General features: G+C 58.9%; 52 protein-coding genes (1 of these 52 running past the window's edge). 44 read left to right on the top strand and 8 right to left on the bottom strand.

Going from position 1 to position 57671, the window contains the following annotated elements; translation table 11 throughout:
- Positions 1 to 212, bottom strand: the start of a protein-coding gene (locus GTO91_RS00260; RefSeq protein ID WP_161253094.1) for a DUF2935 domain-containing protein. The gene continues 595 nt to the left of window position 1, outside the view; 212 of the gene's 807 nt are visible here — the first part of the coding sequence; it begins with the start codon at positions 210 to 212; its stop codon lies off the left edge, out of view.
- A gap of 227 nt (positions 213 to 439) precedes the next feature.
- On the opposite strand from GTO91_RS00260, the gene GTO91_RS00255 reads away from it, so the two are divergent.
- Positions 440 to 1552: a Gfo/Idh/MocA family protein gene (locus GTO91_RS00255; protein WP_161253091.1), complete on the top strand. Its 1113-nt coding sequence runs from the start codon at positions 440 to 442 to the stop codon at positions 1550 to 1552.
- 181 nt (positions 1553 to 1733) lie between these two features.
- Here the strand turns inward: GTO91_RS00255 and GTO91_RS00250 are convergent, their stop codons facing one another.
- Entirely contained in the window at positions 1734 to 2081 is a 348-nt protein-coding gene (locus GTO91_RS00250) for a DsrE family protein (RefSeq protein ID WP_161253088.1), read from the bottom strand.
- A gap of 43 nt (positions 2082 to 2124) precedes the next feature.
- Complete coding sequence (locus tag GTO91_RS00245) at positions 2125 to 3687, bottom strand: S41 family peptidase (protein WP_161253085.1); 1563 nt, start codon at positions 3685 to 3687, stop codon at positions 2125 to 2127.
- Positions 3688 to 4078: 391 nt separating this feature from the next.
- On the opposite strand from GTO91_RS00245, the gene trpE reads away from it, so the two are divergent.
- From trpE to GTO91_RS00170, 15 genes are all read left to right on the top strand, one after another.
- The gene (gene trpE / locus GTO91_RS00240; RefSeq protein WP_161254036.1) at positions 4079 to 5557 is read left to right on the top strand and encodes an anthranilate synthase component I; all 1479 of its coding nucleotides are present in this window, start codon (positions 4079 to 4081) and stop codon (positions 5555 to 5557) included.
- Entirely contained in the window at positions 5554 to 6120 is a 567-nt protein-coding gene (locus GTO91_RS00235) for an anthranilate synthase component II (protein WP_161253082.1), read from the top strand. The genes trpE and GTO91_RS00235 overlap by 4 nt, the downstream gene beginning before the upstream one ends.
- A gap of 17 nt (positions 6121 to 6137) precedes the next feature.
- Positions 6138 to 7226: an anthranilate phosphoribosyltransferase gene (gene trpD, locus GTO91_RS00230; protein ID WP_161253079.1), complete on the top strand. Its 1089-nt coding sequence runs from the start codon at positions 6138 to 6140 to the stop codon at positions 7224 to 7226.
- A complete protein-coding gene (locus GTO91_RS00225; protein ID WP_161253076.1) occupies positions 7223 to 8071 on the top strand; it encodes an indole-3-glycerol phosphate synthase TrpC in 849 nt (282 codons plus the stop codon). The genes trpD and GTO91_RS00225 overlap by 4 nt, the downstream gene beginning before the upstream one ends.
- A gap of 100 nt (positions 8072 to 8171) precedes the next feature.
- Positions 8172 to 8864 carry a phosphoribosylanthranilate isomerase gene (locus tag GTO91_RS00220; protein WP_161253073.1) on the top strand — a complete coding sequence of 231 codons (693 nt, stop codon included), beginning with the start codon at positions 8172 to 8174 and terminating at the stop codon, positions 8862 to 8864.
- A 22-nt stretch (positions 8865 to 8886) separates the two neighbouring features.
- Positions 8887 to 10071: a tryptophan synthase subunit beta gene (gene trpB, locus GTO91_RS00215; RefSeq protein WP_170294031.1), complete on the top strand. Its 1185-nt coding sequence runs from the start codon at positions 8887 to 8889 to the stop codon at positions 10069 to 10071.
- A 1-nt stretch (position 10072) separates the two neighbouring features.
- On the top strand, positions 10073 to 10888 hold the full coding sequence (gene trpA, locus GTO91_RS00210) for a tryptophan synthase subunit alpha (RefSeq protein ID WP_161253070.1): 816 nt from the start codon (positions 10073 to 10075) through the stop codon (positions 10886 to 10888).
- Between the two features lie 304 nt (positions 10889 to 11192).
- Positions 11193 to 12206, top strand: a complete 1014-nt coding sequence (gene aroF, locus GTO91_RS00205; RefSeq protein ID WP_161253067.1) for a 3-deoxy-7-phosphoheptulonate synthase — start codon at positions 11193 to 11195, stop codon at positions 12204 to 12206.
- 170 nt (positions 12207 to 12376) lie between these two features.
- Positions 12377 to 13249, top strand: a complete 873-nt coding sequence (gene pheA / locus GTO91_RS00200; RefSeq protein ID WP_161253064.1) for a prephenate dehydratase — start codon at positions 12377 to 12379, stop codon at positions 13247 to 13249.
- Between the two features lie 4 nt (positions 13250 to 13253).
- On the top strand, positions 13254 to 14462 hold the full coding sequence (locus GTO91_RS00195) for a prephenate dehydrogenase (protein ID WP_161253062.1): 1209 nt from the start codon (positions 13254 to 13256) through the stop codon (positions 14460 to 14462).
- 106 nt (positions 14463 to 14568) lie between these two features.
- Complete coding sequence (gene aroA, locus GTO91_RS00190) at positions 14569 to 15891, top strand: 3-phosphoshikimate 1-carboxyvinyltransferase (protein ID WP_161254030.1); 1323 nt, start codon at positions 14569 to 14571, stop codon at positions 15889 to 15891.
- Between the two features lie 285 nt (positions 15892 to 16176).
- The gene (gene cmk, locus GTO91_RS00185) at positions 16177 to 16866 is read left to right on the top strand and encodes a (d)CMP kinase (RefSeq protein WP_161253059.1); all 690 of its coding nucleotides are present in this window, start codon (positions 16177 to 16179) and stop codon (positions 16864 to 16866) included.
- Positions 16859 to 17539 (top strand): lysophospholipid acyltransferase family protein, encoded by a 681-nt coding sequence (locus tag GTO91_RS00180; RefSeq protein WP_161253057.1) that lies wholly within the window; start codon positions 16859 to 16861, stop codon positions 17537 to 17539. The genes cmk and GTO91_RS00180 overlap by 8 nt, the downstream gene beginning before the upstream one ends.
- Before the next feature lie 379 nt (positions 17540 to 17918).
- Entirely contained in the window at positions 17919 to 19928 is a 2010-nt protein-coding gene (locus GTO91_RS00175) for a bifunctional 4-hydroxy-3-methylbut-2-enyl diphosphate reductase/30S ribosomal protein S1 (RefSeq protein WP_235918853.1), read from the top strand.
- A gap of 151 nt (positions 19929 to 20079) precedes the next feature.
- Positions 20080 to 22536, top strand: a complete 2457-nt coding sequence (locus tag GTO91_RS00170) for a type IA DNA topoisomerase (protein ID WP_161253054.1) — start codon at positions 20080 to 20082, stop codon at positions 22534 to 22536.
- A gap of 14 nt (positions 22537 to 22550) precedes the next feature.
- On the opposite strand, the gene GTO91_RS18535 is transcribed toward GTO91_RS00170, so the two are convergent.
- The 3 genes from GTO91_RS18535 to GTO91_RS00155 form a co-directional block, all read right to left on the bottom strand.
- Positions 22551 to 23780 carry a glycosyltransferase gene (locus GTO91_RS18535; protein WP_161253051.1) on the bottom strand — a complete coding sequence of 410 codons (1230 nt, stop codon included), beginning with the start codon at positions 23778 to 23780 and terminating at the stop codon, positions 22551 to 22553.
- A gap of 169 nt (positions 23781 to 23949) precedes the next feature.
- The gene (locus GTO91_RS17785) at positions 23950 to 24498 is read right to left on the bottom strand and encodes a hypothetical protein (RefSeq protein WP_207708945.1); all 549 of its coding nucleotides are present in this window, start codon (positions 24496 to 24498) and stop codon (positions 23950 to 23952) included.
- A gap of 491 nt (positions 24499 to 24989) precedes the next feature.
- Entirely contained in the window at positions 24990 to 26423 is a 1434-nt protein-coding gene (locus tag GTO91_RS00155; RefSeq protein ID WP_161253048.1) for a hypothetical protein, read from the bottom strand.
- Positions 26424 to 26594: 171 nt separating this feature from the next.
- On the opposite strand from GTO91_RS00155, the gene GTO91_RS00150 reads away from it, so the two are divergent.
- The 25 genes from GTO91_RS00150 to GTO91_RS00030 all read left to right on the top strand — a co-directional run bounded on the left by GTO91_RS00150 (position 26595) and on the right by GTO91_RS00030 (position 51797).
- A complete protein-coding gene (locus tag GTO91_RS00150) occupies positions 26595 to 27311 on the top strand; it encodes a hypothetical protein (RefSeq protein WP_161253045.1) in 717 nt (238 codons plus the stop codon).
- A gap of 108 nt (positions 27312 to 27419) precedes the next feature.
- Complete coding sequence (locus GTO91_RS00145) at positions 27420 to 29003, top strand: phytoene desaturase family protein (RefSeq protein ID WP_161253042.1); 1584 nt, start codon at positions 27420 to 27422, stop codon at positions 29001 to 29003.
- 236 nt (positions 29004 to 29239) lie between these two features.
- Positions 29240 to 29692: an ACT domain-containing protein gene (locus GTO91_RS00140; RefSeq protein ID WP_012282994.1), complete on the top strand. Its 453-nt coding sequence runs from the start codon at positions 29240 to 29242 to the stop codon at positions 29690 to 29692.
- Between the two features lie 39 nt (positions 29693 to 29731).
- Positions 29732 to 31021, top strand: coding sequence for a homoserine dehydrogenase (locus tag GTO91_RS00135; RefSeq protein ID WP_161253039.1), 1290 nt, complete (start codon positions 29732 to 29734; stop codon positions 31019 to 31021).
- Positions 31022 to 31043: 22 nt separating this feature from the next.
- Positions 31044 to 32093 carry a threonine synthase gene (thrC, locus tag GTO91_RS00130; RefSeq protein WP_161253036.1) on the top strand — a complete coding sequence of 350 codons (1050 nt, stop codon included), beginning with the start codon at positions 31044 to 31046 and terminating at the stop codon, positions 32091 to 32093.
- A 2-nt stretch (positions 32094 to 32095) separates the two neighbouring features.
- Positions 32096 to 33022 carry a homoserine kinase gene (gene thrB / locus GTO91_RS00125; RefSeq protein WP_161253032.1) on the top strand — a complete coding sequence of 309 codons (927 nt, stop codon included), beginning with the start codon at positions 32096 to 32098 and terminating at the stop codon, positions 33020 to 33022.
- Positions 33023 to 33187: 165 nt separating this feature from the next.
- Positions 33188 to 34441 carry an aspartate kinase gene (locus GTO91_RS00120; protein WP_161253029.1) on the top strand — a complete coding sequence of 418 codons (1254 nt, stop codon included), beginning with the start codon at positions 33188 to 33190 and terminating at the stop codon, positions 34439 to 34441.
- Positions 34442 to 34689: 248 nt separating this feature from the next.
- Positions 34690 to 35271, top strand: a complete 582-nt coding sequence (locus GTO91_RS00115; RefSeq protein WP_161253026.1) for an RNA polymerase sigma factor — start codon at positions 34690 to 34692, stop codon at positions 35269 to 35271.
- The gene (locus tag GTO91_RS00110; protein WP_161253024.1) at positions 35268 to 35948 is read left to right on the top strand and encodes an anti-sigma factor; all 681 of its coding nucleotides are present in this window, start codon (positions 35268 to 35270) and stop codon (positions 35946 to 35948) included. The genes GTO91_RS00115 and GTO91_RS00110 overlap by 4 nt, the downstream gene beginning before the upstream one ends.
- Positions 35949 to 35997: 49 nt before the next feature.
- Positions 35998 to 37491: a polymer-forming cytoskeletal protein gene (locus tag GTO91_RS00105; protein WP_235918872.1), complete on the top strand. Its 1494-nt coding sequence runs from the start codon at positions 35998 to 36000 to the stop codon at positions 37489 to 37491.
- 144 nt (positions 37492 to 37635) lie between these two features.
- Positions 37636 to 38340: a spore coat protein gene (locus tag GTO91_RS00100; protein ID WP_161253019.1), complete on the top strand. Its 705-nt coding sequence runs from the start codon at positions 37636 to 37638 to the stop codon at positions 38338 to 38340.
- Positions 38341 to 38523: 183 nt separating this feature from the next.
- Positions 38524 to 39765 (top strand): aspartate aminotransferase family protein, encoded by a 1242-nt coding sequence (locus tag GTO91_RS00095; protein WP_161253016.1) that lies wholly within the window; start codon positions 38524 to 38526, stop codon positions 39763 to 39765.
- Positions 39766 to 39851: 86 nt separating this feature from the next.
- On the top strand, positions 39852 to 40286 hold the full coding sequence (locus GTO91_RS00090) for an aromatase/cyclase (RefSeq protein ID WP_161253011.1): 435 nt from the start codon (positions 39852 to 39854) through the stop codon (positions 40284 to 40286).
- A gap of 345 nt (positions 40287 to 40631) precedes the next feature.
- Complete coding sequence (locus tag GTO91_RS00085; RefSeq protein WP_161253009.1) at positions 40632 to 41417, top strand: polyprenyl synthetase family protein; 786 nt, start codon at positions 40632 to 40634, stop codon at positions 41415 to 41417.
- 165 nt (positions 41418 to 41582) lie between these two features.
- A complete protein-coding gene (locus GTO91_RS00080; protein ID WP_161253006.1) occupies positions 41583 to 42323 on the top strand; it encodes a demethylmenaquinone methyltransferase in 741 nt (246 codons plus the stop codon).
- 171 nt (positions 42324 to 42494) lie between these two features.
- A complete protein-coding gene (locus tag GTO91_RS00075) occupies positions 42495 to 43943 on the top strand; it encodes a menaquinone biosynthesis decarboxylase (RefSeq protein ID WP_161253004.1) in 1449 nt (482 codons plus the stop codon).
- Positions 43944 to 44049: 106 nt separating this feature from the next.
- Positions 44050 to 44919 carry a UbiA-like polyprenyltransferase gene (locus GTO91_RS00070; protein ID WP_161253000.1) on the top strand — a complete coding sequence of 290 codons (870 nt, stop codon included), beginning with the start codon at positions 44050 to 44052 and terminating at the stop codon, positions 44917 to 44919.
- A 94-nt stretch (positions 44920 to 45013) separates the two neighbouring features.
- Positions 45014 to 46117, top strand: a complete 1104-nt coding sequence (gene mqnE / locus GTO91_RS00065; protein ID WP_161252997.1) for an aminofutalosine synthase MqnE — start codon at positions 45014 to 45016, stop codon at positions 46115 to 46117.
- A 2-nt stretch (positions 46118 to 46119) separates the two neighbouring features.
- Positions 46120 to 46974: a menaquinone biosynthesis protein gene (locus tag GTO91_RS00060; RefSeq protein WP_161252994.1), complete on the top strand. Its 855-nt coding sequence runs from the start codon at positions 46120 to 46122 to the stop codon at positions 46972 to 46974.
- Complete coding sequence (gene mqnC / locus GTO91_RS00055) at positions 46964 to 48133, top strand: cyclic dehypoxanthinyl futalosine synthase (RefSeq protein WP_407929505.1); 1170 nt, start codon at positions 46964 to 46966, stop codon at positions 48131 to 48133. The genes GTO91_RS00060 and mqnC overlap by 11 nt, the downstream gene beginning before the upstream one ends.
- A gap of 16 nt (positions 48134 to 48149) precedes the next feature.
- Positions 48150 to 48923 (top strand): twin-arginine translocase subunit TatC, encoded by a 774-nt coding sequence (gene tatC / locus GTO91_RS00050; RefSeq protein ID WP_161252990.1) that lies wholly within the window; start codon positions 48150 to 48152, stop codon positions 48921 to 48923.
- Between the two features lie 263 nt (positions 48924 to 49186).
- Positions 49187 to 49579 carry a bacteriohemerythrin gene (locus tag GTO91_RS00045; RefSeq protein WP_161252987.1) on the top strand — a complete coding sequence of 131 codons (393 nt, stop codon included), beginning with the start codon at positions 49187 to 49189 and terminating at the stop codon, positions 49577 to 49579.
- Complete coding sequence (locus tag GTO91_RS00040) at positions 49576 to 50256, top strand: chemotaxis protein CheC (RefSeq protein ID WP_328793695.1); 681 nt, start codon at positions 49576 to 49578, stop codon at positions 50254 to 50256. Before GTO91_RS00045 ends, GTO91_RS00040 begins: the two co-directional genes overlap by 4 nt.
- The gene (locus GTO91_RS00035; RefSeq protein ID WP_161252985.1) at positions 50243 to 50722 is read left to right on the top strand and encodes a chemotaxis protein CheD; all 480 of its coding nucleotides are present in this window, start codon (positions 50243 to 50245) and stop codon (positions 50720 to 50722) included. The genes GTO91_RS00040 and GTO91_RS00035 overlap by 14 nt, the downstream gene beginning before the upstream one ends.
- 190 nt (positions 50723 to 50912) lie before the next feature.
- Complete coding sequence (locus GTO91_RS00030) at positions 50913 to 51797, top strand: radical SAM protein (protein ID WP_328793694.1); 885 nt, start codon at positions 50913 to 50915, stop codon at positions 51795 to 51797.
- Positions 51798 to 51893: 96 nt separating this feature from the next.
- Here GTO91_RS00030 and GTO91_RS00025 read toward each other — a convergent pair whose 3' ends face one another.
- The gene (locus GTO91_RS00025) at positions 51894 to 52574 is read right to left on the bottom strand and encodes a 4Fe-4S binding protein (protein ID WP_161252980.1); all 681 of its coding nucleotides are present in this window, start codon (positions 52572 to 52574) and stop codon (positions 51894 to 51896) included.
- Positions 52575 to 52777: 203 nt separating this feature from the next.
- Positions 52778 to 54157, bottom strand: a complete 1380-nt coding sequence (locus GTO91_RS00020) for an NAD(P)/FAD-dependent oxidoreductase (protein WP_161252977.1) — start codon at positions 54155 to 54157, stop codon at positions 52778 to 52780.
- Between the two features lie 340 nt (positions 54158 to 54497).
- On the opposite strand from GTO91_RS00020, the gene GTO91_RS00015 reads away from it, so the two are divergent.
- The 3 genes from GTO91_RS00015 to GTO91_RS00005 all read left to right on the top strand — a co-directional run.
- Entirely contained in the window at positions 54498 to 54641 is a 144-nt protein-coding gene (locus tag GTO91_RS00015) for a hypothetical protein (protein WP_161252974.1), read from the top strand.
- A gap of 261 nt (positions 54642 to 54902) precedes the next feature.
- On the top strand, positions 54903 to 56174 hold the full coding sequence (locus tag GTO91_RS00010; protein ID WP_161252971.1) for an SIR2 family protein: 1272 nt from the start codon (positions 54903 to 54905) through the stop codon (positions 56172 to 56174).
- A partial coding sequence (locus tag GTO91_RS00005) for a helicase HerA domain-containing protein (RefSeq protein ID WP_161252967.1) occupies positions 56171 to 57671 on the top strand: 1501 nt, incomplete at its 3' end. The genes GTO91_RS00010 and GTO91_RS00005, both read left to right, overlap by 4 nt.

The following is a 57671-nucleotide window of genomic DNA, read 5'->3' as shown; positions in this document are numbered from 1 at the left end:
TGATTGAGTTCCTGCAGGTCCGTTTCCGGTCCCGCCTGCCGGGCCGCTTGCAACAGCCGGTCAAATTCCATGATAAAGTGACGAGCCCGCTGGATCTCTTGCGTCTCGTCAGGGGCGAGACCCGTATAGATGAAACGGGCATGGTCCCCCAGGATCTGCAGCCAGAAACGGTGCTCGAAGAGCGCCGTTTCTATGTAACTGGCGCCATCCAAATGGATTCCCTCCTTTGCTTGACCGGTCGCTGATGGGAAGCGCCCCACAGCCGTTGCGAGCCGCGCGAAATGGGCAATAGATCATATGCCGGTCAGCGCCGAAAGGTTCCACCTTGGGTATAGGCAACCTTTCCTGAAGGAACATTACGTACAATAGGTTTACTGCGTGACGCAGGGATTAATGTTCAGGCATGAAAAACAACTGACGAAAGGGTGACCCTGTCAGGATGCAAAAACTGCGCGTCGGGATCATCGGGGCCGGCATGGCCTTTGAACAACTCCATTACCCGGCCTTTCAGGAACTGAAGGATCACTACGAGATTAAGGCGATCTGTGACATCAACCGGGGGAAGGCCGCCGAATGGGCGCGGCGACTGGGGCTTTCTGACGGTGATGTGTACACCGATTATATGGCGCTGGCGACACGGAATGATATCGATGTCATCGACATCATGGTGCCCATCGAACTCAACTACAAGGTGACGGAAGAGGTGGCCAAGGCGATTTCGGGCACAAAAAAGGGCATCATCTGTGAAAAGCCCCTGGCGCCCACGCTGGAGCAGGCGAAGGCCCACACAGAACTGCCCAAGAAGTACAATGTGCCGATTATGATCGCCGAAAACTACCGCTTTAATGAAGAGGTCAATATCATCCGCGACCTAGTGCGGACGAAGCGGGTCGGCGATATCTACTACTTTGTGCAAAACCGGGTGGCTTGCTTCCCCTGTGAGCTGGGCAAGCCGAATAAGTTCCCCAACGCGCCCTGGCGGCAGCACCCCGACTATCCGGGCGGCGTGATCATGGACACGGGCGTCCATGACATGGCAGCCCTGCGGCACATCTTCGGACCCATCGACAAGTTGCAAGCCTTTGGCGTGCCGCTCCATAACGGCGAATACGCCCCCTATGCCTCCGTCTCTGTCAACTTTCGCTTCAAAAGCGGCGTTGTGGGCCAGTTCTCCTTCTTCACCGCCGGCAAGGAGATGCAACGGCCGCTGGTGGGCCTGCGCATCTTCGGGACGACAGGGATGATCTATCTGGAGGAGCGGGATTGCGGTTTCATCAACGTGGCCCACAACGACGGCAAGTCGGAACTGATCCAGTACCGGCCACAGCGGGGGTATTACAATGAACTGCTCAATTTCCATAAGGCCATGACTGGGCAAGAGGCGATCGCCGTTCCGCCGGAGTTGGAGTATGGCGACACGAAGACGATCCTCGACATCCTGCAGTCGGCCAAGGAGGGGAGCGTTGTCTCCGTCGATGCGGAGTGGGACTTCATTCCGGCCTATGATGAGGTGCGACGCGATCAAGAGCAACCGGGAAGGCCCATGATGTAAAAGCGAGGCGCATCATGATGGTAATGACCGGTCATATGACAGCTCATAATGAAGGCCCGTAGGTTTCTCATTCTCATCATGCCAAAGTCAAATGCCCTGTACGGCTTCTCAAAGCAATACAGGGCATTTTCCATATGTGCTAGACTTCTAGTGTTCTGGAGCTTTAACGTCCCAGTTCTTTTTAGGCTCGGATGTAGCTATATCCAGCCGCTTGTTTTTCCGCCAGTTCCACGATGCTCGACGAGACGGTAGAGACGAAGGCGGGGAGGTCTTTCACATCGATGTTGTTGCGTCGCAACGCGTTTTCACAAGCGAGGATTTTTGCCCCTTTTTCCACCAACTCAGGCAGTCTCTCGTAAGGGGAAAAGTCACCTTGGGGGTTATCGGTCTTGACGAGGCCTTGCACCCCCGGTCCGTTGGCAAGGATCAGCAGATCGAAGGACTGCGGAGCTACCTGAAAGAACCCGCCCAGACTGTTAAAAACCTTGGGCCATCCTTGCATATCGCCAACATGATAGATGATCTTCACGTGCCTAGAAACTCCTTTTGCAATGAACCAGCTTTTCTTCAAATCAGTTGTGGAATGAGACGTCCTTTGGAGGTTGGGTGATCCGCACCTCTTTAGATTTGTCATAATACTCCACCCGAAACCCCAGTTCCTCACTCAGCAACCGCACCGGCACAAGCACACGATCATCTACAACCGGCAATGGTTCAATATCTGCGCTTGGCTGTTGATTCAACCGCACTTCCCCGCCATCGAGCGGGAAATCGAGGCTTTTCCCATCCACGGTGATGGTTGCCCGGCGGTCAAGCTCCCGGTACTCCACGGTTCCGCCCAATGCTTCTCCCAGGAAGCGGAGGGGAAGGTATGTATGGTCGTCCTTCAAGAAGGGGGGGCTGTCGAGAGGGACCGGCTCATCGGAGACCCAGGCTTCCGGTTGGTCGAGGGTCAGGCGTAGTTGTTTGGACCGGTCGGGAGAGAGGGCATTCTTTGCCCGGATCAGTTGGAGCGGTTCGTACCCGACCATCTGGTTCGGCGTCAAACCCACCTTGTCAACGGGCCGATCCATGGCGGTGGTGTAGCGGGCGATGGTCAACTTCAGCACACCGCCGGCTTTGAGATCGAAGAGGGTCTGGACCGATCCCTTGCCATAGGTTTTCGTGCCGATGAGCACGGCTTTCGCCCGTTCCCGCAGGGCGGCGGCGAGCAGTTCCGAGGCGCTGGCGGAGCCGTCGTCGACGAGGACGACCATGGGGATGGGCGTTTCCTTGCCGGTGGTGGTGAAAGCTTCTTTGGGCAATTTTCGGCCGACCATGTGGTAGAGGGGTCCTTCGGGGAGCAGGAAATCGGCCACATCTTCCGCCGCTATGACCTCGCCGCCGCCGTTGCCGCGGAGGTCGATGATCAGTTGCTTCATCCCGGACGCTTGCAGTTTTTCGTAGGTGGCTTTGAATTCCTTCCCGGTCCGGTCGCCGAAGGTGCTCAGGTGGATGTAGCCGATGGTTCCTTCCAGCATCTTTCCTTCGACCTGCGGAAGATCGATGCGCTTCCGCTTCAGTTCTACCGTCCGTTCTTCCTCAGACTTGGCCGGTTTGAAGGTGAGCTTGACGGTGGTGCCTTCAGGGCCGCGCACTTTTCCGGCCAAATGATCGACCGATACATCATGGGTCGATTCTCCGTTGATGCCGGTGATGGCGTCGCCGCTTTTGATGCCGGCTTTTTCGGCCGGGGAGTCGGGGAATGTTTTTTCTACGACAGGATACTCGGCGCCGGGTGCGATGACCATGCCCACGCCAAAGTAATTCAGATTGACCGATTCCAGCAGTTGTTCGTATTCCTTTTCATCCAGGTAAACGGAGTGCTTGTCTTTAAGGGCTTTTATGGTGTCTTTGATCGTGTTTTTTTGAAAAACCTCGGAGGCGGGCTCATCGACGTAGTAATCGGAGATGAGGCGGCGGACCTCGGCCAGTTTGGGGTCAACTTTGGCAGATGCTCCAGACGCAGCGGCATCGGCAGATGCGAGGGTTGCCGTCGACGCGCTCGCGGCGCCGAAGGGATAGAGAATGGCTGCCCAGCAGGCGAACAGGAGGGCAACCAGGAAGGCGGGGATGCGGAGGGGCCGTTTTTTCATGCTGTTCAGGCGGGTTCACTCCTTTTTATGTAAGGGGTATTTCCATTTAGGGCCTTATGTACAAGGTACTCTATGGGGTGTTTCATTGCAAGCAAAAAAGCGATGGCGCCGTTTCCAAAAATCGTTGACAGTTCCATACAGCTATGGTACTTTTACTGTGAGATGAGTTTTAGAGTAGATGAGCGGAGTCCAGTGGAGTCGAGCGGAGAGGCGGTATTTTCTGATTTTGTCAGGAAACCGGTCTACCTTCGGTGGGCCGGTTTTTTTGTTCGCTTTTTTCCGGTCTCGCTTCACTCTCCGCCAGGAAGGAGGGTGAACTTTGATCCAGCACCGCACTGCCCCTGATGCGGTCGACTTTGTCCGGCTGAGCCGGGAACACCGGTACGTCCCGATGTGGATATCCTTCAGCACCGACGAGGATACGCCGATCACGCTGTATCGCAAGCTGGCCGGCGAGGGCTTGGGCTATCTGTTGGAGAGCGTGGAGCGGGGCACTGTCCTCGGGCGCTATTCCTACGCAGGCGCTGAGCCCCTGGCCTTTTTCTCCTGGCCGCCCGAGCCGTCTGCCGGAGCAACCGGCGCCACTGCCGGCGAGCCCCTCAAATGCGTGGAACAGTGGCTGGCCGACCTGAAGGTCGCCCCCGTTCCGCCCAATGCAGGTTTGGCGCCATTCTACGGCGGCCCGGTCGGGTATTTTTCCTACGATCTTATCCGCCATTATGAGCGGTTGCCCGAGCACAGCGTCGATGACCGGCAACTGCCGGAAATGATGCTGATGATCACCCGCTACACCCTGATCATCGATCACCTGCGTCACCGGGGCACCTTGGTCCTGCTGGCCGAAGCCGGCGATGAGGCCGCCTATCGTTACGGCCAGTCGCAACTGGCGGAACTGCTCGAACGGCTGCGCGAACCGTCGTCGCCGCTGCCCGTAGAAGCGCCGGCGGTGATGCCTGCAAAGACACCGGCAAATACAGCGGCCAAGGCAGGGGCTTCCGGTGAAATGCCGGTCCAGTCCACTTTTGCAGCAGGGAATGAGATGACCTCCACCTTTGACCGCGCCGGTTACTGTACGGCCGTGGAGCGTTGCAAGGAGTACATCGCCGCCGGCGACGCCTTCCAGATCGTCCTTTCCCAGCGGCTCACCCGGCCGCTGCGCACCCATCCCTTGAATGTCTACCGGGCGCTGCGCTCGTTGAACCCGTCGCCCTACCTCTTTTACTTGAACCTGCCGGGGATGCAGGTGGCCGGTTCCTCGCCGGAGGCGCTGATCCGTGTTGAGGGCAGGCGGGTGGAGACGCACCCCATCGCCGGGACGCGGCCTCGCGGCCGCGACGCCGAAGAGGACCGCCGCCTGGCCGAGGAACTGCTGGCGGACGAGAAGGAGCGGGCCGAGCACCTGATGCTGGTCGATCTGGGCCGCAACGACCTGGGGCGGGTCTGCCAGATCGGATCGGTCCGGGTGGAACAGTTTATGGAAGTGGAACATTACTCCCATGTGATGCACATCGTCAGCCGCGTCGCCGGGGAGTTGAAACCGGATGTGACGGCGCTTGACGCCCTCAGTTGCGTCATGCCGGCGGGCACCTTGAGCGGCGCCCCGAAGATCCGGGCCATGGAGATCATCGACGAGTTGGAACCGGTGCGCCGGGGACCCTACGGCGGCGCTGTCGGTTACCTCAGTTTCGACGGCAACCTGAACACCTGCATCACCATCCGCACCGTGCTGATGCGCGACGGGAAGGCCCAGATCCAGGTGGGCGCCGGTATCGTGGCCGACTCAGTTCCGGAGACGGAGTATGAAGAGACGATGAATAAGGCGAGGGCGCTCTTTGAGGCCCTGGCTGCGGCGGAAGGGGGATTGCGGTGATCGTCGTCATCGATAACTACGATTCCTTCACTTATAACCTGGTCCAGTACCTGGGGGAGATGGTCGACGCCATCGAGGTTTACCGCAACGACGCCATCGCGCCCGAGGCCATCGCCGGCCTCAACCCCTCCCACATCGTCATCTCGCCGGGACCCTGCACCCCCAACGAGGCGGGCATCTCGATGGATGTGATCCGCCGCTACGCCGGGCAGATCCCCATCCTGGGCGTCTGCCTCGGTCACCAGTCCATCGGTCAGGTCTTCGGCGGGCGCGTCATCCGGGCGCCCCGATTGATGCACGGCAAGACATCGCCCATCCATCATGACGGGCGGACGATCTTTGCCGGATTGCCCAACCCCTTCACGGCCACGCGCTACCACTCGCTGATCGTGGAGGAGGAGAGCCTGCCTGACTGCCTGGAGATTACGGCGCGGAGCGATCAGGGTGAAATCATGGGTCTTCGCCACCGGGAGTATGCCGTCGAGGGCGTGCAGTTTCATCCGGAGTCGATCCTGACGGAGGCGGGGAAAGGGCTGTTGCGCAATTTCCTCAGTTTAAGATAAATCAGAGGTGAGACGAGATGAGCCAGTCCCTGGAGATAGCCAAGCACAGCCTGCAATGCCTGCTGAGCGGCGAGCGCCTCGGCGAAGGGCGGGCGGAGGAACTGATGAACGCCGTCATGGAGGGGAAGGTCCCCTCGGTGCAACTGGCGGCGCTGCTGGTGGCCCTGCGCCTGACCGGCGAGGGCGAAGAGGAGATTGCCGGCTTCGCCCGGGCGATGCGCAGCCGGGTGGGCCGCGAACTGGCCGAATACGTGCCTGCCGAGTTTGAAACGACACGGCTGCAGATGGTCGATACCTGCGGAACCGGCGGCGATGGCGCCGGAACCTTCAATATCTCTACGACGGCCGCCCTGGTCGTGGCCGCCGCCGGTGTGCCCGTCGCCAAGCACGGCAACCGGGCCATGTCAGGCCGGGCCGGTTCGGCCGATGTGCTCGAAGCCCTCGGCGTCACCGTCGATCTGTCGCCGAACTACTCCTACCAGTGTCTGATGCAAACGGGATTCGGCTTCTTTTTCGCCCCCCAGTGCCACCGGGCCATGGCCCATGCGGCGCCGACGCGGCGGGAACTGGGCGTGCCGACGGTATTCAACCTGCTCGGTCCCTTGAGCAACCCTGCTGGGGCGGTGCGCCAACTGCTCGGCGTCAACAGCGCCGAACGGGTGAAGGTGATCGCCCAGGTGCTTCGCCGCCTCGGGGTCACATCGGCCTGGGTGGTCCACGGTCAGGACGGCCTCGATGAGATCAGCCTGACGACGCCGACGACGGTGGCCCGGCTGGAAGCGGGCGAGGTCCATGTGGAGACCCTCGATCCCCGCGCCTACGGCTTCGACTGCTGCGCCCCCGAGGACCTCAAAGGGGGCGACCGCGACCAGAACGCCGCCATCACCGAGGCGATCTTGAAGGGTGAGCGGGGGCCGCGCCGGGACATCGTCCTCTTAAACGCCGCCGCCGCCCTCTGCGTCTCCGGAAAGGTCAACGGACTGGAACAGGGGATCGCCCTGGCCCGGACGGTCATCGACAGCGGCGAAGCCCTGGGCCTGCTGGAGCAGGTGAAAGCCTTCACGGCGGAAGCGGCAGCACTGCGGGAACAAGGGGTGAGCGCATGACCGATCTGATTCCCCAGATCCCCTTGACGGGTTTTTTGGCGACCATGTGGGAGATCCAGGCTGATCGCGTCCGCAAAGCGCGCCGGGAAGCCGGTTTTTCCGAACTGGCGCGCGGCGTCGCCTGCATGGGGCCGGTTCTGGATTTCGCCGGGGCGCTCCGTCGGCAGCGTCCCTCGGGGCCTGTCCGGGTCATCGCCGAGGTGAAACGGGCCTCGCCCTCCAAAGGCCCCCTCTTCCCGGAAGCGAAGGCGGGGGACTTGGCTGCACGGTATGAACAGGCCGGCGCGTCGGCCCTTTCCATATTGACAGAGGAAAAATATTTTCTGGGTCATCTCGACGATCTACAGGAAGCGAAAGGGCAGGTCAGCCTGCCGGTGATGCGCAAGGACTTTCTGATCGACCCTTATCAAATTGCGGAGGCCCGCCTCTGCGGCGCTGACGCCTGTCTGCTCATCGCCGCCATGCTCGGGCCGTCCCGCCTCGACGAGATGTGCGTTGCCGCCTTGGAGTTCGGGATCACCACGCTCATCGAGGTCCATGGCGAGGAAGACCTGGCCTGGGCGGCGGAGGCGGTAGAGAAAAACCGCACGCGGCGGCCCGGCTGGCTGCCTGTCGTCGGCATCAATGCCCGCAACCTGGCCACATTGCAGGTGGACAAGGAGCAGGTTCTGCGCCTCGGCGCGGCGCTGCCGGAAGGCGTCGTCAAGGTGGCTGAAAGCGGCATCCGCGACGAGAGCGACGCTCGGCGCGCCCTGGCGGCCGGGTTTGACGCCATCCTCGTCGGCGAAGCCCTGGTGACGGCAGCCGATCCGGGGAAGGCGCTACGGGATTTGATCGGCCTTTAGAATCTGATCGGCCTTTAGAATCATAGATAGGGAATCCTTCACAGGTTACGTTTCAAGGCGCCCCCTTTTTTCCAAAGCACCGCAAACGGGAGGTCCCGCCATGCTCGTCAACCCGCGCGTGAAAATCTGCGGCATTCGTTCTTTTCAAGACGCGGAAGCGGCCGTGGGCGCCGGCGCCCATGCCATCGCTTTCAATTTTGTTCGCGGCTCCCGCCGCTATATCAACCCGGAGGCGGCCCGGGAGATCATCCTCGAACTGCCGCCCTTCGTCTCTGTCGTCGGCGTCTTCGCCGATGAGCCCCGCTACAGTGTCGAGGAGATCGCCTCCTTCTGCCGGCTCCAGGCGCTCCAGTTTCACGGCGAAGAGACGCCCGAATACTGCCGCCGCTGGTCCTACCCGGTGATCAAGGCCTTCCGGCTCGGTGACGACGCGCCGGAAGCAAAAAAAGGCGCCACCGCCTTTACGGACTGGGAACCCCTGGCCCAAGCGGCCCACGAGTACGATGTCAACGCCTTTCTAATCGACGCATACTGCCCGAACGCACTCGGCGGGATGGGGCGGACCTTCGACTGGTCCAAAATCGGCGGCAGGCTGCGCCGTCCGCTGATCCTGGCCGGGGGGCTCAACCCGAAAAATGTCCGGGAGGCCATCGTTCGCGTCCGTCCCTTCGGTGTCGACGTGGCCTCCGGCGTGGAGACGGACGGGAAAAAGGACCCGGCGAAGGCGGCAGCCTTTGTGGAAGCGGCTCGTTTCCGCCCCGGCGATGACGATGGCAGCGAAGCACTTTTATAACAAGAGGAAAGAGGTGTCCGCCTTGACTGGACAACTAACTCCAAATGGTCGTTTTGGCGCTTTCGGCGGCGCCTTTGTCCCCGAGACGCTGAAACCGGCCCTGGAGGAACTGGAGGCCGCATTCCGGCAGATGGCCGACGACCCTGCGTTCCAGGAGGAGTTTCAGACCCTCCTCGCCGAATACGCCGGCCGGCCCAGCCGCCTCTACTTTGCGCGGCGGCTCACAGAGCACCTGGGCGGCGCCCGCGTTTACCTGAAGCGGGAAGATTTGAACCACACCGGTTCCCATAAGATCAACAACACCCTCGGCCAGGTGCTGATGGCCAAGCGGATGGGCAAAAAACGGGTTATCGCCGAGACCGGCGCCGGTCAGCACGGCGTGGCCACAGCGACGGCCTGCGCCCTCTTCGGCATCCCCTGCGAGGTCTACATGGGCGCAGAAGACGTGGAGCGCCAGGCCCTGAACGTGCTGCGCATGCAACTGCTGGGAACGAAGGTGATCGCCGTCACCTCGGGAACGCGGACCCTCAAAGACGCCATCAACGAGGCCATGCGCGACTGGGTGGCCAATGTGCAGGACACCTTTTACTGCTTCGGCACCGCCGCCGGCCCTCATCCCTACCCTTCGATCGTGCGCTACTTCCAGTCGGTCATCGGTGTGGAGGCGCGCGCCCAGATCATCGAGAAGGAAGGCCGCCTTCCCGACGCCGTGCTGGCCTGTGTCGGCGGCGGCAGCAACGCCATGGGCATGTTTTCCGGCTTCCTGGACGATGCGTCGGTCCGCCTGATCGGCGTCGAGGCCGGCGGTGACGGGGTCGAGACGGGGCGGCACTCGGCGTCGCTCACGGCGGGCATTCCCGGCGTGCTGCATGGCGCCGTCTCCTACCTGTTGCAAGACGACGACGGGCAGATCATGGGGACCCATTCCATCGCCGCCGGTCTCGACTACCCTGGCGTGGGACCCCAACTCTCTTATTTAAAAGACAGCGGCAGAGCCGAGTTTGTGGCGATCACCGATAGGGAAGCCCTGGAGGGCGTCCGCATCCTGGCCCTGACGGAGGGCATCCTGCCGGCTTTGGAAAGCGCCCACGCCATCGCCCAGGCGGCGAAAATGGCGCCCCAGATGAGCCCGGACAGCCTGTTGATCGTCAACCTGTCGGGCCGCGGCGACAAAGACGTGCACACACTGGCCGGGGAGGTGGGCTGAGATGGAAGAACTGCGCGGAACAGAACGGTTGGCGGCGACCTTCGCTACCCTGAAAGCGGAAGGCAAGCGGGCCTTCATCGCCTATGTGACAGCCGGCGATCCTGACATGGAGACAACAAAGGAACTGGTGCTGACGCTGGAGAAAAACGGCGCCTCGATCATCGAACTGGGCGTGCCCTTCAGCGACCCTGTCGCCGACGGGCCGGTCATCCAGGAGGCGGCCGGCCGGGCGCTGGCCGGCGGGACGACGCTGCCCAAGGTGCTGGAGACGGTGCGGGCACTGCGCCAGGAGACGTCGATCCCCATCGTCCTCCTGACCTATTACAACCCGGTCTTGCGCTTCGGCCTGGCGCGCTTCGCCTGCGAAGCGGCGGCCTCCGGCGTCGACGGCGTCATCGTGGCCGACCTGCCGGCCGAAGAGGGCGGTGTGCTGAGAGAACCCCTGGATGAGATGGGGCTGGCGCTGATCCCCCTGGCCGCGCCCACATCGACGCCGGAGCGCATCCAACTGATCGCTGAAAAGGCGCGCGGCTTCATCTACTGTGTCTCCTTGCTTGGGGTGACGGGGATGCGGGCCGACCTGCCGCCTGACGCGGCAGCCTTGCTGGAGCGGGTGCGGGCGATGACCGACGTTCCCTTGGCCCTCGGTTTCGGCATCTCCACGGCGGAGCATGCGGCCATCGTGGCGCCCAACTGTGACGGCGTCATCGTCGGCAGCGCCATCGTCAAGCTCATCGCCAAAAACCTCGATGACCGGGCGCAGATGCTCGCCGAGGTGGGCGCTTTTGCCCGGGAGATGGCAGCGGCTGTCGGCTGAAATTCTGACAATTGGAAAAGGTTGCAGCCTGGTGGGGGCTGTGCTATATTGGATATTGTAGGGATCATCTCTAGAGATGATCGAGGTAGCGGAGGCGATGTGGTCGCCCTCCGGTGCAGGTGAAAGGGCCGAAGCGCCCGCCGGTGATGTTTCAATTTTTTGTAGCATGGAAGTACGGTAGGAGTCTGTCTGTTGATTTTGAAGGTACTCCACCTGCTGGGGTGCCTTTTTGTCTTCTCGGGCCGACGATTGCCTGACCTTCCGACCGGACACATTAACAGAAGGACGAGGGAGGATTTGTCACATGATCATTGTGATGAGCGAAGGGGCAACGGAGCAACAAATCGAAGCGATCAAGCAGCGCCTGACCAAAGAAGGGCTGCAGCTTCACCTATCTCAAGGCGTCGAAAAAACGATCATCGGCGTCATTGGCGACAAGTCCCGGATCTCCGCATCCACGTTGGAGGCGCAACCGGGAGTGGAGAAAGTTATGCCTGTGCTTCAACCGTATAAATTGGCCGGCCGTTCCTTCCGTCATGAGAACACGGTCATCCGCATCGGCGACGTAGAGATCGGCGGCGACGAGTTGCAGGTCTTTGCCGGCCCCTGCGCCGTGGAAAGCTGGGATCAACTCCTCGAATCGGCCCAGGCCGTCAAGGCGGCCGGCGCCAAGATCCTCCGGGGCGGCGCCTTCAAACCCCGCACCTCCCCTTACGCCTTCCAGGGCCTGGAGGAACAGGGACTCAAACTCCTGGCCCAGGCGCGGGAGGAGACGGGCCTGCTGATCTGCACGGAGGTCATGGATACCCGCAGCATCGAAGTGATCGCCGAATACAGCGACATCCTGCAGGTGGGGACCCGCAATATGCAGAACTTCCACCTGCTTCGCGAACTGTCCAGGGTGAACCGGCCCATCCTGCTCAAGCGCGGCCTGTCGGCCACGATCGAGGAATGGCTGATGGCGGCTGAATACATCATGGCCGGCGGCAACTACAATGTCATCCTCTGCGAACGGGGCATCCGCACCTTTGAGACACAGACGCGCAACACCCTCGACCTGAGCGCCATTCCGATCATCAAGAGCCTGAGCCACCTGCCGATCATCGTCGACCCCAGCCATGGCACCGGCAAGCGCCACCTTGTCCGGCCCATGTCGATGGCATCTGTCGCCGCCGGCGCCGACGGGATCATGGTCGAGGTCCATCCCAACCCGGCGGAAGCGCTCTGCGACGGTCCCCAATCCCTGCGGCCGGAGGAGTTTGTCAGCCTCATGGACGACTTGCGCCGCGTAGCCGGCGTGATGGGACGGACGGCCTAAAAAGAAAAATTTGTCGACTTGCCATCGCTGCCGGGAGGATTGGGAAGGGAATTCGAGAAATCCTGTAAAAGGATCGGAGGGGTTCCCTCGATTCCTCGAATCCCATCGGTCGCACTTTCCCCCCGATGGGTTAAACACAGCGAGTACCGGCAAGGAGACGGATGAGTGATATGATGACTGAGCGACAACCGAAAGGGCTCGCCGGCGCCGTCAAGGGGCCGGTGGGCTATCTTGGGCCTGAAGGCACCTTCAGCGAAGAAGCGGCCCAGGCCTTTTTTTTACCGGAAACAACCCTGCGACCTTTTTCCAGCATCTCGGCTGTCTATGAGGCCTTGAGCCTCTGGGAGATTGAGGCCGCCATCCTGCCCCTGGAGAACTCGATCGAGGGCACGATCAACCAGACCCTGGACGAACTGGTGGAAAACCCAGGGCTGTTCATCTTCGGCGAACTGATCCTCTCTGTCCACAACCACCTGCTTGTCCCACCGGATGTTGACTGGACCCGCGTTGTCGAGGTCTACTCACACCCGCAGCCGCTGGCTCAGTGCCGCAAGTTTCTCGATGCCAAGCTGCCGAACGCGCGGCCCATCGCCACCTCTTCGACGGTGGAAGGCGCGAAGAAAGCCCTGGAGTTGAGTGTTCCCGAGGCGCCGCGGGCTGCCGTCGGTTCGGCCTTCGCCGCCCGACGACTCGGCCTCCGGATTGCTCAGTCCGATATCCAGAGCCGGCCCAACAACAAGACCCGTTTCGTCGTCGTCGGACGGCAGTTAACAGGACCGACGGGCAACGACAAGACATCCTTGGTCTGTTCACTGCCCCAAGATCGACCCGGCGGCCTCTATGCCATTTTGAAGGAGTTTGCCGAGCGGGAGATCAACCTGACCCGCATCGAATCGCGGCCCACCAAGCACGAACTGGGCCAGTATCTCTTTTTCATTGACTTTGTCGGACACCAGCGCGATCGCAAGGTGGCCGAAGCGCTCAACGCCATCGGGCAGTTCACTACCCTGATCCGTGTGCTGGGCAGCTATCTCCGGGGGTGAAGGCATGGAACAGGCGGAAGGAACCGTTCGCCACACAGTACAGGAAAAGATAGAAGGCGCTGATGTCCTTCGCCGCGTGGCCATTATCGGTCTCGGTGTCATCGGCGGATCCCTGGCAATGGCCTTGACCCAAGGTCAGTTGGTCGATGAGGTGATCGGCGTCGACCGCGATGAGGAGACACGCAAGTTGGCCTTGGCCACTCGCGCGGCGCACCGGGTTGAGGCATACGCCGCGGAAGCGGTTGCGGAGGCGGATCTCGTCGTGCTGGCCACGCCGGTCCGCACCTATCCGGCCATCATCGAGTCTATCGTTCATCGCTTGAAGCCGGGGACCATCGTCACTGACGTGGGCTCGACAAAGCAGTGGGTGCTCGAACAGATGGGCCGGTTGCTCCCGCCCGGTGTCCGCTTCGTCGGCGGCCATCCCATGGCCGGCTCGGAAAAGCAGGGGATCCGGGGCGCTGACCGCTACCTGTTGGAAAACGCCGTCTACGTGCTGACGCCCGATGCGGATACCGACGCCGGGGCGTTGCAAGCAGTCGAAAACCTGTTCAAAGCCGCCGGCGCCCGGGTGCTGCAGATCGGCGCCGAGGAGCATGACCGCATGGTGGCCCTGGTCAGCCACCTGCCCCACATGATGGCGGTCGCTCTGGTTGAGACCTTGAGCGAAGCGGCGAAGGAGTACCCGAAAGCGCCCATGCTGGCGGCCGGTGGTTTCCGGGACACGACGCGTGTAGCAGCCGGCGACCCGCAGATGTGGGTCGACATCGCCTGCACCAACCGGGAGCCGCTGCTACATATGATCGGCTGCTTCCGCAACGCCTTGGACCGGCTGGAAGCACAGATCGACGCCTGCGGGGGCTGCGGTTCATCACAGGAACGCTCACGAGCAAGCGATAACGACACTTCCGTCGAAGCGCTCCGTGAAACGCTCGCCCATGCCCGTGAAGTCCGCCTCTCCATTCCCCGCAAGGCCAAAGGGATTCTGCCGGGCATTCATGAGATCGTCGTCACCGTGCCCGATGAGCCTGGTGTGATCGGCACGATGGCCCGCCTCCTGGGCGACAACGGCGTCAACATCGCCGACATCGAAATCCTGCGGGTCCGCGAAGGCCACGGCGGAACCATCCGCATCGGCTTTTACGAAGCGCCTGACGCCGACCGGGCCGTGGAAGTCCTCGCCGGCGCAGGCATCATCGTCAAGCGGTGGTAGCGTACATTCTCGGTTTTTCAGGCGGTTGTTTCGACGCCCTGGCGCGAAAAACAACCGCTTTTTCTAAAATACGATAAAAAAGGAGATCCTGGATCCTATGAACGATATGCAAACAGCATCGCTCAAACGCCTTGCCGTACAACCGGGTCCCCCTTTGCGCGGCGAAACGGAGGTCCCCGGCGACAAGTCCATCTCCCACCGCGCCGTCATGTTCGGGGCGCTGGCCAAGGGCGTGACACGGGTTCACCGGTTCCTGCCCGGTCAGGATTGCCTTTCCACCATCGATTGTTTCCGTAAACTCGGTGTCCGGATCGAACAGCCCTCTCCGTCCGAGGTGGTCGTCTACGGCCAAGGACCGGGGGGCTTGAAAGAACCCTCGGAGGTGCTCGATGTGGGCAACTCGGGCACCACGATCCGGTTGATGACCGGCATCCTCAGCGGCCTGCCCTTTTTGTCCGTGGTGACCGGCGACGGCTCCATCCGGCGGCGGCCCATGGGGCGCGTCACCCGGCCGCTGCTGGAGATGGGCGCGTCCATCTGGGGTCGCGAGAATGCGACCAAGGCGCCCCTGGCCATCAACGGCGCATCGATGGCCTTGGAAGCCATCCACTACAACAGCCCGGTAGCCAGCGCCCAGGTCAAGTCGGCCGTGCTCCTGGCGGGGCTGTTCGCCGAAGGGCGAACCAGCGTCCGGGAGCCCCTGGTTTCGCGGGATCATACGGAGCGGATGCTGGCCGCTTTTGGCGCCAAGATCGGGCGGTCTGAGGACGGCTTGACGGCATCTGTAGAGGGCTTCCCCGAACTGCGCGCCCAGGAGGTGGAGGTCCCCGGCGACATCTCATCAGCGGCCTTTTTACTTGTCGCCGCTTCCATCGTGCCCGGTTCCGAATTGGTCCTCTACAACATCGGCGTCAACCCGACGCGGGATGGCATCATCGAGGTGCTGCGGGCCATGGGCGGTGATGTGCAGGTGGAAAATGCCCGTGAGGTCGCCGGTGAGCTCGTGGCCGACCTCATCGTCCGGAGCGCCCCTTTAAAAGGGACGACCATCGGTGGGGCCATCATCCCCCGTCTTATCGACGAACTGCCGATCATCGCCGTGGCCGCCCTCTTTGCGGAGGGGACGACGGAGATCCGCGACGCCGCCGAGATGCGGGTGAAGGAGACGGATCGCATCGCTGTCATGGCCGGCGAACTGCGCAAACTCGGCGCCGATATTGAGGAGAGACCCGACGGGATGATCATCCGGGGCGGCGCTTCCCTGCGGGGGGCGGAGACGGAGAGCCACGGCGATCACCGCGTCGCCATGGCGCTGGCTGTGGCCGGACTGCTGGCGGAAGGGGAGACGGTGATCAACGACGCCGCCAGCATCGATGTGTCCTTCCCCGGTTTTGCCGAGTTGCTGGAAACGTTGCGGCGGGGCGCGTAGCCAAAAGGAATCCCGTTGTCCTTTAGTTCCTTGCGGACAGCTACGGTAGCGGACGTGGCGTTCCTCGCCCATTAGACGAAGTGAGTTCGGTTGCAAGGGGCTTTGACGGTGAGGTTTTTCCGCAGATTCTGGCGTTCGGAGACGGATGATGTGCGTCGTCACCGAGATATGTGGTAAAATATCGGCAGAAAATGAGTATGGTGAGTCGCTTCGATATCATCGCTCCGGCTCCCGGCGCACGCTGCTGCGCCTGAGAGACCGCCATACTGCGAAGGGGATAGAATTGTGACCTACGCCGGAATCCAAGTGGCGATTGACGGACCGGCCGGCGCCGGAAAGAGCACCGTCGCCCGGGAGTTGGCGAAACGCCTGGGCTATCTCTATATCGATACGGGCGCCATGTACCGCGCCCTGACCTGGCTGGCCCTGCAAAAGGGGATCGAGTTGTCTGACGACGAGGCCTTGGCCCGGCTGGCGGAGCAGGCCGACATCGCGCTGCTGCCTGTTCCCGGCGGTTTGACCGTCCTCGCCGACGGGCAGGATGTGACCGACGCCATCCGCACGCCTGAGGTGTCCCGTCATGTCTCCCGCGTCTCTGCTGTGGCCGGTGTCCGTGTGCCCATGGTGCGCCTGCAACAGAAGATGGCGGTGCGGGGCGGCGTCGTCATGGACGGCCGCGACATCGGCACCCATGTGCTGCCCCAGGCCGAAGTCAAGGTTTTCCTGACCGCCTCCGTGGAAGAGCGGGCGCGCCGCCGCTTCAAGGAGATGACTCTCAAAGGCATGGGTGTCGACTTCGATCAACTCCGTAGCGATATGGAACGGCGCGACCGGGAGGATTCCACCCGTGAGACGGCGCCCTTGGTGCAGGCCGGCGACGCCCTGTACCTCGATACGACCGGCCTTGCCTTTGAGGACGTGGTGGGACGCCTGTTGGATATGGTACATAGCCGGACGGGGGATGGCGATGACTGACGAGATCCGCTCTGCCTTTGTAAATCCAGAAGAAATGGAACGGAAAGGGCTCGCCTCGGCCTACTGGCTCTACCGCCTGTTGCGGGCGCTTTTCCGCTTTCCTTTCAAACACTTTTGTCATTGGCGGATCAGCGGGCTGGAGAATGTCCCCCTCGATGGCCCGCTGATCGTTGTCAGCAACCATGTCTCCAACTGGGATCCCGTCATCCTGGCCTGCGCCCTTCCACGGCAACTGCATTTCATGGCAAAGGCGGAGTTGTTCAAAATCCCTGTCCTGTCCTATGTGATGACCGTCTGCGGCGCCTATGCGGTGGACAGGGGGAAGTCCGGCCGCCAGGCCTTGAAAAAATCGCTTGATATCCTCGAACAGGACAAGGTGATCTGCATCTTCCCGGAAGGAACACGGAGCAAGACCGGTGAGACGGGCGAGGCCAAGGCAGGCACCGCCATGATCGCCGCCAAGTCGAGAGCGTACATTCTTCCGGTAGGCTTGCACAACAGCGGGAACGTCTTTTCCGGGGGATGGTTTCGGCCTTTTTCCGTTTCTATCGGCCGGCCTTTCCGGATCGAAACGGCGGAAGGGGAGCGGCTGTCATCGCAACGGTTGCATGATTTGTCAGATGGGATGATGGAGGAAATCGCGGGCTTAGTGAATCGGGCGAAGGAAATTTAAGAACAAAGTCAAGAAATAAGCAATAAAATAAGGTCGTTTATCATTTTCATATCGACCAGATAGGTCATCCCCTGATGCGATGGGGATGATTTATTTTTAAAAGCAGTTCATATCACACATAAGCAGTTGCCTATAAGATGAATTGATCCGTTTCCCATATCAAAGTGAAGAAACCTTTAGATCCGTAATCGGAACAATGCCATTGAATCCCTGACAAGTATTAAAACAAATTGCTAAAACTAATGGATAACCTGCCAATCGCGAAATATCCTATTTTAACCCGATTCCCCTTTTCTTCTAAAATTCAGAGAGTTTTTGAGAGTACAAGCAGGATTTATCCGTTTTATCACGAAAATAAAACCAGACGAATAGGGGAGTGATGGGTTTGCAAGTCCTCCTGGCGGATCACGCTGGGTTTTGTTTTGGCGTCCAACGGGCGCTCGATCAAGTGGATAAGGAAGTCAACCAAGGCAATCGGGTGGTCACCTACGGGCCGCTCATCCACAACCCTCAGGTCGTCGAACGGCTGGCCCGGCAAGGCGTAGGGGAAGTGGAGAACCTTGCAGGGGCCTCTCCCGGGCGGCTCGTCATCCGCTCCCACGGCGTCGGCCCCAAGGTCTATGAACAGGCGAAGCAGTGCGGCTTTGACATCGTCGACGCCACCTGTCCCTTCGTCCACAAGGTGCAGAAGCTTGCCAAGGACTTTACCGATCAGGGTTACCAGGTGATCGTCGCCGGCGACCGGAATCATCCGGAAGTGCAGGGCATCGTCGCCTGGACCGGTGGCAAAGCCCTTGTTGTCGCCGACGGGCAGGAGGCGGAAGCCCTTGATCTTCAGGGTAAGGCGGCGCTAATCGCACAAACTACCCTAAAAGAGGCCACTTTGCGCCAAATTGAGTCGGCCTTGCGTAGCAACTCGATTGAACTGGTGGTGCGCAACACCATCTGCGCAGCGACGAGCAAGCGCCAGGACGCCGCCGGGCGGTTGGCCGCAGAGGTCGACGTCATGGTCGTCGTCGGCGGGCGCAACAGTTCAAACACAGCCAAGTTGGCGCAGATCTGCCAGGGCGCCGGCGTCCCGACCTACCATGTCGAGACGGCTGACGAGTTGGACCCTGAATGGTTTCAAGGCAAGGAAAAAGCGGGGGTAACTGCGGGGGCATCCACCCCCCGTTGGATAATCGAGGAGGTAGTACAAAGAATGACCGATGTGAACCAAGAACAGGCCACGACCGAACTGAACGATCAAAACCAAGAAGTTCTCGAAGTCCAAGAGCCGGAGAATGAAATCGAGGATATGGACAAAATGTTCGCCGAGTCCCTCAAGAAGATGGAAGAGGGTCAACTGATCACCGGCATTGTCGTCAAAGTCAGCCATGACGAGGTGCTCGTCGACGTGGCCGGCAAGTCGGAAGGCGTCATCCCCATGCGGGAACTGGCGACCCGGATTCCTAACTCGGCTAGCGATATCGTCAAAGTCGGCGACGAAGTGAAAGTGGTCATCCTCAAGGCCGAATCGGAAGACGGCACCCTGGTGCTGTCCCGCCGTCGCGCCATCGAACGGGAGAAAATCGTCACCCTGCAAGAAGCTAAGGAGCGTGGCGACATCGTCACCGGCGAAGTCATCGCCGTCGTTAAAGGCGGCCTGCGCGTCGATGTGGGCGTCGTCGGCTTCGTCCCCGCCTCTCAGGTGGAACGGGGCTATGTGGAAAACCTGGAAAAATACATCGGCCAGACCCTGCGGATGCGGATCATGGAGATCGACACCCGCCGGAACAATGCCGTGCTGTCCCAGAAAGTCGTCCTCGAAGAGGAGTACAAAGAAGCCCGCACCAAGACCTGGGAAGAGATCGAAGAAGGTCAGACCCGCCGCGGCACTGTCCGCCGCCTGACCGATTTCGGCGCTTTTGTCGACCTGGGCGGCGTTGACGGCCTGCTCCACGTCTCTGAAATGTCCTGGGGCCGCATCAAGCATCCCAGCGAAGTGGTCAAAGAAGGCGACGTCATCGACGTCTATGTCCTCAAGGTTGACCGCGAGAAGGAGAAAGTCTCCCTGGGTCTGAAGCAGGTGCTGCCCAACCCCTGGAGCACCGTCTCCGAGAAATACCCCATCGACGCCACCATCACCGTCACTGTCGTCCGGCTCACCCCCTTCGGCGCCTTTGCCGAACTGGAACCGGGCGTCGACGGCCTGATCCACATCTCCCAACTGGCCGACCGCCGCGTCAACAAGCCGGAAGACGTCGTCTCCGTTGGCGATCAGGTCAAGGTGAAGGTCCTCGACATCAAGGAAGCCGAGCGCCGCATCTCCCTGAGCATGCGCGCCGTCAAAGAAGACGAGGACAACGCCGGGGTGCAGGAATACCTGGACAACCAGGACCAGCAATAGGACTTGGAAATCTGGCTGGAAAAAAGAATTCCATAGCCTCTCTATTCCCAATCATTCTTACATGAAAACCATCGCCATTGAACTCAAATACCGTGGGTAGCTAAGCGGGGCAGAGGATGCCCCGCTTTTCTCATCCTCGGGGGAGGAAACGTTGAAAACCTTGATCATCGCCGAGAAGCCGAGCGCCGCTGAAGCCATCGCCGAGGCTATCGCCGGTTCCTATCAAAAAAAGCGCGGTTACCTGGAGGGCCCCGACTATTACATCACCTGGGCCGTCGGGCACCTCGTCCAACTGGCCGAACCGGAGGACTACCGCTCCAGCCTCAAGCGCTGGCGCTTCGGCGACCTGCCGATCATCCCCGATTTTCAGCTGCGGCCGGTGAAGAAGGCGGAAGGCCAGTTGAAGACCATCGCCGGACTGGCGAAAAAGAGTCGGGGCCTGATCAACGCCTGTGACGCCGCTCGGGAAGGGGAACTGATCTTCCGCTACATCGTCGCCTATCTGCGCATGGAGGGGATGCCGGCCTGGCGGCTCTGGACGGCCTCCCTTACCGGCGAGGCCATCCGGGCGGCCATGGCCGACCTGAAGCCGCTGGAACGGTATGACAACCTGTTCAAGTCGGCACGCTGCCGGAGCGAGGGCGACTGGCTGATCGGCATCAACGCCACCCGGGCTTTCACGACCCGTTTCGGTGAATTGCTCTCCCTGGGCAGGGTGCAGACGCCTGTCCTGGCCATGATCTGCGAGAACCGTCGTCGACGGGACGCCTTTGTCCCCGAGACCTACTGGGAGGTCTGGGCGCGCTTTCGCGGTGAAGGCTGCGACTACCGGGGCGTTTGGTTGCAGGAAAAGGGTGAGACGCGCCGCCTCAATGAAAAGGTCAAGGCGGAGGCGATCGCCGCCGCAGTGGACGGTCGGAACGGCGAGGTCCGCCAGGTGGAAGAGAAGGAGTCCCGCGAGCTTCCGCCCCGGCTCTATGACCTGACGACACTGCAGCGCGAGTGCAACCGCCTTTTTGGCTTTTCCGCCAGCAAGACCCTCAAGATCGCCCAGGAACTCTACGACAGCAAGTTCATTACATACCCCCGCACGAACAGCCGATTTGTCGACAAGCATGGCCTGGCCCTGCTCCGGCGCGTCGTCTCCAGCCTCGCCGGGCACCCTGTGTACGGCCCCTTCGTTGCCAAGGGCAACCCGCAACTGGTCCATGAGCGCAACCGGAACATCTGCCGGCCTGAAGCGGTCGAGGACCACCACGCACTGTTGCCCACGACTCTGGTCCCTTCCGGGCTGGTGGGGGACAAGCTGAAGGTCTATGACCGGATCGTCCGGCGTGTGCTCGCCCACTACTATCTGCCGGCTCGCTATCGCGAACGGGTTGTCCTCACCGGTGTGCCTTTCGAGAGTACTACCGGCAAAGCAACAGTTCTCCCCGCCGACGCCTCCGCCAAGGCGACCGCAGTTCCGGACAGCGCGCACATCAAGGAAGCCGGCGTTCCCGGCGGCGCAGGCGTGTATCTCTTCCGAAGCGCCGAAAAGGCGATCATCGATCCCGGTTGGAAGGTCGTTGACGGCGGCTGGACACCGCCGAAAGAACAGGAACGCTTGCCGGAGCGGACCGGTTTGGCGGTTTTTTGCGCCGGCGCCGAGGTGATGGAAAAGCAGACGGAACCGCCCAAAGCGTACACGGAAGGGAGCCTGCTCGCCGCCATGGAGACGGCGGGCAAGCAGTTGGATGATGAGGAACTGCGGGAGATCATGAAGGACGCCGGTCTGGGAACGCCGGCCACCCGTGCGGCCACCATCGAGCGGTTGAAAGAGGTCGGCTACATCGAACTGCAGGGCAAGCAGATCGAACCGACCCCGAAAGGGATGGCCCTGGTCAGCCTGGTGGAAAAGTCCGAGATTCCCATTCTGCTGTCAGCAGAGATGACAGGCCGCTGGGAGAAGTTCCTGAACGAGATCGCCCGCGGCAACGCCCAGCCCTTGGAGTTCAACCGACGCGTGTCCGACCTGGCCGTCCATCTGGTCAAGCAGTTGGAGGCCGCCGAAAAAAGCTGGTATGACAAGAGCGCCTGCGCCCGGCGTTTTGGGATATGCCCCCGCTGCGGCGGCGCTATCGTGGAAAACCGCAAGGCTTACGGCTGCGCCAATTGGAAAGACGAGAACTGCCCCGTCACGATTTGGAAGACCTTCAAGGGCAAGCGGATCACAGAAAAGACAGCCCTCGCCCTGTTGGAAAAAGGCCGTTCGCCTCGCCTGCGTTTTTACACGAAAGAAAAAAAGCCCTATCCGGCCGTCATTGTTTTTGACGCCCAGACAGGGATGATGAACCTGGAGTTTTCTTCGGCAACCACGAAGTCAACAAAGTCAACAAGGTCGACAAGGTCGAAAAAGTCAACCGCATCTGTTGAATCTATAGGGGCAGCTGAAACAAACGGATCCACAAAAACTGTAAAAACCCCAAAGCCTTCGAAAAAAGCGAAAGCAGCGGAAGCCGCGGAAGCCGCAGAAGCTGCCAATAATGCAGTCACAGTCGAGAAGCGTCGACGTCGTTCCGCGAAGAAGGACGGCGCGAGCGGAGACGACTTGAAAAGCGCCCTCTAACCCAAATCGAGTGTTCAGTGCAACCGGCGGGCCGACGCTGCCGTCGTCGCCGGCGCCAATGACACCGCTGACGCCTCGACCCACTCCAAGAGCTTTTTGGCCCGGTTCTCCCATGTCATCGTCGCAATGGCGTCGCGACATTTCTGGGACCGTTCGCGCGGCCAGTCGTCGAGCGCCTTTTGCAGCAAGGCAAGGATTTCCTCATGGCCTTGTCCGACGTAAATGGCATCTTGAAACCGCAACGCGCTCGGCAGGGCTGTCGAGACCACCGGTTTTCCCGTCGCCATGTATTCATAGAGCTTCAGTGGGTCCGAAGCCAGCGAGTGAGGCGCGTAATTCCTGGGCAGCAGGAGAACATCGAACTGGTGCAGAAAATGCGGCACCCGTTGCGTAGAAACAGGTCCTGTGAAGGTTACCCTGGGGTGTGAAGTCAATCGTTCGAACAGATCACGGGGCACCGCTTCCTGAATGACGGGCCCGACCATCACCAAAGTGCCCCTTGACAGTCCATCGGCGATCTTCAGGAGCAGTTCCAGGTCGATCCAACTGGTGATGGCGCCGACGAAACCGATCAGGGGTCTCTCCAGATGGCGGAGTTCTCCAATTTCCTCGGTGAAATCGTCGCGATGGACATACCTGTCCACATCCACCCCATTGGGCAGCAGTTTGATTTTTTCCGGATGGGATTTGCTGATTTTTTCAAACAGATGATCCGAAACGGCGGTAACAACAGTCGACCGCGAAATCAGTTCGGTAAAAAAAGCATCCAACATCGCTTTCTCCCTTGAGGAGATGCCGGGAAAGGCGAGGTTGTCGTCGAGGATGTCGAAAGCCATCAGCAGCGGCGTCAGCGCCTTCATCGTTTCATAGGACTGAGCAATCCCTCCTGATGATAGATAGAGCAGGCTGTTTTTTCTCCAGCCTTCGCCGAGGACGGATTGGATGAAGGCGTTCAACTGTTGAAGGGTCCGGCGGCTCTTCACGTTTCCCAGTCCGAAAGATGAGGGGACTTTTTCAAAAGGCCGGGTGCATACGAGGACGGCGCCGTCTTCGACGAATGACCAGGCAAAGCGAAGGGCGTATTTTTCCGTCAGGGCTCTTTTGAAACCGACGCTGGGATTGATGAAAACCGGCCTGACGCCAGAGAAGGCCCTCGTCATGGAACGCATCGTGTCGCTCATTTTATCGTCATGCCAAGGGTAGGGGTGCATCCCCAGCACGATCACATTTTTGATTACCGACACAGCATCTCACTCCAATACTGCCATATATATCCATTTTAGTGCAAATGCCCGGAAAGTATACGGGTTGTCCATTGCTTTGTCACTTCGGAAGCAAGATCGTTCATCATCGAATAGCATCAATGAAAAGGCGTAAGCCCCCCGACTGGTCAGCCGGAGGGCTTACGCCTTTTCATTGTGAATCTTCCTTGTCTTCTTGACTCCCTTTTGCGCCATCGTCGCTGCTTTCTTCGTCGATTTCCAATGTGCTCACTTCGGTGCTTTCTTCGGCGTTCTCTTCCGTAACCTCCATAACTTCCGTAATCTCCTCGGTGTCGCTCATGGTCATCACCGCTTCTTCTGCTGGAGCGTCAATGTCGTCATTCGTGACGGCGGCCGAAAGGACATCCTCCTGTTCCTCCGCAGGCGCTATCGTCTGCGCAGAATCAGGGCCAAAGGTCACCTTGATCGAAGAGGTGGGCGCGGGCTTCTCTTCCGAATTCATCGGGATAATCAGCGTCGGACGCCGGCTGGGACGCGGGAGCGGCCGGCTGCAGGGGGGGCGAGTGGGGGCCGGAGCTGGAACGGGAGCCGGAGCCGGAGCGGGAGCCGGCAACAGTTCGGGAGCCGGCAACGGCGCCGGAGTCGGCATCATCCCGGGAGCCGGAAAGGGCGTCGGCAACGGTTCAGTTCCGGGCATCCACTCCGCCGGTTGTTCCCCAGGGGAGGGATAGTCCGGCAAAGGGTAGGCGCCCGGAAGGGTTGGTCTTTCTGGCGCGCGTGGCGTGACCGGCATGGGAAACCACGGCTGCGGAACAGGGGATGCCGGCCCGCTCCAAGGAGCGGACCCAGGGGAGGGGACCATGCCTGGATATCCGGGGAGGGATGAGCCAACCAAGCTTGAGCAATAGCCCCGTTGATCGATTGTCCCCATCATGTCCGAGACCGTACCCCGCATATCGTGGTATAGGCGGGAATACATTTCGGCGTAGCGATCCTGCACCATCCGGCAGACTTGACGATGCATGGCCTGAAGCAAATAGGGCTCCTGCGGGCAGGCGTATCGGCAATCAGGTTGCCGTTGCGCCGGCGCAACGCCCCTTGTTTCTTCGGGACCACGAGAATATGTGCGATCTGACATGTAAACGAATCCCCCTCCAAGTCGGCGGCAAATCAGAAGTCTCGATTTCGCTACCATACTATGAAGGGGGATAGGGAAAGGTTAGGAAAAAGTCACCGTCTTCGATCATCGATCCGGTAATTGGTTTTATCGGCGTTGTGCCAGGCGACACCGATGGCGCCGAAGCCTGTCCTATCCGATCGGTGGCGCCTGACAAGCGCAGGTTCAAGTGGCGTTCCGTTCAGGGAAATTACCGCGAGAAAAGGGTCGCTGCAGGAAAAGGTGATGCCGCGGATGTCGTCTACGGTGGGTATGTAACTTCCCCGGTGGGGGTCGTCGATGGCCGATATGTCGATGGTTACGTTGCCGGCAGCGTCTCTGGCGGCCGACCAGCGTACGAAAAGGTCGGCCAAGTTGTAGCGCAAGAGCCGTGACGTGCGGGCCACCAGGATCTCCCCCTGCTCCTGTTCGCGGGCGAGCAACTGGAGGGGTTCGTATTCAAGAGGGCGAAAGGGCGGGTTCAGGTTGGAGGGTCCCCCTAGGTGTTGCGCGAAGGCCGCGTAGCCGCCGCTTTCTTTCAACTGGCGAAAGTTTTCCGGGTTCAACTGCTCCTTGAGCAGGTGGGGGCTCCAGATCCAGCGGGGGCTGTTTTTTCCGTCCAATCCCTCATTTGTGTAGCGGTAAAAGCCCCACAGGCGCTTGCCGTCACGAAGCGTGCGCCGGTACAGCAGACTAGGGCGGCAGAGCCGCGATTCGAAAGAACCCCGGGTGGATCCCCAGACAAAGCGGATGTTCGGCAACAGGTCCGTGTGGTAATAGGGGGAGGCCGGGTCATCGCCTGCCTGGTAGTGAAGACCGTCGCGGTCGGCGCCGCCGAAGTTCTGCACGTTGGCGCTATTGCCGTGATCGATCCAGATCTCGAAGCGCTTGTCCATCCCCGTTCGCCGCCATTCCTTTGCAGCCGCTTCGGCCAAAGAGCGGGCGAAGCGCACATCAGCCGGGTCGGTGCGGGTGAAGTCGCCGTAGGAGTGGATGGAATCGATCCAGCCGCAGCGCAGGTAATGGCTAATGGCTTCGGCGCAGTAAGGCGTCGCGCTCGTTCCTTTCCAATAGGTCATCTGAGCGGTCAGGTCGCGTCCGTCGGGATGGACCTTGGCTGCCACATCGGTGGCGTTGTACATCCAGAAAGAATCGGCGATATCCAACCCCAACCCTTGGCCCATGGCGGTCATGGCCCGGCTGTTCAGGTATTCGTGGATGGCGCCGAACTCGTCCAAGGTGGAGCCATCGATGTCCGAGGTGATGGTGACGGCGGCTTTGTAGGGATAGGGAAACTTCCGCCGGCTCAGCCGGAACCCCGAGAGATCGACCCAATAGCCCGGTTGGTTGATCGGCAGCGGTTCAGCCATCGGATCTTCCGGGATCTCATTTTTGGCCAGCGCCGGCTCTATCGACAACCGCCGGCGCAACCCGTAGGCGGCCAGGCCGGCGCCGCAAGCGACAGCCAGGCCCAAAAAGGTCCTGCGGTTGAAAGAACGGTCCAACATACACGGTTCCCCTTGATGATGGTATTTGTTCGTCACTGCGATTTTTGTATTTAGACGTTTTGTATTTAAATGTAACAAATAAAGTATAGCAAACATTGCCGAGCGCGAGGCACAAAAAAATTGCTTATCCGACGAAAAATCGATCAGAATCGCCGGGGGAGGAGGGGGAAGATGCAAAAAACGCCGCTTCTCAAAGTGGGGTTGTATGTCTGGTTGGCGGTTCTATCACTGACACTGCCCTTCCTCTTCGTCACGCCGTCGCAGGCCTTCGAGACCTTCTTTCCTGCCCACCGGTTCACATCCATCCGGTCTGACGCGCCGGTGCTGCCTTTAGACCGGAGCACGCGCATTTATGGAAGGCTCTTTCACGCCGGGCAGACGGACTACTTCACTGTTCACGGGCAAAGCGGCGACGAATTGCGCCTGGAGATGGCCGTTCCGCAACTGGATGGATTGGAGAAGTTTCGTCCTTCCATTGCTGTCATCGGCCCGGGCTTGCCAATGGATGCTCGCGACGGCGCCTACTTCACCGTCCCTAACGGCCTTGGCGCCCATGTGATTGAGCCGGCGGCGCGGGAACGCGACTTCGATGACGCCGTGTCCGGCGCCCGGTTCTGGCTGACCCAAGCCTTTCAGTTCCGTCTTCCTGCCGAAGCCGACTACTACATCGCTGTCTTTGACAAGTCGGGGGAGCGGGGAAAATATGTCCTCCACCTCGGTCTGCCGGAGGAAACAGGCATCTTGACCGCCTTCCAGCGCCCGATCCAGTTTTTCGAGATCCGGGCATGGTATCATCCGACGCAACTGTTGGCGGTCACCGCCCTGGCGGTGATGGCTGTCGCTGTTTTTTTCGCCGGTTGGCTGGGGCGAAAGAGAAAAGCCGGGTGAACATAAATAGGACGATCGTCCTATTTCCAGGCATTGCATATGTCTGATGAATTTGCTATTTTATAAATAATGATAACGATTATTAAGTTTGATTTTGGGGTGAAAGATATGGGAAATGGTTTTAGGGAAAACCCCGCCAAAGATTCCCTGAAGGAATCGGCAAAAGACGTTAATGGAAAAAAAGCGCTCGTCATCGGCGCCGGCGCCGGCGGGTTGAGCGCAGCCGTCCGTTTGGCCTATCAGGGCTGGGACGTGACCGTTCTTGAGAAGGAAGCCGCCCCCTGCGGTCGACTCGGCGCCATCGAAGAGGCAGGATACACCATCGACATCGGCCCCACCATCATGATGATGGATGATGTCTTCCGCGAGTTTTTTGCCGAGGTGGGCCGGAACATTGAAGATTATGTAGAATTGGTCCGCCTGAACCCCTTGTACCGGCTCAACTACCAGGACGGCACTGTTCTTGCCCTGCCGAGCGACATGAAGGCGTTGCTCGATGAGATCCGCCGCATCAACCCCGACGATGTGGACGGGTACCTGCGATTCCTTTCCCAAATCCACAGCCGTTACATGGCGGCGCGCAAGAAGTTTATCGAAAAGCCTTTGAACAAGTTGGAAGAGTTTTTGACCGTCGACACGCTCACCGGCATGGTGCAGTTGAAGACGCTGAACAACATGTATGCCGATATCAGCCGCTTCATCAAAGATGAGCGACTGCGTATCGCCCTCACCTTCCAGTCCATCTACCTGGGGATTTCACCCTTTGACGCCCCCTCGATCTACACGATCATCGCCTACGTGGAGCATGGCGTCAGCGGCGTCTGGTACCCGAAAGGGGGCATGAACGCCATCGGCAAGGCCCTCGTCCGCTTGCTCGACGAGTTCGGAGGCAATCTGCGGCTGAACGCGGCGGTCCAATCCATCCTTATCGAAGGCGGTCGGGCGTGCGGCGTGCGCCTGGCCGGCGGTGAAGAACTCTATGCTGATGTGGTCATCTCCAACGTCGACTTCCCCACATCCATGGAGACGCTGATCGCGCCGGAGCACAGGGGCAAGTACACCCCCAAAAAGCTGGAGAGCATGACCAACTCCTGCGGCGCCCTGATGTTTTACCTCGGCGTCAACCGCCGCTACGAGAATCTGGACGTACATAACATCTACTTTACCCGCGACTACAAAGAGACCTTGGACCAGATCTTTGAAGAGGGCATCCTGCCTGACGATCCTGCCATCTACCTGTACGCGCCGACGCGGATCGATCCGTCGGTGGCGCCGGAGAACAAGGAAGTCATCTATGTGCTTGTCCCCGTGCCTAACCTGACCAGTGGCGTAGAGTGGGAGAAAGAACTGCCGCGCTACCGGGAAAAGGTGATGACCAAACTGGAACAGGCAGACCTTCCCGGCCTGCGGGGGCACATCGAATTTGAAAAAGTCTACACGCCCCACACCTTCCAACAGCGCTTTAACCTCTACCAGGGCGCTGCCTTTGGTCTAGCGCCGACGCTGCTCCAGTCGGGGTATTTCCGTCCCCATATCTCCTCCGATGAGGTGGAGAACCTCTACTTTGTCGGCGCCAGCGTCCACCCCGGCGGCGGCGTGCCCGTCGTCATGACCTGTGGCAAATTAGCTGCCGATCTCATCCTGAAGGATAGCGGCGATCAGGCCGTACGGTGGCCGAAAACGGCAGTGTAATCCGCGCTGCGCCCTCCGTAAGAAGCCTGTAACATAAGTTGTGGTAACAAATGGGGCTCCCCATCTCCGGGAGAGCCTCATTTTTATTCAAGTGATTCTGGAAAGTAGGCCTCACAAGCCGGCGCAAGAGGAAATTGTATGAATCTTCATATTGGGGTTGCCGAACAGCCGATAAAACCGATATAATGTCTACCATACAGAGAAACATTCCTCCCCAGATGGACAGAGGTGAAATCATGAACGATGGGGGAAAGCGTTTCTACCTGGTCGACGGAGACATCCTCCCAGAAGCGATCCTGAAGACGGCCTTGGTCAACGAGATGCTGGCCAAGGGCGAGGTGACCAAGGTGAGCGAAGCTGTCGAAAAGGTGGGTCTCAGCCGGAGCGCCTACTATAAATACAAGGATGGCGTTCTGCCTTTTCGGGAACCTGGACGGTCCAACATCGTATCGGTCAGCCTGCTGCTCGAACACCACCCCGGCATCCTCTCGCGGGTGCTGAACACGGTGGCGGCGATGGAGGGCAACATCCTAACGATCAACCAGTCGGTTCCGGAAAAAGGCCTTGCGCCTGTGGCTTTTGTGTTGGACAGGAGCCGGATGTCCGTCGACCTGCCGCGGCTATTGGCCGAACTGAGGCAGTTGACAGGCGTCCGCAGCGCCCAACTGGTGGGCAGCGAAGAGGAATAGACAGCGGAACAAGTGAGAGGAATAAGTGAGGTGCATCCGATGAAACAACCCATCATGGTCGGTCTGCTCGGTCTGGGAACGGTCGGGGGCGGAACGCTGCGCATCCTGCAAAACCGGGTGGAGGATATCGCCCAGCGGCTCGGCCGGCCGGTGCAGGTCAAAAAGGTGCTCGTCCGCAACCTGCAAAAACCGCGCCCTGTTGTCGTCGATCCCGCCCTGTTGACAGACAATCCCGCCGACATCCTGGAAGACCCCGAGATCTCCATCGTCGTCGAACTCATGGGAGGCATTCATCCCGCCCTTGATTATATCAAATCGGCCCTGAAAGCGGGCAAGAACGTCGTCACCGCCAACAAGGACCTGATGGCCGTCCATGGCCGGGAACTTTTCGAACTGGCCGACGCCAAGGAACTGGACCTGGAATTCGAAGCCTCTGTCGCCGGCGGCATCCCCATCATCCGCCCCCTCAAGGTCTGCCTGACCGCCAACCGGATTGAAGAGTTAAAGGGCATCATCAACGGCACGACCAACTTCATCCTGACGAAGATGACCCAGGAAGGCAGCGACTTCGGCGAGGTGCTGAAGGAAGCCCAAGCCCTGGGCTACGCCGAAGCAGACCCGACGGCCGACGTGGAAGGTCTCGACGCCGCCCGCAAGCTGGCCATCCTCGCCTCCATCGCTTTCAACTCGCGGATCACACTGAACGACGTGTATGTCGAGGGGATCACCAAGGTGACGGCCCGCGATATCCAATACGCCCGACAGATGGGCTATACGATCAAACTGCTCGGCATCGCCAAGGAGATCGAAGGCAAGGTGGAGGCCCGCGTCCACCCGGCCATGATCCCGGACTGCCATCCCCTGGCCGCCGTCAACGACGCCTTTAACGCCATCTTCGTCAAGGGCGACGCTGTCGGCGAGACGATGTTCTACGGCCGCGGCGCCGGCGACATGCCGACGGGCAGCGCCGTCGTCGGCGATATCATCGATGTGGCCCGCAACATCATCAACGGCCATACGGGCCGCATCTCCTGCACCTGCTACCACCAGAAGCCGGTCCGCCCCATCGGCGAGATCGTGTGCAAATACTTCCTGCGCCTAGTGGTGACGGAGAAGCCCGGCGTCCTCGCCTCCATCGCCGGCGTCTTCGGCGACCAGGGCGTCAGCATCCAGACCCTGATCCAGCAGGAGACGATCGGCGACAGCGCCGAGATCGTGCTGGTCACCCACCCCGTCCAGGAAGACAATCTGCAGAAGGCGCTAAACATCCTGTCTGATATGCCGATCGTCGAGCGCGTCGGCAGCGTAATCCGCGTCGAACGCGGCTGAATCAGCGAGAGGAGAACATAGTATGAATAGGCAAGGCATCATTCCGACATTCAAAGACTTTCTGCCGGTGACCGAAAAGACGCCCATGGTGTCGCTCTGCGAGGGCAACACGCCCCTTATCGCGGCGCCGCGGCTTTCCCAACAAATCGGCGCTGAACTCTACTTCAAATACGAAGGCCTCAATCCGACCGGTTCCTTCAAGGACCGGGGCATGGTCATGGCTGTCGCCAAGGCGGTTGAAGAGGGCGCCCAGGCGATCATGTGCGCCTCGACGGGCAACACCTCCGCTGCCGCCGCCGCTTATGCCGCCCGCTGCGGCATCAAGTGCATTGTGATCATCCCGGAAGGCAAGATCGCCCTCGGCAAACTGGCCCAGGCGCTGATCTACGGCGCCAAGGTCATCGCCATCGAAGGCAACTTCGACGAAGCCCTGAAGATCGTCCGCGATATCTGCGCCAAACACCCCATCACCCTGGTCAACTCGGTCAACCCCTACCGGATCGAAGGGCAGAAGACGGCCGCCTTCGAGGTCTGCCAGCAACTGGGCGACGCGCCCGACTACCTGGCCATCCCTGTCGGCAACGCCGGCAACATTACCGCCTACTGGAAGGGCTTTGTCGAGTGGAAAGCAGCCGGCAAGGTGGACAAGACCCCCAAGATGATCGGATTTGAGGCGGAAGGCGCCGCTGCCATCGTCTTTGACCGGGTCATTGAAAAACCGGAAACGGTGGCTACGGCCATCCGCATCGGCAACCCCGCCTCCTGGCAGGGCGCCGTGGCGGCAGCCCGCGACTCCGGCGGCTTTATCGATTATGTGACTGACGAAGAGATCCTCGAGGCTTACCGCCTGCTCGCTTCTCAGGAAGGCATCTTCTGCGAACCGGCGTCGGCCGCTTCCCTGGCCGGCGTGATTAAAAAGCGCAAGGCCGGTGTGCTGCCCGAAGGGGCGAAGATCGTCTGCGTCCTCACCGGCCACGGCTTGAAAGACCCTGACAATGCGATCAAAACGGTGTCCGGCGGCCCGATCATGGTGCCGGCCACAGAAGAGGCTGTTCTGCGGGAGGTTTTTTAACCATGCGAGAAGCCGCCTCTCCCACGGTGCGGGTGATCGTCCCGGCGACGACGGCCAACCTGGGGCCCGGTTTTGACACCCTGGGCATGGCCCTGGATCTATACAACTATGTGGAACTGACGGAAACGGGCGAGGGCTTTGTCGTCGACGTGGAGGGGGAGGGCGCGGCCAGCATCCCCAGAAACGAGACGAACATCGTCTTGCGCGTTGTCCGCCAGGTGTACGACCTGGCCGGGCGGACGCCGGCCGGGCTGCGGCTCAAACTGATCAATGAGATTCCGGTGGCGCGGGGCCTTGGCTCCTCGGCGGCGGCGCTGGTCGGCGGCGCCGTGGCGGCCAACGAGCTCTGCGGCAACCGGCTCAGCGACCAGGAGATCCTGGAGATCGTCACCGGCTTTGAAGGCCACCCCGACAACGTGGCGCCGGCGCTCTTCGGCGGCGTCGTCGTCTCGGCCATGATCGCCGAAGGCGACCGGACCGAGGTGGTCAGCCGCAAGATCCCGCCGCCCTACGGGATGCGCGCCATCGTCGCCATCCCCGACTTTCCCCTGGCCACCAAGAAAGCGCGCAACGCCTTGCCGCCGCAGGTGCCCTTCAAGGACGCCGTCTTCAACGTGTCGCGCACGAGCATGGTCATCATGGCCTTCATCCATAACGACTGGGACTTGCTGGCAAAGGTGATGGAAGACCGCCTGCACCAGCCTTACCGGGAACCGCTGATTCCCGGCATGGGCGATGTCTTCGCCGCCGCCCGGGAGGCGGGCGCGCTGGCGGCCGTGCTCAGCGGCGCCGGTCCGACGCTGATCGCCTTCGCTCGGGAGAACACGGCGGAAGTGGCCAAGGCGATGGAAGAAACCTTCGCCCGCCACGGTGTTTCCTGTGTGACGAAAGAATTAAAACCCTGCGCCGTCGGCGCAAAGGTGATATAATCGACCACATGGATCGACAAAAAGAGAGAACCGTTCCAGGCAACGGCTGGATATAATGTACTACATCGCGAAGCAAATCTTTTTTCTTTTTCTTTCACCCATTTCAACCTTTTTTGTTCGTCAATTTTTCATGATCTTTTGGATTGAGTAAGGAAGTGAACCGAGTTGGCCATCGTTGTACAAAAGTTCGGGGGTTCCTCTGTCGCCAACCCTGAACGGATCAAGCGGGTTGCCCGCCGGGTCGTGGAGACGAAAGAGGCAGGCAACCAGGTCGTCGTGATCGTGTCGGCCATGGGGGACAGCACCGATGACCTGATTGATCTCGCCAGGCAGATCACGGACAAGCCGAAGGCCCGCGAAATGGACATGCTCCTGGCTACAGGAGAACAGGTGTCCATCGCCTTGCTGGCCATGGCCATCGATAAGCTGGGTCATTCCGTCCTTTCCCTGACCGGCCCGCAGGTGGGCATTTTGACGGAACACGTCCATGGCAAGGCGAAGATCCTGGACGTCAACCCCGAGCGGCTCCGTCTGGAACTCGACGCCGACAACATCGTCATCGTCGCCGGTTTCCAGGGCGCCACGGAGACAGGCGAGATCACCACGCTCGGTCGCGGCGGCTCCGATACGACGGCGGTGGCTGTAGCGGCAGCGCTGAAGGCCGATGTATGCGAGATTTTCACCGACGTGGACGGCGTCTATACGACCGACCCCCGCGTCGTGTCCAATGCGCGCAAGCTTAAACAGATCACCTACGACGAGATGCTCGAACTGGCCAGCCTGGGCGCTCAGGTGCTCCATCCCCGGTCGGTCGAGGTGGGCAAGGAATACAACGTGCCCATTCATGTGCGGTCCAGCTTCAATCACAACCCCGGAACCATCGTGCAGGAGGTCGTTGACGAAATGGAAAAAGATATGATGGTCAGAGGCGTCGCTTATGACCTGAATGTGGCGAAAATCGGACTCTTTGACGTGCCCGACAAGCCGGGTGTGGCCCGCGCGCTCTTTAAGGCTCTGGCCGAACGGCGTGTGAACGTGGACATGATCATCCAGAGCGCCATGCGCGATGACAAGAACGACATCGCCTTCACCGTCGGCAAGGACGAACTGGAACTGGCCGTCGAGGTCGTCAAGGAAGTCAACGAGGCCATCGGCGCCGGCGGGCTCACCTATGACGCCGATCTGGCCAAAGTGTCCATCGTCGGCGCCGGCATGGTCAGCCGTCCCGGCGTGGCCGCCATGATGTTCGAGGCGCTCGCCGACGAGGGCATCAACATCGACATGATCGCCACCTCGGAGATCAAGGTCTCCTGTGTCGTCAGCGCTTCCGACGCGAAGCGCGCCGTCCAGGCCATCCACAAGGCCTTTGAACTGGAAGGCGACGTGGCCGCCAATGACGAGGGATTCAAGGCGGGTTGATCACTGGACTAAGCACTCGCGAAACTGTTTCGAATACATGAAGAAGACCAAAAGCCTTTCCCGGTTGCAAAAACTGGGAAAGGCTTTTTTTCGTTTTTCTTGAAGGGTAATTGGCGGTGGTTTTCGTCAAAACCTACAGAAGCGAAAAAACTGCGCTTCACCGGCCGGTTCTCGGTTTTCAAATGCTTCAGGAATGGGATAAGTTATCAAACGCTTCAGGGGCTGGGGAAGGGGGGATGCCTGCGCAGATGGAAGAAAAATGGAATGACGCCCTGATCGACCGTTGCCGCAACGGAGACAGGGAGGCGCTGGGCATCCTCCTGGAAGGGCTGCAGAAGCCGATCTACAACCTGTGCTATCGTCTGCTGAATCACCGGGAGGACGCCAGGGATGCGGCCCAGGAGGTGCTCATCCGGATATGCAGGAGCCTGTCCCAGTTCCGGGGCCAGTCCCGTTTTTCCACCTGGGCCTACCGGCTGGCCACGAACCACTGCATCGACCGGATGCGCCGGAATAAGCCGACTGCCCTTTCGCTGGAACAGGACCCCGCAGGCATACGAGCCGCCGAATCGACGGGTCCGCCTGATCCGGCGGCGTCAGCGGTGATCGTCAGGGAAAGGGCGGAACGGGTGCGGGAAGCGGTGGCGTCCCTGCCGGAACACTACCGGGTCGTTATCGCCCTGTATCATCTCGATGAATTGAGTTACTCCGAGATTGCCGATGTGTTGAATGTGCCGAAAAAAACGGTGGAGACAAGGCTCTACCGGGCGAAGTCCCTGCTGCGGGAATCCTTGCGCGATCTGGCGGAGAAAGGAGGCGACTTGCTGTGAATGGCTGTGAAAAAATACGACCGCTGCTGTCGGCTTACGCCGATGGTCAATTGAGCCGAACAGAGGAGGAGCGGGTGCGATTACACCTGCAGCACTGCCCGGACTGTGCGCAGGAGGTCCGTGAATGGACGGATTTTGATCTGCTGTTGCAGGATGCATTGGCCTTGGAGGCGCCTCCGCCGGGGATGCTCAACAGCGTATGGGCTGTGCTGGAAGAGGATCGACGGTTGGAAAACCAACAGAATGCAAGACGTGAGAATATCTCTCTGATTCCGTCAGAGCCCGATTATTCTTTCTTCGACTTTCTGTCGCGGCAGGCGCTGATCGCCGCCGGTTGGGCGGGGGGCGTGGCGTTAGTCGCCCTGGTGCTCTTTGGTGTTTGGCCCGAAGGATTCAAAAATCTACTTGCTCAATACCCGCAAATTACCCTGCTGGCGCAGGAACCGGGAGCGCTCGTCGAGCGCTGGCTTCAGTCGGGGGAAGCGACTTTCCTATACCGGATGGGGAGATCGATAGAGAGCGTCCGCCATGTCTATGGGATGATCGTCGATTTTTATGGCGCCGCCTTCTTGACGAAACTCCCCATCTGGGGCCTTTTAGCCCTTGCAACCCCGCTTATCGCGTGGTTCTGGCGGCGTCAGATCTCGCAAAACGGCGGGGAAGGCGATATGACGTAAAACAAACACGCTGAAAAAAAACCGATTTTATTAGGAGGATGTGGCGGTGATGCGACGACTTTGGTCCATATTGAAATGGTTGCTGCTGGTCATTTTTCTTATCGGGGCCGGCGCTCTTGCCGGGATCGCGGCGAGCCAGACCTGGCAGCATGGTGTCCCCTGGAACTCGCGGTATGAGACGGCTTCCCCTCCCTGGAATGCAGGCCCTGGATTGGATCGAGACAGCGCCCGTGTTGATGCGATGAATCTCCCCACCTTGCACGTTCGCCGCGGCGAGCAGCGCGACAGCATCCAGGAACCGGCATCCCGTGTGGTTGTTGAAGGGGGGCAGGTGATCGGCCCTGTCTCCGCTCGGGAGGTTCGACTGGAAGACCGTGCTGTCGTCAATGGCGCCGTGTCAGCCGAGTATGGCGTCACCATTGTGGGCGCTCAGGCGCGCGCCGATGTGACGGCCCGGGAGGTTCGCATTTTCCGAGACTCCGTGCAGGAGGAGAACCGCCGTTTCGGTCAGGTCCGCAGACATTTCGACGGGCCGGAAGCCGAAGTGGCCGGCAATGTGAAGGCGCAGCACGTGACAAACGCTCCCGGCACGATCATCTCCGGTTCGGTTATCACCGACGGGCAGGCCGAACTGGCCGGCGTCGTCAACGGTGATGTGACGGCCCGCAACGTCATCCTGAAGGCGACGGCGCAGATCAAAGGAAACATTCGCAGCGGCGCCGATACGATCGTGATGGAACCGGGGGCGCAGGTCTTCGGGCGGATCACCGGCCCGGAAGGGCAGGGTGTGCGAATCGTTGCCGGCGCCGTGACGCCGGAGGACGCTGCAGCCCTTGACCGCTCTTATGGTCCGCCGTTAACCCCACGTTCTGATAACTCCCCGCAAGTGGTCGTCCGTGAGCAGGGAGGCTTTGCCTACGGGATCTTCTTTTGGATCCCGGTCCTGATCGGTCTGCTGGCGCTTTCCTTTATCGCGTACAGCTTCCTGCGGGAAGATGCGGAAGAGGCGGCTGACGCTATCCTTTTGCAGCCCCTTCGCAACATCTGGATCGGCTTTTTGACGATTCTCGCTTTGGGACCGCTGGTGGCGCTCAGCGCCGTAACCATCATCGGCATCCCTGTGGCAGTGGGGCTGGCCGTGACCGCCCTCGCGGCGGCGATCGTCGGTTGGACGGCGGGCTCGCTCGTCGTGGGACGCCGCGTGGCCATGAATCTCGGGCGCTGGCAGGTTCCCGGCGTGATCGGCGAGGTGTTGATCGGCGCCTTTTTGCTGGCCCACCTCGGTTGGGTGCCTCTTATCGGCTGGCTGATCCTCCTGGCGATAACCCTGATGGGCTTCGGCGCAGTCGTGCGCTCCTGGTACCCGCGATTCCGCGACCAGTGGCGGCGATGGCGGAAGGAACGGAAGCAACAAAGGGAACAACAGGATCGCAAAGAATCGGGATCCGCCAAAGAAGATTCGACTGCCGGTGACGAGGCCGCGCGCGAAGCCTCCGGTGACGTGGATGAAGTCGAAGTGAACGCTTCAGCGCAAAAGGAGTAGAGGCGAGCACGGAAGGCGCAGTTTCCACATGGATTCCCCGAAACAGGCCCGCCAATTCCATTGGATACCAAACATCCCTCTGCATGAGTTCCGGCGCTGTGGGAAAGTCTAAAGCCGGACATTCATCAAGGAGGGACTTGCGGTATGCAACATCAGGGACAACATGTGTACGGCTCTTCAGTGAACGCCTTCGGGACAAACATGGGTGCCGGCATTGGCGGTGCGATGGCAACCGGCGGCGCGACAGGCGTGGGCATGCGGATGAATATGGGCGGCGGCGGGCAGCAGCAGTTTGGCGCCCATGAGGTATTGATGGTCCATGAGGTCCTTCAGGACTCCATCGACGGGATCAACCAGTTCGAACTCTATCGCCCCCATGTGAAGGATTCGCAACTGGCCCGGATCTTGGATAACCAGATTCAGTTCATGCGCACCTGTTATCAGAATACAGTCAACTATCTACACCACAAAGGGGCGCCCAGCGCCGTTCCCTACCGGATGCCCCGCACGTCGAGCCCCAACTACGGGCTGCGCAACCCCCAACCGCAAACACCGAACAACTCGGTGAACGAGATGGATGACCGGGATGTGGCTTCGGGGATGATGGGTTGCGCGAAGGCTTCTGCGATTCTTCATACCCAAGCGGCGCTCGAATGTGCTGATCCGACGTTGCGGGCCATGATGACCAGTTCGGCCCAGTCCAGCATCAATCAGGCCTACGAGATCTTCCAGTTTATGAACCAGCGCGGCATGTACCAGGTGCCGACGATGCCGGACAAGACGACGAACAACTTCCTCAACTCCTACCAGTCGCCTCAGGGCATGGGCATGCAGATGCAAATGCAGTAGGCCATTTTGCCGAATCCGTCCCAAAAAAATTTCCCTGAAAAGCGTCCCGGAAAAGCCGTTCTGCGGCTTCGCCGGGACCTTTTCTTTTTTGGGCCAAAGGAATTGCATATCATCTCATGGCTTGTTCACGACGGAATATATATTCACATAGGAAAAAGTTGCCCGATCGGAGGGGGTTGTTTGATGGCAAGCGTCATGGAGGCCTATGAACGCCATATCAACCCGGCGGCGGCGCGCCTGTTCCGCTTGATGGGGATGGGTTCCACGGCTGTGCGGGCGGAAGGCTGCTATGTCTATGATGAACAGGGGCGGGAATACATCGACTTTCTGGGCAATTTCGGCGTTCTCAGCCTGGGGCACCGCCATCCCCGGATCATCGCTTCTGTGTTGGAACAGTTAAACGGTTTGGCCCAAACGGCGCGGTTCCTTCTGGATAAGCCGGCGGCGAGCCTTGCTGAAGCCTTGGCCGGCATTACTCCGGGTGATCTGCAGTACTGTTTCTTTTGCAATTCCGGCGCCGAGGCGGTCGAGGCGGCCATCAAAATCGCCCGCCTGGCCACGGGGAAAAGCGGTTTTATCGCAACGATCAACGGCTTTCACGGCAAGACCTTCGGCGCCTTGAGCGTTTCCGGGCGTGAGCCATTCCGGGCGCCCTTTCTCCCCCTTTTGCCCCGGGTCATCCATGTTCCCTTCGGCGACGCGGCGGCATTCGAGAAGGCGCTGGGGGAAGACCCGGATATCGCCGCTTTTATCGTAGAGCCCGTTCAAGGGGAAGGCGGTGTGAACGTGCCCCCGCGAGGGTACCTGAAGGAGGTGGAGGCCCTTTGCCGGCAGGCGGGGGTTCTCCTGATCGCTGATGAGGTGCAGACAGGTCTTGGACGTACGGGGAGGCTCTTCGCCTGTGATGAAGAGGGGGTCGTCCCCGACCTGCTCTGCCTGGCCAAGGCGCTCGGCGGCGGCGTCATGCCCATCGGCGCCGTGGTGGGTCGGCCCGCTGTCTGGGAGGCGCTCTCCGACCATCCCTGGCTGCATACGAGCACCTTCGGCGGAAACCCCTTGGCTTGCGCCGCCGCTCTGGCCGCCATCGAGGTCACCATCGAAGAGGATCTCATGGGACATGCGCGCCAGAAAGGCGACTGGCTCTTGAGCCGGTTGAAGGAACTGGCGAGCCGGCATGAGCGGGTGATCGCCGACGTCCGCGGCCGGGGGCTTTTGATCGGGATGGAGTTGACGAAGGAAGGCGCCGGTGGTTGGATTATCAGCCGGATGGTGGAGGAGCGGATCATCGTCGGATATACGCTGAACAATCCCCGGGTGATCCGGTTGGAACCGCCCTTGAACGTGCCCCGGGAGGCGCTGGAGCGGGTTTTTGCCGTGCTGGAGCGGGCGGTCAGAGAAGCGGAGGAGTTCGTTGAAGACCTGTAGTGGTACATACGATCGTTCCTCGCGGAGGTGAGCCGGGAAGAACGAAGCGGGAAAGCAAAGATGAAGGGAAGGAAGGAGCGGTCCTGATGCCTTTCGTGGAGGAAAGCCTGTGGATCAGAGGAACCGTGCGCGACGTTTACGCTTTGGCCAGCCGGATGGAGGATTATCCCTTGTTTATGCAAGATGTTCGCTCCGTCCGGATCGTCGAGCGCGGTGACGGTTTTACCTTGACCGATTGGGAGACCGACGCCGACGGGCGGATCTTTCGTTGGCGTGAACGAGACGAGTTCTACCCTGATGAGGGGAAGATCGTCTACCGGCAGGTGAGCGGCGATGTGAAACGCTTTGAAGGGGAGTGGCGATTTCAAGCAACTGAAGGCGGCTGCCATGTGACGCTGACCGTCGATTTCGATCTGGGCATCCCCATGCTGGGGCCCTTACTACATCCCCTATTGGTGAAAAAGGTGAGAGAGAACTCCCGGTCTATGCTCCTGGCCATCAAGGAAAAAATCGAAGGGTAGACAACAAGAGCGGTAGCAACGCGGAGGGCAACACATGGAGGGCAGACATAAAAACGGGGAGCTCTAACAGGAAATCAAAAAAAGGTCAGGAAATAAATCCCGACGCGAAGGCGGGGCGGGTTGGAGATTTAAACGAAGGGCGAAGAAAGGCGTCTCATTCCAGAAAAAAGCTTCAACGAAAGCCTTACAAACCTTAGTGGATTGTCGGGCTTTGTTTTTTTTTATTATCCAGACATCTACTAGGGCAGGATTTTGACAGGTGTGCTAGAATTATATTATCGCTGCCGGCCGGAAAGGGGTGTTTTTCGTATGTCAATCAGAATGTGGGAGTCCATTTTACCTGAGTTGTCGAAGGTTCGGGCCCGTCTCGATGACCGGATGCCCGTGATCTCAAAACAGCACCTTCGCTTCATGGGATTGGGTTCCTATGATGTGCACAAGATGTTTCCGGCCATTCTGGTGTTGCTCACGGCGCGTATGTTCGGCGCCCCGAGCCAGCAGGCCAACTGCCTGGCAAGCGCTGTCCAGTTTATTCAGACAGGAACGGATATTCACCGCACGATTCCCGACGAAGGAAGAGGCCTTCGGCACCTGGAAAAGGCGACGATTCCTTTTTCCGTTCTTGTCGGCGATCTTTATTACTGCCAGTTCCTCTCCCTTCTCTGCGAAGGGGAGCTTCTGGAGTATTTGACGCCCATCTCCCGGACGGTGTGCCGCGTCCATGAGGGCGGCGTCCTCCGGAAAGAGTTGGTTGAACCGGGATTCGCTACCGATGAGCATATCACCTCGATGCGCGAGATGGAATTCGCCAGCCTGCCGGTATTGGCTTGCCGGGTCGCTGGTGAAATCTGCGGCGCTTCGCCGAGACAACTGGCCGCATTGGAGCAGTTGGGACGAGCAGTCGGCCTGTTGGCCGGATGCCGGATCCTGGCGGCCACGTCCGACGAGGTTGTTGAATGGCTGGATGAAGCGATGGAGGCGCTGCGGGCGCTCCCCCAAGGGGCGATGGCTGAGGCCTTCCGGGTACTGTTGTCCCAGTTGCATGGCGGCGTCCGGACGGACGGCTTGAAGTTGCCCTTGGAAAAGCCGATTCTCGAAGGCATCGTGAAACCCAGAGTGGTTGTCGTGTGAAGAAACGAACGACTCGATGAAGCCGCCGGATTGTCCGGCGGCTTTTCGACGTGCGCACCGAAGCCGCAAGCGATTATTTCGTTGAAGATGCGTCTCCGGTAATATAAAATAGCGGAGGAAGCGCAAGCTAAAGAACACAGCAAAAGGAAGGCGTGTGTTGACATAATGGCGGAGGAGTTCCGGTCTGCGGAAGAGAAGGAGCGGTTTATCCAATCCACCTTTTCCGCTATCGCCGCCCGTTACGATCTGATGAACCAGGTGATGACCTTCAATTCGGATACCCGCTGGCGGCGTAAAGCGGCATCGCTTTCCCAGCTTCCCGTCGGCGGCGCCGGCCTCGATGTCTGCTGCGGCACCGGGGAGTTGGCCCAGGCGCTCGCGGAGCGGGTCGGCGCGCGGGGGTCTGTTGTTGGCCTCGATTTCAACGCCGACATGCTGGCCGTGGCCCAGGAGAAGCAGCGGGAAGGGAAGCTCGCCAGGCAGATTGAGTTTATCCAGGGAAACGCCATGGAACTGCCTTTTCCGGACAACCGCTTCGACACGGCCACAATTGGCTTCGGTCTACGCAATGTGCCCGACTTTCGCCAGGTCTTGCGGGAGATGACGCGGGTAGTCAAACCAGGGGGCACCGTCGTTTCGTTGGAAACGTCGAAGCCGCAATCGTGGCCGATGAAACCGCTTCACGGCTTTTATGTGGACAGGCTGGTCCCAGTCATCGACCGCTTGTCAGTGGGGCAGCAGGGTCCCTATGCCTGGCTGGCCCGGTCGGCCCAGGCTTTCCTGCCTCAGGAGGAATTGAGCGCCGTTTTCCGGGAGGCCGGCCTGACAAAGGTCCGCTATCATAACCTCTTTGGCGGTGTCGCCGCCATTCATGTCGGTTTCAAACCGGATACCGCAACCCATTGACCCCCACCTGCGCCGGAGAGTCGTCCTGCCGTTTCTGAGGGCGATTTCTCCGTTTTTCGTTGTCTGCCGGAAAAAACGGGGGAAGCTAACATACGGGGAAATGAACATAAGGGGCGCAGACCTGCGGGAAGACGAACGGCAGAAAAGCAAAAATTGAGGAGGAATCATGTCTTGGCTTTTCGCGACATCCGTGAGTTTATCGATGAACTGGAGAAACGGGGCTGGCTGAAGCGGATCACGGCTGAAGTCGATCCCTACCTGGAGATATCGGAGATCACCGACCGGGTGGGCAAACAGGGCGGTCCGGCCCTGCTTTTTGAAAACGTGAAGGGATCGGACATGCCCGTCCTGACGAACACCCTCGGTTCTTATGAGCGGTTGCACCTGGCCATGGGCGTCAACAACCTCGACGAGATCGGCGACGAGATCATGAGCTTTTTGCAGGTTCCAGACGTGTCGGCCTCTTCCTTCTTCGACAAGTTGAAGGCCCTGCCGAAGTTGGCCCAGATCGGCAACTTTTTGCCGAAGACGGTGCGCACCGGCCCGGTGAAAGAGGTCATCGACCACGACCCAGACCTGACGAAGATCCCCGTGTTGACGACCTGGCCTGACGATGGCGGCCCCTTTATCACGCTGCCCATGGTCTTTACGAAAGACCCCGTTACCGGCAAGCGCAACGTGGGCATGTACCGCATGCAGGTCTATGATCGCAACACGACGGGCATGCACTGGCACCTGCACAAGCAGGGCGCCCAGCACATGGCCGACGCCAAAGGCAAGTCGAAGCGGATGGAGGTGGCCGTCGCCCTCGGCGGCGACCCGGTCCTTTCCTATTCAGCGACGGCGCCGCTGCCGCCGGGGATCGATGAGATGCTGCTGGCCGGCTTTTTGCGCAAGAGCCCTGTCGAGATGGTCAAGTGTGAGACTATCGACGTCGAGGTGCCGGCTCATGCCGAGATCGTCCTGGAAGGCTATGTCGACCCGGACGAACTGCGCTGGGAAGGCCCCTTCGGCGACCATACGGGCTACTACTCGCTGGCCGATGACTACCCTGTCTTCCATGTCACCTGTGTCACCCACCGCAAAAACCCGATTTACCCGGCGACAGTGGTGGGCCGGCCGCCCATGGAGGACAGCTACCTGGGCAAGGCGACAGAGCGCATCTTCCTGCCGCTGATGAAGCTGGTCCTGCCGGAAGTGGTGGATATGAACCTTCCCTGGGAGGGCGGCTTTCACAACCTGGTCGTCGTCTCCATCAAAAAGAAATACCCCGGCCATGCCCGCAAGGTCATGTGCTCCCTCTGGGGCATGGGCCAGATGATGTTTGCCAAGACGATTGTCGTCGTCGACGAGGATGTGAACGTCCAGGACATGAGCGAGGTCTGGTGGCGGCTCTTTAACAACATCGACCCGCGCCGGGACATCATGTTCGTCGACGGACCTGTCGACGCTCTCGACCATGCCGCCCCGCTGCCCCACTACGGCTCCAAGATGGGCATCGACGGCACCCGCAAGTGGAAGTCGGAAGGGCACAACCGCGAGTGGCCTGAGGTGATGGTCATGTCGCCGGAGGTGCGTGAGCGGGTGGCGCGACGATGGAAGGAATACGGACTCGATTAATCAGGCAGTAATCATGCAGAAACAGCATCATCGCGCTCAAACCGGCGCATCGGCGTAAAACCGGCGTAGGAATGATCGCGCCGCTTCCTCTCGGGAGGGTGACAACTTGTCGAATTCAACAAGCGCACTGGGACGGGTCGGCACGTTCCTGGAAATGATCAAGTTTGAACACACCATCTTCGCGCTGCCCTTCGCCTACATGGGCGCGCTATTGGCCCAGATCCGCGTCCCTGACTGGCCGGTCCTCTTCTGGATCACCATGGCCATGGTGGGGGCGCGGACAGCGGCCATGACTTTGAACCGACTGATTGACCGCCACATCGACCGGAAAAACCCGCGCACCGCCACCCGGGCCATGGCCCGTGGGATCATCGGCGTCGGAGAAGCCTGGATCTATGCGGCACTCAGTTTCGCTCTGTTGCTGTTTTCGGCGGCCATGCTCAACTCTACGGCCTTGCTGTTGTCGCCGCTGGCCGTTTTTGTGCTCGTCCTCTACTCCTATACGAAACGGTTCACCTGGGCCTGTCACTTCGTGCTCGGCCTGGCCCTGGGGGCCGCGCCCATGGGCGCTTGGATCGGCGTCAACGCAGCCGTTGACCCGCCGGTCGTCGTGCTGTCTTTCGCTGTCCTTTTCTGGTCGGCTGGTTTTGATGTCATTTATTCCTGCCAGGACGCTGACTTTGACCGCGCCCAGGGGCTTCATTCGATTCCGGCGCGCTTCGGGATCGCCCGGGGGCTGATGATTTCTCGGCTGCTCCATGTCCTGGCGCCGGCGTTGCTAGTGGCCGTCGGCCTCATGCTTGGCTTAGGGACCTTCTACTACGTCGGTGTAGCCATATCGGCCGGGCTGCTGGTCTACGAACATACCCTGGTGTCCCCCAATGACCTGAGCCGTCTTGACGCCGCCTTTTTCGCCATGAACGGCTACATCAGCATGACCATGTTTCTCTTTACCTTATTGGACATCTTTTTTTAGACGGACAAGGTTTCTCCACTCTTGATCGATGACCGGCAATGACGAACCGTTCCCGCCAGGCCTTGCCCGCGAATACTTGAACGGGGTGATACAGTTGGAAGATTTCTTTTCCCACAGCCCGCTGGCCGATCTGATTCCCAAGGTGCAGGCGGGGGAACGCCTGTCCAAGGAAGAGGGCTTGCGCCTCTTTGAGTCGAACGACCTGCTTGCCATCGGCTACCTGGCCGACCTGGTCCGCCGACGCAAGAACGGCGACAATGTCTACTTTATCAACAACCGCCACATCAACCCGACCAATGTCTGTGTCAACCGCTGCAAGCTCTGCGCCTTCGGCGTCGACAAGGGCACCGAGCGGGCCTACCTAATGGACCTGGAGACGATCGAGGAGAAGGTCCGCGAGTCCCTGGCGGCCAAGCCCTCGGAGATCCATATCGTCGGCGGCCTCGATCCCGACATCCCCTTCCAGTTCCAGGTGGACATGCTCCGGCGGGTCAAGGCGATCATGCCTGATACGATTATTCAGGCTTTTACGGCCGTCGAGATCGATTTCTTCGCCGAGCAGATAGGCAAACCGGTGCGGGAGGTGCTGGAGATCCTCCGGGAGGCCGGCTTGGACTCCTTGCCGGGCGGCGGCGCCGAGGTCTTCAGCCCCCGCGTCCGTGAGAAGATCTGCGCGAAGAAAATCCCCGGCGACCGCTGGCTGGAGGTGCACGGCGAGGCCCACAGGTTGGGCATGAAGACGAACGCAACCATGCTCTACGGCCATATCGAAACGTTGGAGGAGCGGGTCGACCACCTGATCCGCCTGCGGGAGCAACAGGACAAGACAGGTGGCTTTCTGGCCTTCATTCCGCTCGCTTTTCATCCGAAGAATACGGAACTGGAGAACATGGGCATCTCCCGCACGACCGGCTATGACGACCTGAAGGTCCTCGCCGTAGCGCGGCTGATGCTCGACAACTTCGACCATATCAAGGCCTTCTGGATCATGGTTGGGCCGAAGCTCGCCCAGGTGTCCCTCGCCTTCGGCGTTGATGACATCGACGGCACCGTGGTGGAGGAAAAGATCACCCACGCCGCCGGCGCCGAATCGGGCATGGTCATGACCCGCCGCGAACTGGTCGCCATGATCCGCGCCGCGGGACGGGTTCCCCTCGAACGGGACACCCTCTACAACGTCGTGCGCAGGGAGTTTTAACGATGATTCGTTTGGGACGCGTTGACTACTTGAATGTGCTGCCCATCTACTACGCCTTTGAATCAGGCGCCGTCCCCTTAACGGCCGAGTTCGTCCGCGGCGTTCCGGCCCTTTTGAATGAGAAATTCTTATCAGGCGAACTGGACATCACGCCCATCTCCTCCATCGCTTACGCCGGGCAACCCCAGGCCGGCTGGGTGCTGCCCGACGTGTCGATCAGCGCCGATGGGCGGGTCGCTTCCATCCTCCTATTTACGCGCCGGCCTGTCCGGGAACTGCGCGGAGAGACGCTGGCCGTGACCACCTCGTCGGCCACCTCGGTGGCGCTCCTGAAAATCCTCCTGGAGCGCCATTACGGCATCCGTTGCGCCCTGGCGCCGCAATCGCCTGATCTGGCTGCCATGCTGGCCGAGCATCCGGCAGCCCTGCTCATCGGCGACGACGCGCTGCAGGCGGCGGAGGCGTTGCGGCAGGGCGGCCTTGGCGGGTTGGGGCTTCATGACGTAATCGACCTGGGTCTCGTCTGGAAAGAGATGACGGGCCTCCCCATGGTCTACGCCCTCTGGGCCATTCGCCACGACTACGTCAAGCGTCAGGCTGGCGAGATCGACCGGGTGGCTGAGGCTTTCCGCCAGGCTCGGACCTGGTCTGACAAAAACCCGCAGGAGGTGCTCGTCGAGGCGCGGCGGCGATACGAGTTCCCTGAGGAATTGCTGCTGGACTACTTCCGGACGATCCGCTACGATCTGGACAACCTCTACCAGCACGCGGCGGAGACCTTTTTTGCCGAAGCGGCGAAGGTCGGCGTCCTGCCGGCGCCGGTGAAGTTGAAGGTGTGGGGTCAAGATGAAGGATAAAGAAAAAGGGGATGCCTTGACGCAGGAAAACTCCGGCGCGCAAGGAGATTCCTTCATGCGGGAAAATCTCTCGACAAGCGACGTTGCAAAGGGTTTGGACTGGCGGAGTATCCTGCAAAAGGCCCGTCGCGGCGAACGGCTCAGCCTGGAGGAGGGTGTTATCCTCTTGACAGAGGCCGACCTGCTTCCGCTGGGCGCCGTCGCTCGGGAGGTGAGCGAACGGTTGCACCCCGACGGCCGGGTGACCTTCGTCATTGACCGCAACATCAACTACACCAACATCTGTGTCACCGGTTGCCGTTTCTGCGCCTTCTACCGTTCGCCGGGCCACCCGGAGGGCTATGTCCTTTCTCAAGAAGCGATATTTCAGAAGATCGAAGAGACCGTCGCTGTCGGCGGCACCCAGATCCTGATGCAGGGCGGCATCCATCCCGACTTGGGACTGGCTTGGTTTGAGGACCTCCTGCGGGCGATCAAGGCCCGCTTTCCTATCCACATCCACTCCTTTTCACCGCCGGAGATCGTCTTTCTGGCCGAAAAAGAGGGCCTTTCCCTGGAGGCGGTCATCGGCCGGCTCCGCGCCGCCGGCCTCGACTCGATACCGGGCGGCGGGGCCGAGATCCTCGATGACCGGGTGCGCCAGGCGATCAGCCCGCGTAAGATCGGCTGGCGGCGCTGGATGGACGTGATGCAGGCGGCCCATCGCCTCGGTTTGCGCACCACAGCCACCATGATGTACGGCTCCGTGGAAACCCCCGAAGAGCGGGTCAGGCACATGATCCGGGTGCGGGAGGCTCAGGACGAGACAGGCGGCTTTACCGCCTTCATTCCCTGGAGTTATCAGCCAGATTATACCGATTTGGGAGGAACAGGCACGACGGGTGTCGAATATCTAAAAACTCTTGCCCTTTCTCGCCTGATGCTCGATAATGTTCCCAACATCCAGGCCTCCTGGGTCACCCAGGGCGCCAAGATGGGCCAGGTGGCCCTGGCCTTCGGCGCCAACGACTTCGGCGGCACCATGCTGGAAGAAAATGTCGTCCGGGCCGCCGGCGTAAAGCACCGCGTCCCGATGGACGAGATCGTGCGGGCTATCGGCGACGCAGGCAAGCGTCCGGCCCAGCGCGATACCCTGTACCGGATTCTCCGGGAGTTCTGAGGAGGCGACCGGCCCCATGACGGAATCCAATCACGAAGAAAAAACCATGCCTTTGACGGATCACCTGGAAGAATTGCGGACGGTGCTGATCTGGGCATTGGTGGCCGCAGTAGCGGGCACGGCTGTCGCCTACAACTGGAACCAAGAACTGATCGCCTTGCTGACGAAACCGATGGGCGATCTGGGGATCAAGCCTGTCATCGTCCGGCCGGCGGAAGGTTTTTTTGCTTCCGTCAAAGTGTCTTTTTTTGCGGGGCTGATCCTCGCCTCGCCCGTCATCTTATGGAAGATCTGGTCTTTCGTCATGCCGGCGCTCTATCCCCATGAGCGCAAGTGGGTCTACATCATCCTGCCCATCTCGGTCCTGCTGCTGGTGTCCGGCGTCGTCTTCGCCTTTTACACGGTCTACCCGATCGGAGTGACCTTCCTGATCACCTTTGGCGACTTCACGCCCATGATCTCCATCAGTGAGTACCTCTCCTTTGCGCTCTGGTTCATTCTCCCTTTTGGCCTTGTCTTTCAGATGCCCCTGGTGATCATGTTCCTCGTCCGCCTCGGTATCGTCGATCACCATTTCCTGGCCAAATACCGCCGGTACGCTATTTTGATCATGTTCGTCGTTGCCGCCATCTTCACGCCGACGCCAGACGTGATCTCACAGACCCTCATGGCGGCGCCCATGTACCTGCTCTACGAGATCAGCATCTGGATCGCCCGCTGGATCCGGCCGAAGAAAACCGCGGAGGCCGATGCCGCAGGGGAAGGCGCCCTCAGGCGCGATGTGCCGTAACGAGAACAGGGAAAATGCTTGGAACATGAATAAAAAAGCGAGCCTTTGCGGCATCGCTTTTTTTAATGAAAAGCCTTTCTCATCAGAGCCAGTCATCAACAGATCATTCGTTTTGCAGGCTTGTCTCACCGGATCTGAAACAGGTGATACAGAACCAAATCTAAAGTATGCTATAATCACAGTACGACGAATGAGGACTACAGAATGCCCGGCGTTACAACTTCAGATCCGGTTGATCAATGGAACAGGAAAGGAGTCGACCGATGAGAGTGGAGTGGACGGACGAGTTGTCCATCGGAATTGGCATCATTGACGATCAGCACAAGAAACTGGTGGAACGGGTCAACGCCTTTGTCGACGCGGTAGAATGCCGGGACGCCCGAAAGATCGAAGAAACGGTCAATTACCTGATCGGGTATACGATTCAGCATTTTGGCGCAGAAGAACTGATCATGCTCCGCAACGGCTATGACGATTTCAAGAAGCACCGGGAAGAACATAACTGGTTTATCAATATGGTCTATGACGTCAACAAGGAGTTGCTTGACAAAGGGTTGTCTCAGGAACGCCTGGGCCAGGTCCGCGATCTGCTGGTCAGTTGGATCGTCAACCATATCAAAGTCTCTGACAAGCGGATTGGCGAGGTCATCCGGTGACGACCGAGATAGTTGAGGTGAAATCCATGCAGGACCTTATCCGTGATATGAGCGACTTTCATCTCGATGTGCTGCGGGAAGTGAGCAACATCGGCGCCGGAAATGCGGCGACAGCGCTGTCGCGGCTGCTGGGCAAGCCTGTCGACATGCGCGTCAACCGGGTGCTTCCCATGCCCTTTAACGATGTGACCGAGTATGTGGGCGGCGCCGAAAACCTGGTGTCCACCGTGTTTTCCCGCATCGAAGGCGACATCGCCGGCAACATGCTCTTTGTGATGGGCGCTGCCGACGGTGGGGCGCTGGTGCGCGACGTGACCGGTGAATCAGGCGAGAGCGAGGAGCTTTCCGAGATGGCCCAGTCCGTGCTTCAGGAGGTGGGCAACATCCTCTCGGGCTCTTACCTGACGGCACTCTCTGATTTCACCGGTTTTGATCTGCGGACGAGCGTGCCCTCCCTCTGTGTCGACATGGCTGGGGCGATCCTGAGTTTTGGGCTGATGGAAACGGGAAAGAGCAGCGACTTCGCCATCCTGATCGACGCCGAGATCCTTCCCGGCGGGGAGAAGGGAAACGGAATCGCCCAGGGAACGACGGGTCACATCTTCCTGCTGCCCGACCCGGAGGCGTTCAGCAGAATCTTTTTTGCTTTGGGAGTACACCGCCATGGCAGTTATTAAAGTCGGCATCGCCGATTCCAACATCGCCAAAGCGCCCGATTCCATCTGCACGCTGGGCCTCGGTTCCTGCGTAGGGGTCACCCTCTTCGACGACGCGCGAAAAATCGTCGGCATGGTCCATGTGATGCTGCCGTCGACGGAACTGGCCCGGTCCAGCACCTACAAAAAAGCCAAGTTTGCCGACTCGGGCGTGCCGGAACTGGTCGACATGCTGGTCCAGGCCGGTGCTTCGCGAATGCGGCTGAAGGCCAAGATGGCCGGCGGCGCACGCATGTTCAGCTTTGAAGACAGCGCCAAGGGCATCGGCCAGCGCAATACGGAGGCCTGCAAGGATATCCTGCGCAAGCTCGGTATCCCCATAGTCGCCGAGGACACGGGAGGGAGCCACGGCCGGACGATTGAGGCCTTTCCTGATACGGGCGTTCTCGAGGTGAGGACGGTGTCTAAGCCGGTGATCCGGATTTGACCCGGCTATGTCCATAGCCAATCGAAGACAAACAGGCCAAGGGATTCTCACTTTCAGGGTGGGAATCCCTTTTGCGTTCGCATGCTTTGCCTTCCAACGGGGGATACATCCCTATATATCGATCTTTCGACCGGAAAAAGTGATCCATGCGGGATGAGTATTTTCCCGCAGAACAGGGGGATGGATCTCCGTGCGCCTTTCGATTGAACAGTTACGACAGCGAGCCCAAGGAGCCCACCGCATCTGGGAGAAGTGCCTGCTTTGCGGCCGTCGCTGTCAGACAGACCGCCGGCAGATGCGAGGCGCCTGCCGCGCCGGTGGGGAGGCCGTCGTGGCCTCTTACGGACCGCACTGGGGAGAGGAGGCGCCTCTCGTCGGCAACGGCGGCTCCGGGACCATCTTTTTTTCTTACTGTAATCTCGATTGTGTCTTCTGCCAGAATTTTGACATCTCTGTCGAGGCGGAAGGGGAGACGATGACGCCGGCGCGTCTGGCCGAAGTGATGATAGGACTGCAGGAGAGGGGCTGCGAAAACATCAACCTGGTCAGCCCGACCCACTATGTGCCGACCATTCTGGATGCCCTTGTCTTGGCTGTGGAGAAGGGGTTGACCCTGCCAATCGTCTACAACACAGGCGGCTACGACAGCATGGAGGTCCTCCAACTGCTTGACGGTGTCGTCGACATCTACCTGCCGGATTTCAAATTCGCCGACGACGACCTGGGTCGCCGCTACTGCGGCGTCCCTGATTATGGGACGACGGCCCGGCAGGCGATCCGGGCGATGCACAAGCAGGTGGGAAACCCTGTGCTGGATGATCGGGGGGTGGCTCAAAGCGGCCTGCTCATCCGCCACCTCGTCTTGCCGGGTCTTCCTGAGAACAGCCTGGACGTGATCCGCTTCATCGTCGAAGAGGTGGCCCCTGATGCCTGGGTGAACCTGATGGATCAGTACCGCCCGGAACACCGGGCCTCTGACTTTCCACCTTTGAACCGGCGGTTGAGCGGTAGGGAGTTCTGGGAGGTCTGGGAAAAGGCGCAGGAGATCGGGCCGCAACTGCATTGGCTGCAATAACGTTCCTCAAAAAGCTGCGATAAAGTGGAAAACGCCCTGCCGTTGATTTGCGGCAGGGCGTTTTCAGCTTTGGGGTTTATTTTCTTGTCAGCTTTTTTAGATCGTCTCCTGGGCGGGACGGCCTGTGCTCGATTCTACGCCGCTCCGCTTGATGACGCCGCGCGGGCAGGCGCCGACGCACTCGCCGCAGCGGATGCAGGCACCATCAGCGATGGGGGCGGTGTGGGTATCCTTGTAGCTGACGATGGGAATCTGCATGGGGCATTTGCGTTCACAGATCCGGCATTCTTTGCAATCCGAGGCAATGGTCATGGCGCCGGCGCGACCGCGGAGCGCCCCGAACCAGCTGGCCATGACGCCCATGGGGCAGATGACGCACCAGGAGCGGGTTTTGTAGAGGATGCCCAAGACAAGCCCGATGGTGCCTGAGATGATGCCCATGGTCACGAAGACGGAGCCGATTTTGTAGACGTCGCCACCGGTCAGGGTGAGCCGCCAGACGAAGACGGACATGAAGACGGCAAAAAAGATGTTGCGGGCGTGTTTCCATTTCAGCCAAGCAGGGACAGGTTTTTTCCGGTTGAAGGCGAGGAACTTGTCGTAGAGGAGTCCGCGGGGGCAGAGGCCGCCGCACCACTTGCGCCCAGCGACGGTGGAGAGGCCGATGGCGATCGCCATGCAGAGGGCCATTACGTAGCCGAAGAGGGGATAGTAGAGACCGAGGGAGAGGTAGGCCAGCGGGATGAGAAAGGCGATGCTCTTATATTTCTGTAGCACAGGATATACCCCTTTCATTTGATGTCGTCGATATTATAGCACCGTCATGCTTGTACTGTATAGGGGTAGGGGGTATATTTTTTGGGAACAATCTATCCGTTGAGGCCGCGAGTTTGCGCCCGCCGATGACAAAATCAAAACGCCGGATTGCGTCTTTGCATCCGGCGTTTATTTCCGTTTCGCCAATCAAATTTGTCTATGGATTACTGTTGCATCCGTTCCGCGATCACTCGGGCCACATGGACGCCGCTGGCGCTGGCCTGGGAAAGGCCGCGGGTCACGCCGGCGCCGTCGCCGATGGCGAACATGTTGGCGATCTGCGTCTCCAACTGATTGGTCAACTTCAGGCGAGAGCTGTAGAACTTCACCTCTACGCCGTAGAGCAGGGTGTCGTTGTTGGCCATGCCCGGCGCGATCTTGTCGAGGGCGTAGATCATCTCAACGATGTTGTCCAGGTGGCGTTTCGGGAGGACGAGGCTGAGATCGCCGGGGACGGCTTTCAGGGTCGGTTTGGTGAAGCTCTGGGCGAGGCGGTGTTCGTTGGTGCGGCGGCCTTTGACGAGGTCGCCGAAGCGCTGGACAAGGACGCCGCCGCCGAGCAGGTTGGAGAAGGAGGCGATCCGTTTGCCGTACTGGTGGGGTTCGTTGAAGGGCTCCGTGAAGCGGTTGCTCACCAGCAGGGCGAAGTTGGTGTTGCGACTGTGCAGCTTCTCGTCGCGGTAGCTGTGGCCGTTGACGGTGATGATGCCATCGGTGTTTTCGGCCACCACATAACCGTAAGGGTTCATGCAGAAGGTGCGAACCAGATCGCCGTACTGCTTGGTCCGGTAGACCAGCTTGGCCTCATAGACCTCATCGGTGATGTGCTGGAATACCTCGGCGGGGATCTCAACGCGGACGCCCACATCGACCTGGTTGTTGAAAAGAGACAGGCCCAGGTTCTTGCACTGGCCGGCAAACCACTCCGAACCGGCCCGGCCGGGGGCGGCGATCAGGTAGTCGCACTCGATCTTTTCGGGCTTGCCGATGTCCAGCAGGAAGCCCTTCTCTTTCGGGGTAATGGCGGACACGGGCGTCCGGAAAAGGAGGGTCACTTTTTTGTTGAGATATTCAAAGAGGCTCTTCAAGATCTGAAGGTTGTTCTCTGTGCCCAGGTGGCGCACCTTGGCGTGGAGCAGGTGCAGGTCATGGGCCAGGGCCTTTTTACCGATAGTGCTCTTCTCGGTGCTGAACAGATCGGAGGGCGCGCCGTACTGCAGGTTGATCCGGTCCACATGATCGATGAGGTCCATCACGTCCTGGGCCGGCAGGTACTCCTGGAGCCAGCCGCCGAACTCGGTGGTAAAGTTATACTTGCCGTCGGAGAAGGCGCCGGCGCCGCCGAAACCCCGCATGATGTCACAGGGGTTGCACTTCACGCAACGGGACGATTTTTTTTCAGCGATGGGGCATTTCCTTGCATAGATATCGCTGCCCGCTTCGAGGATGATCACACGGGCGGTCGGACAAGTGACGACAAGTTCGTAGGCTGCGAAAATGGCGGAAGGTCCGCTACCGATGATTGCCACATCATACTTGTTCATCTGGACAAATCCCCTCGCGTTTTTACTTGGCTATTGGCAAACCACCGGATATTATACGAGAGGTGATAGGAAAAGTAAATGACAAATTGCACAAGTTAACGAAATATTATTTTCCAGGGGAGTTCCGGCGCAGGCCCCGCCGGCTCCACGAGGGGACGGGCGCGGTGAGAGGGCCTTCGATGGGGGAGGATACAGTATTTTTCGAAAACGGGCTTACCATTTTTGCGAAAAGACTTGAAAATATTTCAGCGCCACCCTATAATAAAAGAAAGTTAACACATTCACAAAGTGGTGGACAAGAAAACACTGAACATGGGAATAAGACAAGGAGGCGCGTGAGATGACGCAAGCAGTAGTTAAAATGTTTCCCGCCCCGGAGATCGACCCGTTGCTGATGTGTGTGCACCAACCCCATGAATGTGTCCAGTGCGGCGGCTGCGGGTTCTCGATGCTGGAAACGGAAGTCCCGGCGGAATTGCATTGACAAAAAGCCTCGACGAAACATAGGTTCGAAAAATAGGCGCAACAAGCTTAACGCAGGGGGGAACACCTCCTGCGTTTTATTATTAAATAGCTAGAAAAAGGAAAAAAGAACCTGTTTAGGTGCGTTGTGACCAAATTAGTTATGGTATAATTTAAGAAGGGATTTATTCGGAACAACATACCATATTTTACTAAATGGCCGTTTCTCTTTCATGACATGAGGTAATTAGAACCGAATAAAAGAATTGGCGGTGAGGTTAATATGGAAAAAAAACTAAATTGGGATGCAGGGAACGTAATGAAAGTTAACCGAGAGGTCTGTTCCTTCGAATCGGGAGAATCCATTGAAGGCAATGATTATAGAAGGCATATCGAACCGTGGTTGTCAGCAATTTTTCAGAGCGAACATTTATCTTTATTGGTGGGTGCGGGTCTCACTACTGCCGTTACAGCGATGGCAAATTGTGCCGCGACAGGAATGGGGAGACTTCAGTTTGAATGTAAATATAAGGAGAACATTTCAAATTGGGCGGATCAGGCTGCTGGATTGATGGGACGCGGTGAAGCTAATTTTGAGGATGATCTCAGGACGGCGATTGAGCTGCTTAAGGGACTGAAAATAGCGGGAAGTGATGATGCACCGGAGCTGGAGGAAAGAATTAATTCAATTCTTAAAAATTTCATTACAAGTATACTAGGGACCGAACGTACATTTATAGAAAAAAACGATGACCTAGCACTTAGTTATTTAAAATCATTTCTAATTAGTTTCTCAAGCCGAACTGCATCACGAGACAGACTCAATATCTTCACAACCAATTATGATCGTTTTATTGAGTATGGTTGTGATATGGCTGGCATTATCACCATTGATAGATTTATTGGAAGAATCAAACCTATTTTCAGAACAACTAAATTAGAGTTAGATTATCATTATAACCCTCCGGGAATACGTGGGGAACCTCGGTATGTTGAGGGTGTAGCGAGAATTACAAAGCTGCATGGTTCAATCGATTGGAGATTCGAAAACGGTCAAATCATTAAGGTCCCGATCGGTTTTGGACAAACAGCGGACGATACCTTTAATGGTCCAGAGCAGTTGGTGATTTACCCCAATTCGGCAAAGGATATTGAAACAGCTTTTTATCCGTACGCAGAATTGTTTAGGGATCTTTCGTACGCCGTATGCAGGCCTAACTCAGTTTTGGTAACTTACGGATACAGCTTCGGTGATTCGCATATAAATCGGATTATTCAGGACATGCTTACAATTCCATCGACACACATTGTAATCATCGCTTTTGACGATCGAACTAAGCGAATAAAGCAATTTTACCAAAAAAATAATCCTGCACAGATCACCCTTCTGATCGGGAATCATTTTGGTAATTTAAAGACCTTAGTCGAATATTATCTTCCTAAAGCAGCCATAGATCGAATTTCTATAAAAAGTCAACAGCTTAAGGAGAAACGCGGAGATATCCCACCTCGCACAAAGTCAGACGAAGAGGAAGCCGGGGTGAGTGAAGCATGAGCAACATTTTAGATTACGACCAACTGCGAAATTTAACCATCGGTACTGTGGACTTTGTTTCTCCCATAGAAATAAAGGTTTCACTAGATACTACAGCGCCAATCAATACAGCGATTAATACGGGAACCCCGACTCTGTTTCCCAGGATTAACGGGTTTGCGCTCGTTCCTAATGAAGCGGGCGCACTTGTTGGAATGATTTCCTGGGTGGGAATAGAACATTCCCAGTTTCCCAAAAGGCAAGGCCTAAAAGACTTTGATATAATAGATTTACCTTTTCCTCAACGAAAAATGAGTTTAAACCCTCTCGGTATCCTTAAATATCATGAGAAAAAGGGCTATATTTTAGACAGGGGTGTATATTCCTATCCCTGCGTAGGCGATGTTGTAGTATTGCCTACACAAGAACAACTAGAAGCGATCGTTGAAAATCGAGATAAAAATGCTGAAGTGGTAATAGGCTACGCGCCGATAGCAGCGAATGCGCCCGTCAAAGTGGATCCCGACAAGTTGTTTGGTCGTCATTTAGCCGTCCTGGGTAATACAGGCAGCGGGAAATCCTGTTCGGTTGCAGGACTGATTCGGTGGTCCTTAGAGGCGGCAAAAGAAGTAAAAGGTGACGAGTCGGCTCTTAACGCTAGGTTTATTATTTTGGATCCTAATGGTGAGTATTCAAAGACATTTGATGACATTTGCACGAATGTTAGGAAGTATACGGTAAAGATTAGTGAAGATGAGGAAGGATTTAAACAATTACGTGTCCCTGCCTGGATGTGGAATAGTTTTGAGTGGAGTTCAATATCTCAAGCAAGTGGAAAAACTCAAGGACCGCTATTAAGACGAGCTCTGCGTGAAATCAGAAATGGTTCCAACCAATTAGTAGAAGATTGTTCTCTTGAATTAAGGCGTCACTTTTCCAGCTGTTTAGTTTCTTTAATAAATGACTTAAATATGGGTGCCTTATCCTATGTAGATAAAAAGGGGGATTTCGGTAAAAAGGTTCAAGAATTTGCAAATGATGCAGATTATTTTTCATCAAAAGCCTATTATGACCAAACTGTCAAAAGCAACCTCCAATTATTAAAAACAAATTTGGAGGCTGTTGCTAATTCTAAGTTTAGGTCATTTCAGAGGAATGGAGAAATCATAAAATTCTACGATGCCTTTAATAGAAGAGATGTTGAATTATGTATAAGTGCAGTGAAAAGTTTTCTTGGAACAGTGGGCGGGACTCTGAGATATGAAGGCCCTGATGAAGATTCGCCAGTTTATTTTAATGGGGAAGACCTTCCTAATCATATTGAGCGGCTTGCTCAAGAGCAAAATGTTTCGCAGTTTTTAGATTTTTTGATTATGCGGATACGAACCATGCTAGCCGACGTTAGAATGGGATCGATAATCGGTACACAACCACCCATCTCCTTAGAGGGGTGGTTAAATGACTATATTGGAGAAAGCGAATCGACCAACGGAGAGATTGCCGTCATTGATTTATCAA

Origin of the sequence: Heliomicrobium undosum (assembly GCF_009877425.1) — a bacterium.
Lineage (GTDB): Bacteria > Bacillota > Desulfitobacteriia > Heliobacteriales > Heliobacteriaceae > Heliomicrobium > Heliomicrobium undosum.
This window is presented reverse-complemented; position numbering and strand designations above follow the sequence as displayed.

Excerpts from the sequence above, each read along its gene's own strand:
- GTO91_RS00255 (WP_161253091.1), top strand. The coding sequence starts at position 440 with ATGCAAAAACTGCGCGTCGGGATCATCGGGGCCGGCATGGCCTTTGAA.
- GTO91_RS00245 (WP_161253085.1), bottom strand. The coding sequence starts at position 3,687 with ATGAAAAAACGGCCCCTCCGCATCCCCGCCTTCCTGGTTGCCCTCCTG.
- trpE (WP_161254036.1), top strand. The coding sequence starts at position 4,079 with ATGTGGATATCCTTCAGCACCGACGAGGATACGCCGATCACGCTGTAT.
- trpD (WP_161253079.1), top strand. The coding sequence starts at position 6,138 with ATGAGCCAGTCCCTGGAGATAGCCAAGCACAGCCTGCAATGCCTGCTG.
- GTO91_RS00225 (WP_161253076.1), top strand. The coding sequence starts at position 7,223 with ATGACCGATCTGATTCCCCAGATCCCCTTGACGGGTTTTTTGGCGACC.
- GTO91_RS00220 (WP_161253073.1), top strand. The coding sequence starts at position 8,172 with ATGCTCGTCAACCCGCGCGTGAAAATCTGCGGCATTCGTTCTTTTCAA.
- trpA (WP_161253070.1), top strand. The coding sequence starts at position 10,073 with ATGGAAGAACTGCGCGGAACAGAACGGTTGGCGGCGACCTTCGCTACC.
- aroF (WP_161253067.1), top strand. The coding sequence starts at position 11,193 with ATGATCATTGTGATGAGCGAAGGGGCAACGGAGCAACAAATCGAAGCG.
- pheA (WP_161253064.1), top strand. The coding sequence starts at position 12,377 with ATGATGACTGAGCGACAACCGAAAGGGCTCGCCGGCGCCGTCAAGGGG.
- GTO91_RS00195 (WP_161253062.1), top strand. The coding sequence starts at position 13,254 with ATGGAACAGGCGGAAGGAACCGTTCGCCACACAGTACAGGAAAAGATA.
- aroA (WP_161254030.1), top strand. The coding sequence starts at position 14,569 with ATGCAAACAGCATCGCTCAAACGCCTTGCCGTACAACCGGGTCCCCCT.
- GTO91_RS00180 (WP_161253057.1), top strand. The coding sequence starts at position 16,859 with ATGACTGACGAGATCCGCTCTGCCTTTGTAAATCCAGAAGAAATGGAA.
- GTO91_RS00175 (WP_235918853.1), top strand. The coding sequence starts at position 17,919 with ATGGGTTTGCAAGTCCTCCTGGCGGATCACGCTGGGTTTTGTTTTGGC.
- GTO91_RS00155 (WP_161253048.1), bottom strand. The coding sequence starts at position 26,423 with ATGTTGGACCGTTCTTTCAACCGCAGGACCTTTTTGGGCCTGGCTGTC.
- GTO91_RS00150 (WP_161253045.1), top strand. The coding sequence starts at position 26,595 with ATGCAAAAAACGCCGCTTCTCAAAGTGGGGTTGTATGTCTGGTTGGCG.
- GTO91_RS00145 (WP_161253042.1), top strand. The coding sequence starts at position 27,420 with ATGGGAAATGGTTTTAGGGAAAACCCCGCCAAAGATTCCCTGAAGGAA.
- GTO91_RS00140 (WP_012282994.1), top strand. The coding sequence starts at position 29,240 with ATGAACGATGGGGGAAAGCGTTTCTACCTGGTCGACGGAGACATCCTC.
- GTO91_RS00135 (WP_161253039.1), top strand. The coding sequence starts at position 29,732 with ATGAAACAACCCATCATGGTCGGTCTGCTCGGTCTGGGAACGGTCGGG.
- thrC (WP_161253036.1), top strand. The coding sequence starts at position 31,044 with ATGAATAGGCAAGGCATCATTCCGACATTCAAAGACTTTCTGCCGGTG.
- thrB (WP_161253032.1), top strand. The coding sequence starts at position 32,096 with ATGCGAGAAGCCGCCTCTCCCACGGTGCGGGTGATCGTCCCGGCGACG.
- GTO91_RS00115 (WP_161253026.1), top strand. The coding sequence starts at position 34,690 with ATGGAAGAAAAATGGAATGACGCCCTGATCGACCGTTGCCGCAACGGA.
- GTO91_RS00105 (WP_235918872.1), top strand. The coding sequence starts at position 35,998 with ATGCGACGACTTTGGTCCATATTGAAATGGTTGCTGCTGGTCATTTTT.
- GTO91_RS00100 (WP_161253019.1), top strand. The coding sequence starts at position 37,636 with ATGCAACATCAGGGACAACATGTGTACGGCTCTTCAGTGAACGCCTTC.
- GTO91_RS00095 (WP_161253016.1), top strand. The coding sequence starts at position 38,524 with ATGGCAAGCGTCATGGAGGCCTATGAACGCCATATCAACCCGGCGGCG.
- GTO91_RS00090 (WP_161253011.1), top strand. The coding sequence starts at position 39,852 with ATGCCTTTCGTGGAGGAAAGCCTGTGGATCAGAGGAACCGTGCGCGAC.
- GTO91_RS00080 (WP_161253006.1), top strand. The coding sequence starts at position 41,583 with ATGGCGGAGGAGTTCCGGTCTGCGGAAGAGAAGGAGCGGTTTATCCAA.
- GTO91_RS00060 (WP_161252994.1), top strand. The coding sequence starts at position 46,120 with ATGATTCGTTTGGGACGCGTTGACTACTTGAATGTGCTGCCCATCTAC.
- mqnC (WP_407929505.1), top strand. The coding sequence starts at position 46,964 with ATGAAGGATAAAGAAAAAGGGGATGCCTTGACGCAGGAAAACTCCGGC.
- tatC (WP_161252990.1), top strand. The coding sequence starts at position 48,150 with ATGACGGAATCCAATCACGAAGAAAAAACCATGCCTTTGACGGATCAC.
- GTO91_RS00045 (WP_161252987.1), top strand. The coding sequence starts at position 49,187 with ATGAGAGTGGAGTGGACGGACGAGTTGTCCATCGGAATTGGCATCATT.
- GTO91_RS00035 (WP_161252985.1), top strand. The coding sequence starts at position 50,243 with ATGGCAGTTATTAAAGTCGGCATCGCCGATTCCAACATCGCCAAAGCG.
- GTO91_RS00020 (WP_161252977.1), bottom strand. The coding sequence starts at position 54,157 with ATGAACAAGTATGATGTGGCAATCATCGGTAGCGGACCTTCCGCCATT.
- GTO91_RS00015 (WP_161252974.1), top strand. The coding sequence starts at position 54,498 with ATGACGCAAGCAGTAGTTAAAATGTTTCCCGCCCCGGAGATCGACCCG.
- GTO91_RS00010 (WP_161252971.1), top strand. The coding sequence starts at position 54,903 with ATGGAAAAAAAACTAAATTGGGATGCAGGGAACGTAATGAAAGTTAAC.